The 57,671-nt window shown below is 72.3% G+C and carries 39 protein-coding genes and 1 tRNA gene (2 of these 40 running past the window's edge); 21 read left to right on the top strand and 19 right to left on the bottom strand.

Annotation, left to right across the window (positions count from 1 at the left end; all coding sequences use genetic code 11):
- Positions 1 to 74, top strand: partial view of a Fic family protein gene (locus tag OHA91_RS17640; RefSeq protein ID WP_266498948.1) — the end only. Its footprint begins 748 nt before the window's first position; 74 of the gene's 822 nt are visible here — the last part of the coding sequence; its start codon lies beyond the left edge, outside the window; its stop codon occupies positions 72 to 74.
- A gap of 383 nt (positions 75 to 457) precedes the next feature.
- Here the strand turns inward: OHA91_RS17640 and OHA91_RS17635 are convergent, their stop codons facing one another.
- Entirely contained in the window at positions 458 to 1,333 is an 876-nt protein-coding gene (locus OHA91_RS17635; RefSeq protein WP_266498946.1) for an HAD-IB family hydrolase, read from the bottom strand.
- Positions 1,334 to 1,825: 492 nt separating this feature from the next.
- On the opposite strand from OHA91_RS17635, the gene ssd reads away from it, so the two are divergent.
- From ssd to OHA91_RS17600, 7 genes are read left to right on the top strand one after another with little or no spacing between them, the layout of a single operon-like run.
- A complete protein-coding gene (ssd, locus tag OHA91_RS17630; RefSeq protein ID WP_266498945.1) occupies positions 1,826 to 3,034 on the top strand; it encodes a septum site-determining protein Ssd in 1,209 nt (402 codons plus the stop codon).
- On the top strand, positions 3,031 to 4,179 hold the full coding sequence (locus OHA91_RS17625; RefSeq protein ID WP_266498944.1) for a TadA family conjugal transfer-associated ATPase: 1,149 nt from the start codon (positions 3,031 to 3,033) through the stop codon (positions 4,177 to 4,179). The genes ssd and OHA91_RS17625 overlap by 4 nt, the downstream gene beginning before the upstream one ends.
- Positions 4,176 to 5,060, top strand: a complete 885-nt coding sequence (locus OHA91_RS17620) for a type II secretion system F family protein (RefSeq protein ID WP_245240039.1) — start codon at positions 4,176 to 4,178, stop codon at positions 5,058 to 5,060. Before OHA91_RS17625 ends, OHA91_RS17620 begins: the two co-directional genes overlap by 4 nt.
- Positions 5,060 to 5,833 carry a type II secretion system F family protein gene (locus OHA91_RS17615; RefSeq protein ID WP_328739596.1) on the top strand — a complete coding sequence of 258 codons (774 nt, stop codon included), beginning with the start codon at positions 5,060 to 5,062 and terminating at the stop codon, positions 5,831 to 5,833. Before OHA91_RS17620 ends, OHA91_RS17615 begins: the two co-directional genes overlap by 1 nt.
- 47 nt (positions 5,834 to 5,880) lie before the next feature.
- Positions 5,881 to 6,078 (top strand): DUF4244 domain-containing protein, encoded by a 198-nt coding sequence (locus tag OHA91_RS17610; protein WP_031147655.1) that lies wholly within the window; start codon positions 5,881 to 5,883, stop codon positions 6,076 to 6,078.
- 43 nt (positions 6,079 to 6,121) lie between these two features.
- On the top strand, positions 6,122 to 6,451 hold the full coding sequence (locus OHA91_RS17605) for a TadE family type IV pilus minor pilin (RefSeq protein WP_031147656.1): 330 nt from the start codon (positions 6,122 to 6,124) through the stop codon (positions 6,449 to 6,451).
- On the top strand, positions 6,448 to 6,795 hold the full coding sequence (locus OHA91_RS17600; RefSeq protein WP_328739595.1) for an Rv3654c family TadE-like protein: 348 nt from the start codon (positions 6,448 to 6,450) through the stop codon (positions 6,793 to 6,795). The genes OHA91_RS17605 and OHA91_RS17600 overlap by 4 nt, the downstream gene beginning before the upstream one ends.
- Before the next feature lie 67 nt (positions 6,796 to 6,862).
- Here the strand turns inward: OHA91_RS17600 and OHA91_RS17595 are convergent, their stop codons facing one another.
- Positions 6,863 to 9,334, bottom strand: a complete 2,472-nt coding sequence (locus OHA91_RS17595; RefSeq protein ID WP_078959141.1) for a DEAD/DEAH box helicase — start codon at positions 9,332 to 9,334, stop codon at positions 6,863 to 6,865.
- Between the two features lie 81 nt (positions 9,335 to 9,415).
- On the opposite strand from OHA91_RS17595, the gene bldG reads away from it, so the two are divergent.
- The 10 genes from bldG to OHA91_RS17545 all read left to right on the top strand — a co-directional run bounded on the left by bldG (position 9,416) and on the right by OHA91_RS17545 (position 25,513).
- The gene (gene bldG / locus OHA91_RS17590) at positions 9,416 to 9,757 is read left to right on the top strand and encodes an anti-sigma factor antagonist BldG (RefSeq protein ID WP_030028781.1); all 342 of its coding nucleotides are present in this window, start codon (positions 9,416 to 9,418) and stop codon (positions 9,755 to 9,757) included.
- A 122-nt stretch (positions 9,758 to 9,879) separates the two neighbouring features.
- Complete coding sequence (locus OHA91_RS17585) at positions 9,880 to 10,320, top strand: ATP-binding protein (protein ID WP_031147663.1); 441 nt, start codon at positions 9,880 to 9,882, stop codon at positions 10,318 to 10,320.
- 255 nt (positions 10,321 to 10,575) lie between these two features.
- A complete protein-coding gene (locus OHA91_RS17580) occupies positions 10,576 to 12,975 on the top strand; it encodes a sodium-translocating pyrophosphatase (RefSeq protein WP_031147665.1) in 2,400 nt (799 codons plus the stop codon).
- A gap of 162 nt (positions 12,976 to 13,137) precedes the next feature.
- The gene (locus tag OHA91_RS17575) at positions 13,138 to 13,704 is read left to right on the top strand and encodes a small secreted protein (protein WP_266498934.1); all 567 of its coding nucleotides are present in this window, start codon (positions 13,138 to 13,140) and stop codon (positions 13,702 to 13,704) included.
- Positions 13,705 to 13,838: 134 nt separating this feature from the next.
- Positions 13,839 to 15,353 (top strand): DUF7059 domain-containing protein, encoded by a 1,515-nt coding sequence (locus tag OHA91_RS17570; protein ID WP_031147669.1) that lies wholly within the window; start codon positions 13,839 to 13,841, stop codon positions 15,351 to 15,353.
- Positions 15,354 to 15,940: 587 nt separating this feature from the next.
- Positions 15,941 to 18,769, top strand: coding sequence for a type I DNA topoisomerase (topA, locus tag OHA91_RS17565; RefSeq protein WP_328739594.1), 2,829 nt, complete (start codon positions 15,941 to 15,943; stop codon positions 18,767 to 18,769).
- Positions 18,770 to 18,929: 160 nt separating this feature from the next.
- On the top strand, positions 18,930 to 22,184 hold the full coding sequence (gene tmk / locus OHA91_RS17560; RefSeq protein WP_328739593.1) for a dTMP kinase: 3,255 nt from the start codon (positions 18,930 to 18,932) through the stop codon (positions 22,182 to 22,184).
- A 71-nt stretch (positions 22,185 to 22,255) separates the two neighbouring features.
- On the top strand, positions 22,256 to 23,467 hold the full coding sequence (locus OHA91_RS17555; protein ID WP_031147675.1) for a DNA polymerase III subunit delta': 1,212 nt from the start codon (positions 22,256 to 22,258) through the stop codon (positions 23,465 to 23,467).
- 241 nt (positions 23,468 to 23,708) lie between these two features.
- The gene (locus OHA91_RS17550) at positions 23,709 to 25,280 is read left to right on the top strand and encodes an alpha/beta hydrolase (protein WP_031147676.1); all 1,572 of its coding nucleotides are present in this window, start codon (positions 23,709 to 23,711) and stop codon (positions 25,278 to 25,280) included.
- Between the two features lie 159 nt (positions 25,281 to 25,439).
- A tRNA-Thr gene (locus OHA91_RS17545) sits at positions 25,440 to 25,513 on the top strand.
- A gap of 390 nt (positions 25,514 to 25,903) precedes the next feature.
- Here the strand turns inward: OHA91_RS17545 and OHA91_RS17540 are convergent.
- From OHA91_RS17540 to OHA91_RS17515, 6 genes are all read right to left on the bottom strand, one after another.
- Complete coding sequence (locus tag OHA91_RS17540) at positions 25,904 to 29,995, bottom strand: non-ribosomal peptide synthetase (RefSeq protein ID WP_051892856.1); 4,092 nt, start codon at positions 29,993 to 29,995, stop codon at positions 25,904 to 25,906.
- Positions 29,996 to 30,069: 74 nt separating this feature from the next.
- Positions 30,070 to 31,371 (bottom strand): MFS transporter, encoded by a 1,302-nt coding sequence (locus OHA91_RS17535; RefSeq protein WP_031147680.1) that lies wholly within the window; start codon positions 31,369 to 31,371, stop codon positions 30,070 to 30,072.
- A 13-nt stretch (positions 31,372 to 31,384) separates the two neighbouring features.
- Positions 31,385 to 32,599 (bottom strand): aspartate kinase, encoded by a 1,215-nt coding sequence (locus OHA91_RS17530; protein WP_328739592.1) that lies wholly within the window; start codon positions 32,597 to 32,599, stop codon positions 31,385 to 31,387.
- Positions 32,600 to 32,654: 55 nt separating this feature from the next.
- Positions 32,655 to 33,473, bottom strand: coding sequence for a homoserine O-acetyltransferase/O-succinyltransferase family protein (locus tag OHA91_RS17525; RefSeq protein WP_051892861.1), 819 nt, complete (start codon positions 33,471 to 33,473; stop codon positions 32,655 to 32,657).
- Positions 33,470 to 34,849 (bottom strand): aspartate aminotransferase family protein, encoded by a 1,380-nt coding sequence (locus tag OHA91_RS17520; protein ID WP_266498924.1) that lies wholly within the window; start codon positions 34,847 to 34,849, stop codon positions 33,470 to 33,472. The genes OHA91_RS17525 and OHA91_RS17520 overlap by 4 nt, the downstream gene beginning before the upstream one ends.
- Positions 34,850 to 34,860: 11 nt before the next feature.
- Positions 34,861 to 36,198, bottom strand: a complete 1,338-nt coding sequence (locus tag OHA91_RS17515) for a lysine N(6)-hydroxylase/L-ornithine N(5)-oxygenase family protein (RefSeq protein ID WP_266498921.1) — start codon at positions 36,196 to 36,198, stop codon at positions 34,861 to 34,863.
- A gap of 436 nt (positions 36,199 to 36,634) precedes the next feature.
- Here OHA91_RS17515 and OHA91_RS17510 point away from each other — a divergent pair, with 436 nt between their 5' ends.
- The 3 genes from OHA91_RS17510 (at position 36,635) to OHA91_RS17500 (ending at position 42,503) form a co-directional block, all read left to right on the top strand.
- Positions 36,635 to 39,763 carry an AfsR/SARP family transcriptional regulator gene (locus OHA91_RS17510; RefSeq protein ID WP_328739591.1) on the top strand — a complete coding sequence of 1,043 codons (3,129 nt, stop codon included), beginning with the start codon at positions 36,635 to 36,637 and terminating at the stop codon, positions 39,761 to 39,763.
- Between the two features lie 158 nt (positions 39,764 to 39,921).
- On the top strand, positions 39,922 to 41,835 hold the full coding sequence (locus OHA91_RS17505) for a RiPP maturation radical SAM C-methyltransferase (RefSeq protein WP_078959144.1): 1,914 nt from the start codon (positions 39,922 to 39,924) through the stop codon (positions 41,833 to 41,835).
- Positions 41,832 to 42,503: a DUF5825 family protein gene (locus tag OHA91_RS17500; RefSeq protein ID WP_031147696.1), complete on the top strand. Its 672-nt coding sequence runs from the start codon at positions 41,832 to 41,834 to the stop codon at positions 42,501 to 42,503. The genes OHA91_RS17505 and OHA91_RS17500 overlap by 4 nt, the downstream gene beginning before the upstream one ends.
- Positions 42,504 to 42,530: 27 nt before the next feature.
- Here the strand turns inward: OHA91_RS17500 and OHA91_RS17495 are convergent, their stop codons facing one another.
- The 11 genes from OHA91_RS17495 to eccCa form a co-directional block, all read right to left on the bottom strand.
- Positions 42,531 to 44,627 carry a protein kinase domain-containing protein gene (locus OHA91_RS17495; RefSeq protein ID WP_328739590.1) on the bottom strand — a complete coding sequence of 699 codons (2,097 nt, stop codon included), beginning with the start codon at positions 44,625 to 44,627 and terminating at the stop codon, positions 42,531 to 42,533.
- A 23-nt stretch (positions 44,628 to 44,650) separates the two neighbouring features.
- On the bottom strand, positions 44,651 to 46,852 hold the full coding sequence (locus tag OHA91_RS17490) for a protein kinase domain-containing protein (protein WP_328739589.1): 2,202 nt from the start codon (positions 46,850 to 46,852) through the stop codon (positions 44,651 to 44,653).
- Positions 46,852 to 47,745: a protein kinase family protein gene (locus OHA91_RS17485; RefSeq protein WP_328739588.1), complete on the bottom strand. Its 894-nt coding sequence runs from the start codon at positions 47,743 to 47,745 to the stop codon at positions 46,852 to 46,854. The genes OHA91_RS17490 and OHA91_RS17485 overlap by 1 nt, the downstream gene beginning before the upstream one ends.
- Positions 47,746 to 47,820: 75 nt before the next feature.
- Positions 47,821 to 48,669 carry an immunity 49 family protein gene (locus OHA91_RS17480; protein ID WP_328739587.1) on the bottom strand — a complete coding sequence of 283 codons (849 nt, stop codon included), beginning with the start codon at positions 48,667 to 48,669 and terminating at the stop codon, positions 47,821 to 47,823.
- 213 nt (positions 48,670 to 48,882) lie between these two features.
- Positions 48,883 to 49,737, bottom strand: a complete 855-nt coding sequence (locus tag OHA91_RS17475; protein ID WP_266498909.1) for an immunity 49 family protein — start codon at positions 49,735 to 49,737, stop codon at positions 48,883 to 48,885.
- Positions 49,734 to 52,655 carry a hypothetical protein gene (locus OHA91_RS17470; RefSeq protein WP_328739586.1) on the bottom strand — a complete coding sequence of 974 codons (2,922 nt, stop codon included), beginning with the start codon at positions 52,653 to 52,655 and terminating at the stop codon, positions 49,734 to 49,736. The genes OHA91_RS17475 and OHA91_RS17470 overlap by 4 nt, the downstream gene beginning before the upstream one ends.
- Positions 52,652 to 53,080, bottom strand: coding sequence for a DUF6507 family protein (locus tag OHA91_RS17465; RefSeq protein ID WP_031147706.1), 429 nt, complete (start codon positions 53,078 to 53,080; stop codon positions 52,652 to 52,654). Before OHA91_RS17465 ends, OHA91_RS17470 begins: the two co-directional genes overlap by 4 nt.
- Positions 53,081 to 53,152: 72 nt before the next feature.
- Complete coding sequence (locus OHA91_RS17460; RefSeq protein WP_031147707.1) at positions 53,153 to 53,467, bottom strand: pore-forming ESAT-6 family protein; 315 nt, start codon at positions 53,465 to 53,467, stop codon at positions 53,153 to 53,155.
- Between the two features lie 64 nt (positions 53,468 to 53,531).
- Entirely contained in the window at positions 53,532 to 53,864 is a 333-nt protein-coding gene (locus tag OHA91_RS17455) for a hypothetical protein (RefSeq protein WP_031147709.1), read from the bottom strand.
- Positions 53,865 to 53,993: 129 nt separating this feature from the next.
- A complete protein-coding gene (locus OHA91_RS17450; RefSeq protein ID WP_031147711.1) occupies positions 53,994 to 55,412 on the bottom strand; it encodes a DUF6177 family protein in 1,419 nt (472 codons plus the stop codon).
- Positions 55,413 to 55,428: 16 nt separating this feature from the next.
- Positions 55,429 to 57,671: the 3' portion of a type VII secretion protein EccCa gene (gene eccCa, locus OHA91_RS17445; protein WP_328739585.1), read on the bottom strand. It continues 1,732 nt past the right edge of the window; the window shows 2,243 of its 3,975 coding nt (coding positions 1,733-3,975); its start codon lies off the right edge, out of view — the gene reads right to left on this strand; its stop codon occupies positions 55,429 to 55,431.

Raw genomic sequence — 57,671 nt, 5'->3', positions numbered from 1 at the left:
GCGGCCGTGCGATCGAGCTCGGGGTGCGGGAGTCGACGGCGGTCTGCGAGGCCCTGCAGCGCGGCGCGGCCTGAGTTCGGCGAGGGGGCCGGGGCTCTGACGAGGCCCGGACATGGGTTGCGGCGACACCGTACTGCTCTGGTGTCGCCGCTGGCATTCACGCCCAGGTACCAAGCGTCCTCGAAGGTTGCCCATCAGGTCGGGTACTTTGCCCGTCACCTGGTGCGGCTGGCCCGTAATCGACGGGTCGACGTCGCGTGGGTGCTCGGCGTTCATGCTTCGGTCCGTGGGCCTTACTGCGTTTTAAAGATGATCCTCTCGGATGTTCTTTGGTCTCGCGGGCCGTTGCTTTATTTGTACTCCGCTTCGCTGCTATGCGAAACCCCTAGCTCCACTTTTTACTTTCCTGGACGAGCAGGGGCGAACCGGACAGCCCGAATCGGTGCAGGTGGGGCAATCAGGCGGAGCGGGCGGCCGACAGGGCGAGGGCCCGGCGGCGGCTCGCGTACCAGACCAGCCCGGCGGTGGCGGCCGCCGCGCCCACGGCGGCCGCGGCGATCAGTGCCGGGCGTGCGGGCATCGACAGCCCGGGGAACCGCTGCTTCAGCCGCACGGGGCGGTTGAAGACCAGCACCGGCCACTCGCGGGCCGCCGCCTCCCGGCGCAGCGCGCGGTCGGGGTTGACGGCGTGCGGGTGCCCGACCGCTTCCAGCATCGGGATGTCGGTCGCCGAGTCACTGTAGGCGTAGCACCGGGCGAGGTCGTAGCCCTCCGACTCGGCGAGCTCCCGTACGGCCTCCGCCTTGGTGGGGCCATAGGCGTAGTAGTCGATCTCGCCGGTGAAGCAGCCGTCCTCGCCCACGACCATGCGCGTGGCGACCACCCGGTCCGCGCCGAGCATCTCTCCGATGGGCTCGACCACCTCCGCGCCGGAGGTCGACACGATCACCACGTCCCGGCCCGCCGTGTGGTGGGCCTCGATCAGGGAGGCGGCCTCGTCGTAGATGATCGGGTCGATGAGGTCGTGCAGGGTCTCCGCGACGATCTCCCGCACCTGCTGCACGTTCCACCCCTTGCAGAGGGCGGACAGGTACTCCCGCATCCGTTCCATCTGATCGTGGTCGGCGCCGCCGGCCAGGAAGATGAACTGGATGTAGGCGGTGCGCAACACGGCTCGCCGGTTGATCAGGCCGCCTTGGTAGAAGGACTTGCTGAACGTCAAGGTGCTCGACTTCGCAATGACCGTCTTGTCCAGGTCGAAGAAGGCTGCGGTGCGAGGAGAGGAGTGCGGCAAGGGCTGATTTTCCACGCCCCGAGCATATGCGCCCACCATTCGGCGTAAGGTGTGGCGCGTGGGTTTGCCTGAGAGGGCTCTCGGGTACACCATGGAAGTCACGGATCGTTCGCGACCGTGCTAACCCGGTCTGGCTCCTCCCCCCCCGAGTCGGACCGTGGGGACGACCCCCGCTCTCCCCCCCGGCGGGGGTCGTCGCATGTCCGGACGCGGTTCGCGTCCCCGGCTTCGGCCCCGATCGACCATCTCCTCGGCCCTTCCTCTTGTGCGGGGCCCGCCTGTCGCAGTCCCTCATCACGTCAGACTTGTGACGCTGCGTAGTTGTTCCCGTGCGCTCCGGAACTCACCTGTGAGGGTGACCGGGTTATTCACAATCGATGGGTTGTCCACAGTTATTGGGCAAGATCCACTTCTTTTTCCTGATCGCTGCACGGTGATTCCAGCCGCGAAGTCCGCGGTGCTGGGATTTGCAGTGAGAAGGGGGCGGAGATCGTGGCTCGATCGAAGTCGTGCGAAACGCCGAAGTCCGTGATGACCGGAAGGGCGGCAGGGGCGGGGGCCACCGCCGCATCGGCGTCCGCGGCCGGGGCCGCCGGAGGCCGGCCGCTGATCATCACCGAAGACCCCCTGCTGCTCGACGACTTGCTGAGGCTGTGCGCGGCGGCCGGGGCCGAGCCGCACGTGCTCCATGCGGTGCCCGGACGCAGCGGTGCGGTCGTGGAAGCGGAGGGCGGACCCGCCGGCAGCGGGGCGGATCCGACGGATTTTTCAACTGGCTTCAACCATGGGGGAGTTGGCTGGGATTCGGCCCCGCTCGTGCTGGTCGGGGACGACGCCGCGGGGCGCGTGCGGGGCGCGCCGCGCAGGACCGGGGTCTTCCTCGTCGGGCGGAACCTGGACGACCCCCTCGTGTGGCAACGGGCGCTGGAGATCGGCGCCGAGGAGGTGCTGCGCCTCCCCGATGCCGAGAGCCGGCTCGTGGACCGGATCGCCGATGTCGTCGAGGGGGCCGGACGGCCCGCCCTCGCCGTCGGGGTGATCGGGGGCAGCGGCGGCGCGGGAGCCTCCACGCTCGCCTGCGCCCTCGCCGTCCGGGCCGCCCGCGCCGGTGAGCGGACCATGCTCATCGACGGCGACCCCCTGGGCGGCGGCATGGACGTACTGCTCGGCGGCGAGGGCGCCGAAGGGCTGCGCTGGCCGGACTTCGCGGCCTCCCGGGGACGGGTGGGCGCCGGAGCGCTGGAGGAGTCCCTGCCCGAACTGCACGAACTGCGGGTGCTCAGCTGGGACCGCGGCGACCGGGTGGTCGTGCCGCCGGCCGCCGTCCGCTCGGTGGTGGCCGCTGCGCGCCGCCGGGGCGGCGTCGTCGTGGTCGACCTTCCGCGCCGGGTGGACGAGGCCGTGGCCGAGGTGCTGGCCCAGCTCGACCTGGTGCTGATGGTGGTGCCGGGCGAGCTGCGGTCGGTGGCCGCGGCGGGCCGGGTGGCCGCCGGGGTGCGGATGGTGGCCCGGGACGTCCGCGTCGTCGTACGGGGCCGCTGCCCGGGCGGACTCGATCCGGACGCCGTGGCAGGGCTGTTGGGGGCGCCGCTGGCCGGTGAGGTGCCCGTCGAGGTGGGGCTCCCGGGGCGGGTGGCGGAGGGGGAGCCGCCGGGGTCCCAGGGACGCAGCGCCCTGGCCCGCTTCTGCGACGGCTTCTGGCAGCGGGCCCTCGGCGCCGGTCAGGAGGTGCCGGCATGAGCGCGGTACTGCTGGACGCGGTGCGCCGACGGCTCGCCGAGAGCGGGGCGGAGCCGACCCCGGCGCGGGTTGCGGCGGCCCTGCGCGCCCAGGGCCGGCTGCTGGGCGACGAGGAAGTGCTCGGTGCGGCTGCCGAGTTGCGCTCCGAACTGGTCGGCGCGGGCCCTCTGGAGCCGCTCCTGGCCGACGCGGAGGTGACCGACGTGCTGGTGGCCGCCCCCGACCGGGTGTGGGTGGACCGCGGTGGCGGGCTGGAGCTGACCGGAGTGACCTTCGCCGATGCGGGGGCCGTCCGCCGGCTCGCCCAGCGGCTGGCCGCCGTGGCTGGGCGGCGTCTCGACGACGCCCGGCCCTGGGTGGACGCCCGGATGCCCGACGGCACCCGGCTGCATGCCGTGCTGCCGCCGGTCTCGGTCGGCTCGGCCTGTCTGTCGCTGCGGGTGGTGCGGCCAAGGGCGTTCACGCTGGAGGAGCTCGTCGCGGCGGGGACGCTGCCGCCGGGCGGGCAGCGGCTGCTGCGGGACATGGTCGAGGCCCGGCTGTCCTTCCTCGTCTCCGGTGGGACGGGAACCGGCAAGACCACCCTGCTCAGCGCCCTGTTGGGGCTGGTGGGCCCGGGCGAGCGGATCGTGCTGGCCGAGGATTCGGCCGAGCTGCGCCCCGACCATCCGCACGTGGTGCGGCTGGAGACCCGGCCGGCCAACCAGGAGGGGGCGGGGCTGGTCACGCTGGCGGACCTGGTGCGGCAGGCGCTGCGGATGCGGCCCGACCGGCTGGTGGTCGGCGAGGTGCGGGGAGCCGAGGTGGCGGACCTGCTCGCCGCCCTGAACACCGGCCACGAGGGGGGCTGCGGCACGGTGCACGCCAATGCCGCCGCGCACGTCCCGGCCCGGCTGGAGGCGCTGGGCTCGGCCGCAGGGCTCGACCGGGGCGCTCTGCACAGCCAGTTGGCCGCCGCGCTCACCCTGGTGCTGCACCTGGTGCGGGACAGGGAGGGGCGGCGCCGGGTGGCCGAGGTGCACGTGCTGGAGCGGGACGCCGCCGGACTGGTGGTGACCGTGCCCGCGCTGAGGTGGGCCGCCCGGGGCTTCGTGCGGGAGCAGGGCTGGGAGCGGCTGCGGCCGCTGCTGCGAGGTGCCCGGTGAGCGCCGGGGCGGGGCTGCCGCTGCCGCTGTTCGCCGGGGTGCTGTGCGCGGGCGCGGCCGCCTGGGGGATCACCGGGTGCGACCGGGCCTCCCGGCGGGCCCGGGTGGTGCTCGCCGGAGGCGGCGAGCCGCTCGGGTGCGGGCCGCCGCGCCGGGAGCTGCTGCTGGGCGCCCTGCGGGTGCGGGCCGTGCGCTGGCGGGAGTGGGCCTGCCTCGGGGCCGGGCTGGTGATCGCGGTCCTGGGAGGGTCGGTGCTCCCGCTGCTGGCCGGAGCGGCCGCGGTACCCCTGGTACGGCGGTGGCTGCGGGTGCGGGCGCGCGAGAGGGCCCGCACCGCGCGGGCCGCCGAGGTGGTGGCCCTGTGCGGGGCGGCGGTGGGTGAGCTGCGGGCGGGGGCCCAGCCCGGGCAGGCGCTGATGGCGGCGATGCGGCGGACGGCCGCGGGTCCCGGCGGGCCGGGTGCGGCGGAGGCGGGGGTGCTGGCCGCCGCGGCGTTCGGCGGGGACGTGCCCGGGGCGCTGCGCCAGGCGGCGCGGGAGCCCGGCGCGGAGGGGCTGGCCGGGATGGCCGCCTGCTGGCGGGTGTCGGTGGACGGCGGTGCGGGGCTGGCCGCCGGGCTGGACCGGCTGGAGGGTGCCCTGCGGGCCGAGCGGGACCGGCAGGAGTCCCTGCGGGCCCAGTTGGCGGGGGCGCGGTCGACGGTGCTGGTGCTCGCCCTGCTGCCCCTGGTGGGCCTGCTGATCGGCACCGGGCTGGGCGCGGATCCGCTGCGGGTCCTGCTCCACACCCCGATGGGGTGGGGCTGTCTGCTGGCGGGCGGGGTGCTGGAGGCGCTGGGGCTGCTGTGGTGCCGGCGGATCGTCCGGGCGGGGGAGCGGTGATGGCCGGCTTCTTCGTCCACAGGCTGGGGATCGTCCTGGGCGCGGCGGCCGTCCTGTGGATGGTGTCGGCGGTGGCGGCGCGGGTCAGGGCGCGCGCCGTCCGGCGCAGGGCCGCGGTGCTGCTGGGGGTGCGGCCGGGGTCGCGCGGGCCGGTGTCCGGCTCCGCGCTGCGGGGAGCGGCGGTGGCATGGGCGGCTCCGGCCGGGGCGCTGCTGGCGGGCTGGGTGCTCGTCGGCGGTGTGGCCGGTGTGGTCGTCGGCTGTCTGGCCGCGGTCGTGGTGCGGCGCCTGCGGGCCGGGCCGCGTCCGCCGGCCGGGGTGGATCCGCGGGAGGCGGAGCGCCAGTTGCCGTTCGCCGCCGATCTGCTGGCCGCGTGCCTGGCGGCCGGAGCCGGGCCGGTGGAGGCCGCGGAGGTGGTGGGGGAGTCGCTGGGCGGCCCGGTGGGCGAGCGGCTCGCGAGCGCCGGGGCGGAGCTGCGGCTCGGCGGCGAACCGGGCGACGGGTGGGGGAGGTTGGCGCAGATACCGGGTGCCCGGGCGCTCGCCGAATGCCTGGAGCGGGCCGCGCGGACCGGGGCGCCCGCGGCGGAGCCGATGTCCCGCCTCGCCTCCGGGCTCCGGGAGGACCGGGCCCGCCGCGCCGGGGCCAGGGCGCAGCGGGCGGCAGTCCTCGTCACCGCACCGGTGGGGCTGTGCTTCCTCCCCGCATTTCTTTCGATCGGGGTCGCGCCGGTGGTGATCGGTATGGCCTCGGGACTTCTCTCGAACCCCTGAAGTCGCATTGACCACACATCAACAAGGGAAATCCACAGGAGGTTGCCATGAGGATCATCTGGTTTCGTGTACGGGCGGCGCTCGTCGGCCGCGGGAGCGACGCGGGGATGTCCACTTCGGAATACGCCATGGGCACGATCGCGGCCTGCGCATTCGCGGCCGTTCTCTACAAGGTGGTGACGAGCGAAGTCGTCGCCACGGCGCTTCAGTCGACCATCGGGAAGGCGCTCGATGTGCCGTTCTGAGGAGAGGTCCGGGAGGGGCCGGGGAAAACGGGACCGGGGATATGTGACGGCGGAGGCCGCCCTGGTGATTCCGGCGCTGGTGCTCTTCGCGGCGTCGCTGGTGTGGGCCCTGATGGCGGCTGCCGGACAGATCCGGTGCGTGGACGCGGCCCGGGCCGGTGCCCGGGCGGCGTCCAGGTCGGAGCCGGCGGAGGTGGCGGTGGCGGCGGCTCGCGAGGCCGCGCCGCCGGGGGCGCGGGTGGAGCTGGAGCGGGTGGGCGACCTTTGGCGGGTCCGGGTGGCGGCGCCCGCTCCGGGGCCGGCCGGGATCCCGCTGCGGCTGGGCGCGCAGGCGGTGGCACTCGCCGAGGACAGCGTGGGGCCGCCGCCGTGAGCCGGGACCGGGACCGGGGCTCGGCCACGGTCTGGGCGGCGCTGGTGGCGACGGTGCTGGGCGCGGTGTTCGCGGGGGTGCTGCTGCTCGGCCAGGCCGTCGTGGCCCGTCACCGGGCGGCGGCGGCAGCGGACCTGGCGGCGCTCGCGGCGGCGGCCACCTGGGCGCACGGGCCGGACACCGCCTGCGCCACGGCGCTCCGGGTGGCCCGGGCGCAGGGCGCGGCGCTCGCGGGGTGCCGCCTCGGGGGCGAGGTCGCCGAGGTGGCCGCCCGGGTCGCGGCGGGCCCGTTCGAGCCCGAGATCCGGGCCCGCGCGGGTCCGCCCCGGGAGCCGCCGGGCTGAGGGCTCCGCAGGGGCCCGTACGGGCGGCGTCCGGGAGAACCCGCCCGAGGGTGCGTCCCCGGACGGGTCAGGGGGCGGGGGACGGGGTCTGCGGGGATTCGGAGAGGAGGCGGGTGAGGAGGCGGATGGCGCCGCGCTTGTGGAGGGGGTCGTTGCCGTTGCCGCACTTGGGGGACTGGATGCAGGAGGGGCAGCCGGCCTCGCACTCGCAGGCGGCGATGGCGTCGCGGGTGGCCGTCAGCCAGGCGCCGGCCGTGTGGAAGGCCCGCTCCGCGAAGCCGGCGCCGCCGGGGTGGCCGTCGTAGACGAAGACCGTGGGGAGGAGGGTGTCGGGATGCAGCGGCACGGACACGCCGCCGATGTCCCAGCGGTCGCAGGTGGCGAACAGCGGCAGCATGCCGATGGAGGCGTGTTCCGCGGCGTGCAGGGCCCCGCCGAGGATCTCCGGGTTGATCCGGGCCTCGTCGAGCTGGTCCTCGGTCACCGTCCACCAGACGGCCCTGGTGCGCAGGGTGCGGGGCGGCAGGTCCAGCTTGGCCTCGCCGAGGACCTCGCCGGTGATCAGTTTGCGGCGCAGGTAGGAGACGACCTGGTTGGTCACCTCCACGGAGCCGAAGCAGAGCCGGGCCGAGCCCCAGGGGATCTCGGTCTCGGTTTCCAGGATGGAGATGGAGGTGGTGTCACGGGCCGTGGTGGAGAAGGGCGGGTCCGCCGCCTCCACGAGGGCCGCCGAGCCCTCCAGGTCCAGGTGCCGCACCAGATACGTACGGCCCTGGTGGAGGTGGACGGCCCCCTCGTGGACGGCGGTATGAGCCGCCGACTCGTCGACCGTGCCCAGCAGCCGGCCGGTGGAGGCCTCGACGATCTGCACCGGGCGGCCGCCGCCGCCCCGGATGTCGGTCAGGTCCGAGGCCCGCTCCCGGCGGGTCCAGTGCCAGCCGGCCGCCCGGCGGCGCAGCAGCTTCGCCGCCTCGAGCTGGGGGAGGAGCTCCTCGGTGGCCGGGCCGAAGAGCTCCAGGTCCGCTTCGGTCAGCGGGAGCTCCTCCGCGGCCGCGCACAGGTGGGGTGCGAGGACGTACGGGTTGTCGGGGTCCAGGACGGTGGCTTCCACCGGTTGGCGGAACAGCGCTTCCGGATGGTGGACCAGATAGGTGTCGAGCGGATCGTCCCGGGCGATCAGCACGGCCAGGGCGCCCTGGCCCGAGCGTCCGGCCCGGCCCGCCTGCTGCCACAGGGAGGCCCGCGTGCCCGGGTATCCGGTGATCAGTACGGCGTCCAGGCCGGAGACGTCCACGCCCAGCTCCAGGGCGGTCGTGGCGGCCAGCCCCAGCAGCTCGCCGGAGTGCAGGGCCCGCTCCAGGGCCCGGCGCTCCTCGGGCAGGTAGCCGCCCCGGTAGGCCGCGACCCGCCGGGGCAGGGACCGGTCCACCTCCGCGAGGCGTTCCTGCGTGATCACGGAGATCAGCTCGGCGCCGCGCCGGGAGCGCACGAACGCGACCGTACGGACGCCTTGGACCACCAGGTCGGTCAGCAGGTCGGCGGTCTCCGCGGTGGCCGTACGGCGTACGGGAGCGCCCCTCTCGCCCCGCAGCTCGGTGAGCAGCGGCGGCTCCCACAGGGCGAAGACCACCTCGCCGCGCGGTGAGGCGTCGTCGGTGATCTCCGTCACCGGTAGCCCGGTCAGCCGGGACGCGGCGGCCGCCGGGTCGCTGGCGGTGGCGGAGGCCAGCAGGAACACCGGGTCGGAGCCGTAGCGGGCGCACAGCCGCCGCAGCCGGCGCAGGACCTGTGCCACGTGGGAGCCGAATACCCCGCGGTAGGTGTGGCACTCGTCGATCACCACGTAGCGCAGGGCGCGCAGGAAGGAGGACCAGCGCGGGTGGGCCGGGAGGATCCCGCGGTGCAGCATGTCGGGGTTGGTCAGGACGTAGTTCGCGTACTGGCGCACCCATTCGCGCTCCTCGACGGGCGTGTCCCCGTCGTAGACCGCGGGGCGGACGGCGTTGCCCAGGGGGGCGGCCAGATCCCGTACGGCCCGCCGCTGGTCGGCCGCCAGGGCCTTGGTGGGGGCCAGGTAGAGGGCGGTCGCGCCCCTGCCGTTCGGCGCCTGTGCGCCGTCCGCGAGGGCCGAGAGGACCGGCGCGAGGTAGGCCAGGGACTTGCCCGAGGCGGTGCCGGTGGCCACGACCACGGATTCGCCGTCCAAGGCGCGTTCGGCGGCCGCGGCCTGGTGTTCCCACGGATGGGCGATCCCGGCGGACTGGATCGCGGCTACTACATCCGTTCGGATGCGGTCGGGCCAGACTGCATGACGGCCCTCCCGAGGGGGCAAGTGCTCCGTATGGGTGATGCGCGCAGACCGGAAAGGCCCCCGTGACAGGCGGTCCAGGACCGTGCCGGGGGTGGGTCGGGAGTCCGCGTCTGCCGTGGGCCGTCCGGGACCGTGAGTGTTGGCCATCGGAACCGAGTGTGTCACCGGCGTGCGGGACAATGGTCGGAAGGCGTCGTGCGCGCCTGCCGGTAAGTGATTGAATGCCATTGCGGCAGCCAATCCCTCACCTACCTTCGGGTGGGGAGGCCCCTGGGGGGCGCCGCTCGATAGCAAGGTGCTGGAGGATCCGTGGACCTGTCCCTGTCGACTCGCACTGTCGGCGACCGTACGGTCGTGGAGGTCGGTGGCGAGATTGATGTGTATACCGCGCCCAAGCTGCGCGAGCAGTTGGTCGAGTTGGTGAACGACGGCAGCTACCACCTGGTCGTCGACATGGAGCGAGTGGACTTCCTCGACTCCACCGGACTTGGTGTGCTCGTGGGAGGTCTCAAGCGCGTCCGCGCGCACGAGGGTTCGCTCCGCCTGGTGTGCAACCAGGAGCGCATCCTGAAGATCTTCCGCATCACCGGTCTGACCAAGGTGTTCCCGATCCACACCACGGTGGACGACGCCGTCAACGCCACCGACTGACGGCTCCAGGCGGCCCCCGGCAGTCTCCGGGCAGCTGGGGGCCGGCAAGGAGAGCGGGGGTGCCGGGCCATGGATGGCCCGGGCCCCTGTCAAGGCACGCCCGTAGTCCGAGGGGGACGCGCATGGCCACCGTTGAACTGCGCTTCAGCGCCCAGCCCGAACACGTCCGGACGGCCCGCCTGGTCGCGGCCGCCGTGGCGCGCAGGGCCGGCGTGGAAGAAGCCGTCCTCGACGAGGTCCGCCTCGCCGTGGGCGAAGCCTGTTCGCGTGCCGTCGGACTCCACCGGAGCAACGGCCTGACCGCGCCCGTCCGGGTGGTGCTGACCGAAGAGGACAAGACGTTCTCCATCGAGGTCGGCGACGAGGTTCCCGGCCCGGCCGGGATCCCGGCCGACACCGTGTCCGGGATCGCCGCGGTCCAGGAGTCCGACGGGGACACCGAGGACGAGATGGGGCTCGCGGTGATCAGCGGGCTCGTCGACGACGTCGAGGTGACCAGTGGGGAATCGGGCGGGAGCATCCGGATGAGCTGGCCCGTCCCGGCGCCCTCCGACCTTCCTTGAGATCCACCCCGCGCATTCCCTCCTATCTTCTGATCTTTATCAAGGCCCTGCTGAGCAGGGCCTTTTTCATTTCCCTAGATCAATGAGCATCCGTCAATGCCTTTGCCCCATTACTACTTTCGAGGGTAATGGAGTGACGCGATCTATTGCTGAGGAGCAGGACCACGCCAATTGCGTTTCCTGCGCACTGTTTTGATCGGGGTGCGCTCCCTACAATCCGTCCACATCTTGAGCTCATCACGTCAAGGAGGACGAATGACGGGGCTCTTCACCCCTCTCGCGCCGGATAGCACCGCTGATCTGGCATCCGCAGTACTCACCGATGACAATCGGCTCATCGTGATGGTCATTGCGGCCGTGGCACTCGCCGCACTCGTCGTCGCGCAGATCCTGGTCCGCCAGGTCCTCGCCGCCGACGAGGGAACCGACAGCATGAAGAAGATCGCGGCCGCCGTCCAGGAAGGCGCCAACGCCTACCTCGGCCGGCAGCTGCGCACCCTCGGCATCTTCGCCGTCGTGGTCTTCTTCCTGCTCTTCCTGCTCCCCGCCGACGACTGGAACCAGCGGGCGGGACGTTCCGCCTTCTTCCTCGTCGGCGCCATCTTCTCGGCGGCCACCGGCTACATCGGCATGCGCCTCGCGGTCCGCGCCAACGTGCGCGTCGCCGCCGCCGCGCGCCGGGCCACCCCGGCCGAGGGGGAGCCCGCCAAGGACCTGACCGAGGTCTCCCACCAGGCGATGAAGATCGCCTTCCGCACGGGTGGCGTGGTCGGCATGTTCACCGTCGGCCTCGGCCTCTTCGGCGCCTCCTGCGTCGTCCTGGTCTACGCCGCGGACGCCCCCAAGGTCCTGGAGGGCTTCGGTCTCGGAGCCGCCCTGATCGCGATGTTCATGCGCGTGGGCGGCGGAATCTTCACCAAGGCCGCCGACGTCGGCGCCGACCTGGTCGGCAAGGTCGAACAGGGCATTCCGGAGGACGACCCGCGCAATGCCGCGACCATCGCCGACAACGTGGGCGACAACGTCGGAGACTGCGCCGGAATGGCGGCCGACCTCTTCGAGTCCTACGCCGTCACCCTCGTGGCCGCGCTCATCCTCGGCAAGGCGGCCTTCGGCGACCTGGGCCTGGCCTTCCCGCTGATCGTCCCCGCCATCGGCGTCATCACTGCGATGATCGGCATCTTCGCGGTCTCCCCGCGCCGAAGCGACCGCAGCGGCATGACCGCCATCAACCGCGGTTTCTTCATCTCGGCCGTGATCTCCCTGGTGCTGGTCGCGATCGCCGTCTACGCCTACCTGCCGTCCAGCTACAAGGACCTCGTCGGCGTCGAGAACGCGGCGATCACCAACCACTCCGGTGACCCGCGCGTCCTGGCCGTCGTCGCCGTCGCCATCGGCATCGTGCTGGCGGCCCTGATCCAGCAGCTGACCGGCTACTTCACCGAGACCAACCGCCGTCCCGTCCGGGACATCGGCAAGTCCTCCCTGACGGGAGCCGCCACCGTCGTCCTCGCCGGAATCTCCGTCGGCCTGGAGTCCGCCGTCTACACGGCGCTGCTGATCGGCCTCGGCGTCTACGGGGCGTTCCTGCTCGGCGGTACGTCGATCCTGCTCGCGCTCTTCGCGGTGGCCCTGGCCGGTACCGGTCTGCTCACCACCGTCGGCGTCATCGTCGCCATGGACACCTTCGGGCCCGTCTCCGACAACGCCCAGGGCATCGCCGAGATGTCCGGCGACGTCGAGGGCGCCGGCGCGCAGGTCCTGACCGACCTGGACGCCGTCGGCAACACCACCAAGGCCATCACCAAGGGCATCGCCATCGCGACGGCCGTGCTCGCCGCCGCCGCGCTCTTCGGCTCGTACAACGACGCGATCGCCGTCGCGGTCAAGGAAGTCGGCGCCAAGGCCGGGGAGCTGAACCTCAGCCTGGACATCGCCCAGCCCAACAACCTCGTCGGGCTGATCCTGGGCGCGGCCGTGGTCTTCCTGTTCTCCGGACTCGCCATCAACGCCGTCTCCCGCTCCGCGGGCGCGGTGGTCTACGAGGTGCGCCGCCAGTTCCGCGAGCACCCCGGGATCATGGACTACAGCGAGAAGCCCGAGTACGGGCGCGTCGTCGACATCTGCACCAAGGACGCGCTGCGCGAGCTCGCCACGCCCGGCCTGCTCGCCGTACTGACGCCGATCGCGGTCGGCTTCAGCCTCGGTGTGGGCGCCCTCGGGTCCTTCCTCGCCGGCGCCATCGGCACGGGCACGCTGATGGCGGTCTTCCTCGCCAACTCCGGCGGCGCGTGGGACAACGCGAAGAAGCTGGTCGAGGACGGCCACCACGGCGGCAAGGGCAGCGAGGCCCATGCGGCGGTCGTCATCGGCGACACGGTCGGCGACCCGTTCAAGGACACCGCCGGTCCCGCGATCAACCCGCTGCTCAAGGTCATGAACCTGGTGGCGCTGCTGATCGCCCCCGCCGTCGTGCAGTTCAGCTACGGCGCGGACACCAGCCCGACCGTACGGGCGATCGTCGCGGTCCTCGCGATCGGCGTCATCGTCGGCGCGGTGTACGTCTCCAAGCGCCGCGGCATCGCCGTGGGCGACGAGAACGACGGGACGGCCGAGCGGGTGGCCCAGTCGGCCGACCCGGCGACGGTCTCCTGACCGACGCCCCGGCCGAAGGACGGGCCGGGCCGGGCAGGGCCGGCCGTGCGCCCGAACGGCGGACAGGCGGCGCGGACTGACGCGCCGTCTGTCCGCCTTTGTGCGTCCTCGGATGGCAGGCGTGTATCTTCCGGGCCGAGAGCCTTCGAAGGGACCAATCCGGTGAACAAGAAGCTTGCGGCCGCGTTGTCGGGCAGTGCGGTGCTGATGCTCGTCCTGTCCGGCTGCGGCGGGGACGACGGCGACGAGAAGGCCAACGCCTGGGCCAAGAAGGTCTGCGACCAGTGGCAGCCCGAACTCAAGAAGATCGAGACCGCCAACGCCGACATCAAGCGCGTGGCCACGGAGAGCAGCAAGCCCGACGAGGTCAAGCAGACCGACGCGGCGGCCTTCGCGACCATGTCCGAGTCGTACAAGACGATGGGCAGCGCCCTGCAGCAGGCGGGCGTGCCGCCGGTCAAGAACGGCGCCACGACCCAGGAGGCGGCGGTGAAGGGCTTCGAGGCGACCTCCAAGGGGTACGCCGACCTGAAGGCCAAGATGGACGCCCTCGACCCGGCGGACCAGACGAAGTTCGCCGACGGCCTCAAGGAGGTCGCGGGCGGTCTGCAGGAGGCGACGAAGGGCGGCCAGGACGCCCTCGCCACGCTCAACGCGGGCGGCCTCGACAAGGCCATCAACAGCCAGAAGGGCTGCCAGGTCGCGGCGACCTCGGCATCGCCCAAGTAACCGGCCCGCAGGGCGCGTACCGCGCCGTACGAGGACCCGGGCGGCCGGGCTCCCGCGAGGGAGCCAGGCCGCCCTTTCGTGCATCTGGGCCCGCGGTGACCGGCGCGACGGGCCCCAGCGGACACAATGGGCGGGTGAGTACCACCAGCCTCCCCACCCCCGACCACGCCGCCGAACTCCGCAGCGCGATGCTGGCCGCCGGCTTCACCGCCGACGGGCTGCTCGACCTGCTCGGCGCACCCGCCTACGCCGCGCTGGCCCGTAGTGAGACGGTCCCCGCCCTGCGCGCCACCCGGGGCGGGGGCGACGGCCCGCTCGCGACCCTGGTCCGGCTGTTCCTGCTCCAGCAGCCCGTGCCGTACGTGCACGCCGCGGCGGCGATGCCGGTCGAGGCCGCCCTGGCCGACGGCTGGCTGCGGCGCGAGGGCGACGAGGTGCACGCCACCGTCGACGTGCGCCCGTACGGCGGCCCCGACGGCGAGGACTGGTTCATCGTCTCGGACCTCGGCTGCGCCGTCGGCGGGGCCGGCGGGATCGGCAGCCGGGAGGAGGGCGTCGTCCTCGGCGTCGGCGGAGCCTCCACCACGCTGGCCGGGATCACCGTGCGCACCCCGGTCGGCTCCGCCCTCGACGTCGGCACCGGCTCCGGCATCCAGGCGCTGCACGCCACCCGGCACGCGACGCGGGTCACCGCCACCGACGTCAACCCCAGGGCCCTCGGATTCACCCGTTTGACGCTGGCCCTCTCCGGGGCGCCGGAGGCCGAGCTGCTCACCGGCTCGCTCTTCGAGCCGGTCGGCGAGGCGACGTACGACCTGATCGTGTCGAACCCGCCGTTCGTGATCTCCCCGGGCGCCCGGCTGACGTACCGCGACGGCGGAATGGGCGGCGACGACCTGTGCCGGACCCTGGTCCAGGAGGCGGGCGCACGGCTCAACCCCGGCGGGTACGCGCAGTTCCTCGGCAACTGGCAGCACGTGGAGGGCGAGGACTGGCACGACAGGCTCCGCTCCTGGGTGCCGCGCGGCTGCGACGCCTGGATCGTCCAGCGCGACGTGCAGGACGTCACGCAGTACGCGGAGCTGTGGCTGCGCGACGCCGGCGACCACCGCGCCGACCCCGACGCGTACGCGCAGCGCTACGAGGACTGGCTGGACGAGTTCGAGGCCCGCAAGACCAGGAGCGTCGGCTTCGGGTGGATCACCTTGCGCCGGACGGACGCGGCCGAGCCCTCGATCGTGGTCGAGGAGTGGCCGCACAGCGTGGAGCAGCCGCTCGGCGAGGCCGTCCTCGCCCACTTCGCCCGTCAGGACTACCTGCGCGAGCACGACGACGCGGCCCTGCTGGAGGCCCGCTTCGTGCTGGTCGAGGAAGTGGTCCAGGAGCAGGTCGGCCCGCCCGGCGCGGAGGACCCCGAACACGTCGTGCTCCGGCAGAACCGCGGAATGCGGCGCGCCACCAAGGTCGACACGGTCGGTGCGGGCTTCGCGGGAGTGTGTGACGGCTCACTGAGCGCCGGGCGGATCCTGGACGCGATCGCGCAGCTGATGCAGGAGGACCCCGTCGTGCTGCGGGACCGGACTCCGGAGGCGATCCGGCTGCTGGTCGAGCAGGGCTTCCTGGAGCCCGTCGCGAGCCCCGGGCAGTAGCCGGCACCGTGATGTAACCCTGGGTTCGCCCGGCGTATCCCCAGGGCTGGCAGCGTGCCGTACAGCGGGGTCCGGGGGGTCCCGAGAGTGGCCCGGGGGTGAGGGGAACGGCGCGGAAAGCGGTCCGGCGATCTTCGCGGAGGCCGTGTTCCCGCTGTTCGGGGCCGCTCTGCAGGCCTGGACGGGAGCGCGCGCCGGCCGCCGTGCGCCGGTGGTCGGGAGTGCGCGCCCCGTCACGGTCGAACCACGGCTTCCGTTTTTCGGCGGGGCCTCGCCGGCCTTCGGGGGCCTGGCGCGCCGCACGGTTCCGGAGCCGCCGCGAGGGCCTCGCCGGCAGCCGCGGAACCGGCCCCGAAGCCCGGTGCGGCACGGGGTGCGAGTGCGGGGCCAGACGGCCCCGCGGCCACTCGGCCCGGTGATCGGGAAGGGTCCGGCGCGGCATCCGGGCGGCAGAAACGGCACTTGTCGGGTTACCGTTCGAGTGGCCGTTGCGGGCTTGTGCCGTTTGACACGGGGGCGGGTTGTACCGTCACACTCCGCAGCGTCGCCGTACTGCGACCGAGTGCCGACCGGAGAGAAGAGCCAAGTTGTCCCCGACTAGCGAGACCGCAAAGGGCGGCCGCCGACTCGTCATCGTCGAGTCCCCTGCCAAGGCGAAGACGATCAAGGGCTACCTCGGCCCGGGATACGTCGTCGAGGCGAGCGTCGGGCACATCCGCGACCTCCCGAACGGCGCGGCCGAGGTTCCCGACAAGTACACCGGTGAGGTCCGCCGCCTCGGCGTGGACGTCGAGCACGACTTCCAGCCGATCTACGTCGTCAACGCCGACAAGAAGGCCCAGGTCCGCAAGCTCAAGGAGCTGCTGGCCGAGTCCGACGAACTCTTCCTCGCCACCGATGAGGACCGCGAGGGCGAAGCCATCGCGTGGCACCTGCAGGAAGTCCTCAAGCCCAAGGTCCCCGTCCACCGGATGGTCTTCCACGAGATCACCAAGGACGCGATCCGCGACGCCGTCGCCAACCCGCGCGAGTTGAACCAGCGCATGGTCGACGCCCAGGAGACCCGCCGCATCCTCGACCGCCTCTACGGCTACGAGGTCTCGCCGGTCCTGTGGAAGAAGGTCATGCCGAAGCTGTCGGCGGGCCGCGTCCAGTCGGTGGCCACCCGCCTCGTCGTCGAGCGCGAACGCGAGCGCATCGCCTTCCGCTCCGCCGAGTACTGGGACCTGACCGGAACCTTCTCCACCGGCCGCGCCGGCGACGCCTCCGACCCCTCGACGCTGGTCGCCCGACTGAACACGGTCGACGGCAAGCGCATCGCGCAGGGCCGAGACTTCGGCTCGAACGGGCAGCTCAAGAGCGAGGTGCTGCACCTCGACGAGGCGAACGCGCGGGCGCTCGCCGCCGCACTGTCGGACACCTCGTTCGCCGTCCGCTCGGTCGAGTCCAAGCCGTACCGCCGCTCCCCGTACGCACCCTTCCGTACGACGACGCTCCAGCAGGAGGCCTCGCGCAAGCTGGGCTTCGGTGCGAAGGCGACGATGCAGGTGGCCCAGAAGCTGTACGAGAACGGCTTCATCACCTACATGCGTACGGACTCCACCACGCTGTCCGACACCGCGGTGTCGGCCGCCCGGGCGCAGGTCACCCAGCTCTACGGGGCCGACTACCTGCCGGAGAAGCCGCGCGTCTACGCGGGCAAGGTCAAGAACGCGCAGGAGGCGCACGAGGCGATCCGTCCTTCGGGTGATCGTTTCCGCACTCCGGCCGAGACGGGTCTGACCGGCGACCAGTTCCGCCTGTACGAGCTGATCTGGAAGCGCACCGTCGCCTCCCAGATGAAGGACGCGACCGGCAACAGCGTCACCGTGAAGATCGGCGGCCGGGCCTCGGACGGCCGCGACGCCGAGTTCAGCGCGTCCGGCAAGACGATCACCTTCCACGGCTTCATGAAGGCGTACGTCGAGGGCGCGGACGACCCGAACGCCGAGCTCGACGACCGCGAGCGGCGCCTGCCGCAGGTCGCGGAGGGCGACGCGCTGGCCGCCGAGGAGATCACGGCGGACGGCCACGCGACCAAGCCGCCGGCCCGCTACACCGAGGCCTCGCTGGTCAAGGAGCTCGAAGAGCGCGAGATCGGCCGGCCGTCGACGTACGCGTCGATCATCGGCACGATCCTCGACCGCGGCTACGTCTTCAAGAAGGGCACCGCGCTCGTCCCCTCGTTCCTCTCGTTCGCCGTGGTGAACCTGCTGGAGACGCACTTCGGGCGGCTCGTCGACTACGACTTCACCGCGAAGATGGAGGACGACCTCGACCGCATCGCGCGGGGCGAGGCCCAGTCCGTGCCGTGGCTGAAGCGGTTCTACTTCGGCTCCGAGGACGCCACCGAGGTCGTGCCGGCCGACGGCGACCACCTCGGCGGTCTGAAGGAGCTGGTCACGGACCTGGGCGCGATCGACGCCCGGGAGATCTCCTCCTTCCCGGTCGGCGAGGGCATCGTGCTGCGCGTCGGCCGCTACGGGCCGTACGTGGAGCGCGGCGAGAAGGACTCCGAGGGCCACCAGCGCGCCGACATCCCCGACGACATGGCTCCGGACGAGCTGACGGTCGCCTATGCGGAGGAGCTGTTCGCGAAGCCGAGCGGCGAGTTCCAGCTCGGCAAGGACCCGGTCAGCGGCAACGAGATCGTCGCCAAGGACGGCCGCTACGGCCCGTACGTGACGGAGATCCTGCCCGAGGGCACGCCGAAGACCGGCAAGAACGCGGTCAAGGCGCGCACGGCCTCGCTCTTCAAGACGATGAGCCTGGACACGGTCACCCTCGACGAGGCGCTGAAGCTGATGTCGCTGCCGCGCGTCGTCGGCGCGGACGCCGAGGGCGTGGAGATCACGGCCCAGAACGGCCGCTACGGCCCGTACCTGAAGAAGGGCACGGACTCGCGGTCGCTGGAGACCGAGGACCAGCTCTTCACGATCACGCTCGACGAGGCCCTGGCCATCTACGCGCAGCCCAAGCAGCGGGGCCGCGCCGCGGCCAAGCCGCCGCTGAAGGAGCTGGGCACCGACCCGGTCAGCGAGAAGCCGGTCGTGGTCAAGGACGGCCGCTTCGGTCCGTACGTGACGGACGGCGAGACGAACGCGACGCTGCGGCGGGACGACGACGTCGAGACGATCACGCCGGAGCGGGGCTACGAGCTGCTCGCGGAGAAGCGGGCGAAGGGCCCGGCCAAGAAGACGGCGAAGAAGACCGCCGCCAAGAAGGCCCCGGCGAAGAAGGCGACCGCGACGAAGACCGCGGCCGCGAAGAAGACGGCGGCCAAGAAGACGACGACCGCAAAGAAGACGGTCGCGAAGAAGACCGTCGCCAAGAAGACCGCGGCCAAGGAGACGGCCGCCGCCCCGGCGGACGAGTAGTCGCGTAGTCGCGACACGAGCCCCACGCGCAGCGTGGGGCTCGTGTGCGTCCGCCCGGCCGCATTCGGCCGGGCTGCTTCCCGGAAGGTGGGTCCGGGGTCACACCCGGCCTTGTCCACAGGCCTCCGCAGCCGCCAAGCGCAGCGGATAGGCTGGGCGGATGACGCGAGCCGAGCAGCCGGCGGTCGTGACCGCCCCGGCGAACCCCACCTACGACGAAGCCCTAGCCGCGGACTCCCGCGAGCGTGCGGTGCGCGCACTGCTGCGCACCCCCCGGCTGCGCCGCCTGTGGAGCGCCCAGTTGGTGAGCGGCATCGGTGATGCCCTCGCCCTGCTGGTGCTGGTTCTGCTGGCCCTTCAGGCGGCGGCCACCGAAGGGGCCTTCGGCGGCGGATACCGCGGTGCGGCCCTCGCCGTCGCCGCCGTCTTCGGCGTCCGGATCCTCGCCACGCTGCTCTTCGGCGCGGTCCTGCTCGGCCCGCTGGCCGGTCTCCTCGGCGCCGGCGGCAAGCTGGACCGCCGCTGGACGATGATCGGAGCCGACGGGGTCCGCCTCGGACTCTTCGTCGTCGCCCCGCTGTGGCTCGACTGGATCCCGGCCCACGCGCTCACCGCGCTGCTGGCCACCGTCTTCGTGGCAGGTGCCGCCGAACGGCTGTGGACGCTGGCCAAGGAGAGCGCGGCGCCCGCCCTGCTGCCGGAGCCGCCGCCGGAGGGGGCCACCGTACGGCCGCTCCCGGACCACATGGACGCCCTGCGGCGCCTGACCCTGCGTACGGCCTTCGCGGCGCTCCCCGTCGCGGCGGCCGCGCTGCTCGCCGCGACCCTCGTCGGCAAGGCCCTCGGCCTCGGCGTGGACTGGTTCGCCGCGAACCAGGCCGCCCTCGGCTCGTATGTGGCCGCCGGCCTCTTCGCCGCTTCCGTCTCGCTGCTGCTCCCGCTGGTGCTGCCCACCGGGGCGACCCCGAGGCCGCGTTCCCCGCTGGAGGGCCTGCGCGCCCCCAAGGCGGGAGACCGGCCGGACAAGGGCCGTACGGGCGCCGTCCCGCTGCTGGTCCTGAGCTGCGCCGCGGTCGCCGGAGCGGTGTCCTGCGCCGTCGCCGTGGCCGTCCTGCACGCCTTCGACCTGGGCGGGGGCCCGGCCGCCTTCGCGCTGTTCGTCCTCGCCCTCGTCGGCGGCACCGCCGTCGGCATCCGCGCCACCCAGGCCGGCAAGGTGCTGCCCGGCCTGTCCCGCCGCCGTCTGCTGGCCCTCGCCATAGCGGTGGCGGGCGTCGCGCTGCTGCTGAGCGGCCTCGTCCCGGACATGGCGACGGTGCTGTTCCTCTCGCTCCTCGCCGGCACCGCGGCGGGGGTCGCGGCCAACACCGGCCACACCCTGCTGGACCAGGAGACCGAGGAGTTCCGCCGGGCGCGGGTCACCGAGCACCTCCAGGCGGTCGTACGGGTGGCGGTGGCCGTCGGCGCCGTCGTCGCGCCCGTCCTGGCCGCGGTGCTCGGCCCGCACCGGCTCACCGGAGCCGAGATCGTCTTCTCGCACGGCGGGGCCGCCTTCACCCTGATGTTCGTCGGCGCGCTGCTGCTGCCCGTCGCCGTGGTCGTGCTCACCAAGGCCGACGACCGCCGCGGCGTGCCGCTGCGGCGCGACCTGCGCGACGCGCTGCGCGGCGGGGAGCCCGTACAGGCCCCGGCCGCCACCGGATTCTTCATCGCGCTGGAAGGCGGCGACGGAGCCGGGAAGTCCACCCAGGTCCAGGCACTGGCCGAGTGGATACGGGGCAAGGGGCACGAGGTCGTCGTGACCCGGGAGCCGGGCGCCACGCCCGTCGGCAAGCGGCTCCGCTCGATCCTGCTCGACGTGTCCTCGGCGGGACTGTCGAACCGCGCCGAGGCGCTGCTGTACGCGGCCGACCGCGCGGAGCACGTGGACACGGTGGTGCGCCCGGCGCTGAAGCGCGGCGCGATCGTCATCTCGGACCGCTACATCGACTCCTCGGTGGCCTACCAGGGCGCCGGCCGCGACCTCTCCCCGACGGAGATCGCCCGGATCTCGCGCTGGGCGACCGGCGGGCTCGTACCGAACCTGACCGTGCTGCTCGACGTGTCGCCGGAGGCGGCGCGGGAGCGGTTCACGGAGGCGCCGGACCGGCTGGAGTCGGAGCCGGCGGAGTTCCACCAGCGGGTGCGGTCCGGCTTCCTGACCCTCGCCGCGGCCGACCCCGGCCGCTACCTGGTGGTCGACGCCGGGCAGGACCCGGACTCGGTGACCACCGTCGTGCGGCACCGGCTGGACCGGATGCTCCCGCTGTCCGAGGCGGAGGTGGCCGCGCAGGCCGAGGCCCGGCGCCTCGCCGAGGAGGAGGCGCGGCGCAAGGCCGAGGAAGAGGCGGCGCGCAAGGCCGAGGAGGAGCGGCTGCGGGCCGAGGAGGAAGCGCGCAGGGCCCGTGAGGCCGAAGAGGCCCGGATCAGGGCCGAGGCCGAGGCCGCCCGCAAGGCGGAGGAGGAGCGGCTGCGGGCCGAGGAGGAGGCCCGGGCGCGGGCCGAGGCCGAGCGGCTGCGCGTGGAGGCCGAGGCGAAGGCGCGCGCGGCGGAGGCCGAGCGGCTGCGCAAGCAGGCCGAGGAGGAGGCCCGGCTGCGGGCCGAGGCCGAGGAGCGGCGCCTGGAGAAGCAGCGGCGGGCCGAGGAGGCCCTGCTGAAGGCCGAGGAGGCGCGCCGGCTGGTGGAGGCCTCGGCGGCCGAGGCCGCGGCGAAGGCGGCGGCTGCCGCTGCCGCCGCGGAGGCCCAGGCCGCCGCCGCGGCTGCAGCTCCGGCGGCTCCGGTTCCGGCGGCTCCGGCGTCCGGTCCCGCCGATTCGGCACCCAGGATCGACATGACGAAGGAGCCGCACCCGGACGACGCGGTGACGATCGAGACCCCGGCGGTCAAGCGGGTCGTTCGGCCCGACGACGTCACCCAGACCGTTCCGGTGCCCAAGGTCGACCCGGCGTCGGCGGCATCCGCCGTGGACGAGACCGCGGTGCTGCCGCCGGTGCGTCCGGCCGACGAGACGGCGGTGCTGCCTCCCGTACGCCCGGACGTCCCGCAGGGCTCCGGCCCGGGCAGCGGCGCCGGCAGCCGCCCGGGCACCGGCTCCGGCAGCGGCGGCCAGGCCCGGTCCGCCACGCGGCCGACGGCCCGGCGCCCCGAGGAGGACCCGGCCGACCGGGTGCCGTCGGGCATCTTCCGGGACTCCAGCAACGACCGGACGCGGGAACTGCCCGTCGTCGACGACGACGGCCGACCGAGCCGTCCCCGCCCGGACTGGGCGGAGGAGACCCCGCTCGACGACCTGCCGACGCTGGCGGACGAGCTGCTGGGCCGCCATCGCGACGACGAGGACGACGAGGGCGAAGGCCGAGCGCGCCGCCGCCGCTGACGGCGGCCGTAAGGGATTGTCGGTGGCGCCCGACACAATGGGTGCACGGAGAGTGAGAGGTGGTGGGCGGGATGCCCGTATGGGACGACCTGGTGGGCCAGGAGCGGATCCAGACGCAGCTGGCCGCCGCCGCTCGCGATGCCGATGCGCAGGTCACGGCCGCCACGGACGGGACCGCGCCGCCCGCCGCGTCGAAGATGACCCACGCCTGGCTCTTCACGGGACCGCCGGGATCCGGGCGGGTCACCGCCGCCCGGGCCTTCGCGGCGGCCCTGCAGTGCACCAGCCCGGACCGCGCGCTCGGCGGTGAGCCGGGCTGCGGGTTCTGCGACGGCTGCCACACCACGATGGTCGGCACCCACGCGGACGTCTCCAGCATCGCCGCGGTCGGCAGCCAGATCCTCGTCGACGACATGCGGGACACCGTCCGCAAGTCCTACACGTCCCCCGCGACGGGCCGCTGGCAGATCATCCTGGTCGAGGACGCCGAGCGGCTGAACGAGAAGTCCGCCAACGCGGTCCTCAAGGCCGTGGAGGAGCCCGCGCCCCGCACGGTGTGGCTGCTGTGCTCGCCCTCCCTGGAGGACGTGCTGCCCACCATCCGCTCCCGCTGCCGCCACCTCAGCCTCAGCACGCCGTCGGTCGCGGCGGTCGCCGACATGCTGGTGCGGCGGGACGGCGTCGAGCCGTCGGCGGCGCTGGCCGCCGCCAGGGCCACGCAGGGGCACGTCGGCCGCGCCCGCCGGCTGGCCACCGACGAGGCGGCCCGGGAGCGCAGGGCGACGGTCCTGAAGCTCCCGCTCCGGGTGGACGACGTCGGAGCCTGTCTCAAGGCCGCCCAGGAGCTGGTGGACGCCGCCGCCGAGGACGCCAAGCAGATGGCCGAGGAGGTCGACACCAAGGAGACCGAGGAGCTCCGCACCGCCCTGGGCGCCGCCGCCGGGACGGGCGGGCGGATGCCGCGCGGCACGGCGGGCGTCATGAAGGAGCTGGAGGACAAGCAGAAACGGCGCCGGACCAGGACCCAGCGCGACAGCCTCGACCTCGCCCTCACCGACCTGACCGGCTTCTACCGCGACGTCCTGGCCCTCCAGCTGGGCTCGGCCCTCGCCATCGCCAACGAGGACATACGGCACGACCTGGAGCGCATCGCGAAGGCATCCGGGCCGGAGCGGACCCTGCGCCGGATCGAGGCGATCATCGCCTGCCGGGACGCCCTCGACCGCAACGTCGCGCCGCTCCTCGCGGTGGAGGCGATGACGATGTCGCTGCGCGCGGGCTGATCTCCGCCTCGGCCGCCTCCGGCGTCTCCGCCGTCTGCGGCCCTGTCTCCCCCTGCCGGTGCTCCCCCCGGCTGCCCGCCGGGTCCACTCCGGGTTGACGGGCTCACCCGTAAGGGCGAACCAGCCGCCGGGCCCGGAGCGGGCCCGGTCCGGGCGTCGCCCGGCGGGCGCCATGGAAGGCCCGGGTCCGTCCGGAGCAGAGGGCCCGCCCGGGCCCGCCGGCAGGACGTAGGCTCCGGGGATGGACACCAGTCGCGCGCTGCGTACCACCGGGACCGTGATCGCAGCGGCCGGGCTGCTGCTCTCCGGGTGCACCTCGGGCGGGTCGGAGGCGCTCCGGACCGCCGCGTCCGCGAGAGGGGAGGCCGGTGGCACGGCGTCGGTGCCGCCGTCCCCCGACGCCGCCGCGATGCGCCCGTACTACGCGCAGAAGCTGACCTGGCGCGAGTGCGGTGTCCCCGGATTCCAGTGCTCCACGATGAAGGCCCCGCTGGACTACGCGAACCCCGGCGCGGGCGAGGACGTGGACATCGCGGTGGCCCGCCGGGTGGCGACCGGCCCCGGCGAGCGGCTCGGCTCTCTCGTGGTCAACCCGGGAGGCCCCGGCGGCTCCGGCATCGGCTACCTCCAGGCGTACGCGGGCATCGGCTATCCCGCCCCGGTGCGCGCCCGCTACGACATGGTCTCCTTCGATCCGCGCGGCGTGGAGCGCAGCAGTCCCGTCGAGTGCCTGACCGGCCCGGAGATGGACAAGTACACCCAGGTGGACCAGACGCCGGACGACGCGGCCGAGCGGGCCCGCCTGGTGGCCGCCTTCAAGGAGTTCGCGGCCGGCTGCGAGGCCCGCTCGAAGCGGGTCCTGCCCCACGTCTCCACCGTCGACGCCGCCCGCGACATGGACCTGCTGCGCGCCGTGCTCGGCGACAAGAAGCTGAACTACGTCGGGGCCTCCTACGGCACCCTCCTGGGGGCGACCTACGCGAACCTCTTCCCGGACCGGGTCGGCCGGCTGGTCCTGGACGGTGCGATGGACCCCACCCGCGAGGCGCTCGACCTCAACCGGGACCAGACCGAGGGCTTCGAGACGGCCTTCACCTCCTTCGCCAAGGACTGCGCGAAGCAGCCCGACTGCCCACTGGGCAACGGCAGCCCCGAGGAGGTGGCCGCCCGCCTGAAGGACTTCTTCCGCAAGCTCGACGCGCAGCCCGTGCCCAGCGGGGACGGGAAGCGCCCGCTCGGCGAGGCCCTCGCGACGACCGGGGTGATCGCGGCGCTCTACGACGAGAACGCCTGGCCCCAGCTGCGCGAGGCGCTGACCTCGGCGATGAACGGCGACGGGGCGGGCCTGCTGGGCCTGGCCGACAGCTACTACGAGCGCGGGGCGGACGGGAAGTACGCCAACCTGATGTTCGCGAACGCCGCCGTCAACTGCCTCGACCAGCCCGCGGCCTTCAGCGGCCCGGACGCGGTCGACGCGGCCCTCCCCTCCTTCCAGAAGGCATCCCCGGTCTTCGGCGCGGGCCTGGCCTGGGCCTCGTTGAACTGCGGGTACTGGCCGGTGAAGCCTACGGGCAAGGCGGGGCCGCTGACCGCGAAGGGCGCCGCTCCGATCGTGGTCGTCGGCACCATCCGCGACCCGGCGACCCCCTACAAGTGGGCACAGGCCCTGGCCGGCCAGCTGGAGTCGGGCACCCTCCTCACCTACGACGGCGACGGCCACACGGCGTACGGGCGCGGCAGCGACTGCATCGACACCGCGATCAACCGCTACCTGCTGGAGGGCAAGCCCCCGGCGGACGGCAAGAAGTGCTGACGAAGTACTGCCCCGCCGGGCACCGGCGATCCTTGCCGTATATGCGGCAAATGCCCGCCTGGATGAAACCTGGTTCGGTGCACGCCTTCGCACCCTGTAGACTTGGCGCCGCTGCTGATGAGAGCACCTCTTCGAGGGAATACTTGTCTGACCAGCGGTGCCGCCTTAGCTCAGTTGGCCAGAGCAACGCACTCGTAATGCGTAGGTCTCGGGTTCGAATCCCGAAGGCGGCTCTGTGGAAGCCCCAGGACTCACTCGCCGTGACCTGGGGCTTTTGCTATTCCCGGGCCCGGCCGGCGCGTGCGCCGGTTGGGACTCGGAAGGTCGTGCGTGAGCGGAGGGGCCGTCAGCCCTTCTTGGCGGTCCACGCGGCCTACCGTCGGGCTGGCCACGCTGGACGCGCGCGATGGACTGGTTCGACGCGCCCGCGACGCCGGGCTGAGCGAGGCCCAGATCGCCAGGGCGACAGGGCACTCGCGGACGACGGTTCGGAGCATCCTGGCCAGAACGAACTGAAAAACCCCAGGTCGGATTCTCCGGCCTGGGGCTTCTTCGTTCTGGGTTCGGGGTGGGCGTCGGTCGGTGTGCGGTGGGTGAGGGCGCCGCACACCGACCGACCCGTATCAGTGCTCGTCCGCGCCGAGGAGAGCCTTGGCGGCCTGCTGGACGCCGGGGGCGCGCAGGAAGGTGTAGTGGTCGCCGGGCACGCGGACGGTCCGGGTGCCGGATCCGAGGAGCTCGGTCCAGAGCGCCGACAGGTCCGGGGACTGCTCGGCCGAGACCACCACGACCGGGGCCGCTACGGGCTCCGGGCGGTGTCCGCCGATCAGCGTGATGTGCGCCTTGAACACCTGGAACCTGCGGTTGATGTCCTCCTGGACCTCCTCGGTGTCACCCGCTCCGCCGGTCAGCTTCTCGCCGAACCAGCGCAGCTGCTCGGCCACCGGCGTGGTCACCGGGTCGGGCAGTTCGCCCGCGTCGGGGCCGAGGGCCCGGGCGCCGTCCAGTACGAACTGGGCGGCGAAGGCCTGCTCGCTCACACCGGAGACGTCGTCCGCGGAGAAGGGCGTGTCCAGCAGGCCGACCAGGGCCACCTGCGCACCCGACGCCTCCAGGCGGCGGGCGACCTGGAGGGCGAGCAGGCCGCCCATCGACCAGCCGGCCAGGCGGTACGGGCCCGACGGCTGGGCCTCGCGGACGGCCGCGGTGTACGCGTCCGCCATCTCCTGAAGGTCCTGCCTCGGCTCGCTGCCGGCCCGCAGGCCCGCAGCCTGCACGCCGAGCACCCGGTAGCGGTCCTGGAGTTCCTGCATCAGCCCGAAGTACGGGTAGACGGTGCCGCCGACGGCGTGGATGAGGAACAGCGGGTCGCCGTCGGTCTTCTCCGACAGCGGCACGATGGTGTCCGAACCGGAGACGGCAGTGCTTCCGACCGCCGCGGTGCCCGGCTCGGCCGCGCCCTCCGCCTCGTCGAGGCCCTCCAGGTCGTCCAGCGGGGCGTCCTCGAGCCCGTGCTTGGCGACCAGGGTCGCGGCGAGCCGGGCGGGCGTGGGGGCGAGGAAGATCGCGGTCACGTCCGTGTCGACCCCGAGGTCCTTGCGCAGGCGGGTGATGACCTGCATCGCCTGCAGGGAGTTGCCGCCCATCTCGAAGAAGTTGTCCTCGATGCCCACCCGCGGCAGCTTGAGGATGTCGGAGACGATGTCGGCGAGGACCGTCTCCAGGATGGTGCGCGGGGCGACGTAGTCGCCCGCGTCCGCGGCGCCGTCCGGCTCGGGCAGGGCGGCGCGGTCGACCTTGCCGTTCGCGTTGAGCGGGAAGGTGTCGAGGATGATCAGGTGGGCGGGGACCATGAACGCGGGCAGCGCCTCGCCCAGGTGCGCGCGGAGGTCGGCGGTGGTGACGGCCGGCGCGTCGGGGTTGGCCCGCGCGTAGCCGATGAGGTTCTTCTGGCCGGCCTGGTCCTCGCCGACGATGATGATGGCCTGGGCGACGGAGGGGTGGGCGGCGAGTACGGCCTCGATCTCGCCGAGCTCCACCCGCAGGCCGCGGATCTTGACCTGGTGGTCGAGGCGGCCGAGGTACTGGAGGTTGCCGTCCGGCAGACGGCGGGCCAGGTCGCCCGTCTTGTACATGCGCGCGTCCGGGACCTCGCTGAACGGGTCCGTGACGAAGCGCTCGGCGGTCAGCTCCGGCCGGCCCAGGTAGCCGCGGGTGACGCTGGCCCCGCCGATGTGGAGTTCGCCCGCGACGCCGACCGGTACCGGGTTGAGGTGCTTGTCCAGCACGTAGGCCGTGTAGTTCGTCAGGGGCAGGCCGATCGGCGGCGGGTCGATGCCGTCGTCCTGGCACCGGGCCATGGTCGAGCCGACCGTGGTCTCGGTCGGGCCGTAGCCGTTGATGAAGCGCATGCCGGGGCGCGCCCAGTTGCGGACCAGCTCCGAGGAGAATGCCTCGCCGCCGGCGATGACCACGCGCAGGCTCGGGAACTGCTCCTCGGCCAGCAGGTTCAGCACGGCCGGGGGCAGGCACATGAAGGTGATGCCCTCACCGCGGATCAGATCGGCCAGCCGCGGCGGGGAGAGCAGGGTCTGGGTGCTGCCGAGGACCAGGGTGGAGCCGGACAGCAGCGCGCCGAAGATGTCCAGGACGGACACGTCGAAGTTGAGCGACGCGAACTGCAGGATCCGGTCGCCCGGGCCGAGCGGCCAGAACTCGATCTCGGCGTAGCAGAAGTTGACGGCGTTGCGGTGCTCGACGACCACGCCCTTGGGGCGGCCGGTGGAGCCCGAGGTGTAGATGACGTAGGCGACGTCCGACGGGCTCGCGGTGGCCTCGACGGGGCTGTCGTCCAGCGCGGTGAGTTCGTTCCAGGACCGGTCCAGGTCCAGGACCGTGACGTCCTCGGTCGGTACCGCGGAGGCGCTGGCCTCGTCCGTGAGGACGACGCTCATCTTCGCGTCCTCGACCATGAAGGCGAGGCGGTCGGCCGGGTACTCCGGGTCCAGCGGAACGTAGCCGCCGCCGGCCTTGAGGATGCCCATCAGGCCGACGATGCGGCGCACCGTGCGCTGCATGCTGACGCCGACGAGCGCCTCCGGGCCGACGCCGAGCTCGCGCAGCCGCCGGGCGACCTGGTTGGCGTGGGCGTCGAGCTGGGCGTAGGTCAGGCCCTCGCCGTCGAGTTCGACGGCCATGACGTCGGGGTGCGCCGCGACCTTGGCCTCGAAGGCCTGGTGCAGGTTCCAGTCGGGGAAGTCGGCCTTGTCGCTGTTCCAGGTGACCAGTTCCTGGTGGAGCTCCGCCTCGGTCATGATCGGGAGCTGCGAGATACGGGCGCCGGGGTCGTTGACGACGCCGTCGAGCAGCGTCTCGAAGTGGCCCAGCAGGCGCTGCGCGGTGGCCGCGTCGTACAGCGCGGTGGCGTAGCTGAGGTTCAGCCCCAGCCGGCCGCTGCTCTCGACGGCGGAGACGAGCAGGTCGAACTTGGCCGCCTCGGCCGGGAGTTCCTCGGAGGCCCAGGTCATGCCGCCCGGGCGGAGGTCGCGCTTCTGGTCGTCGGAGAGCATGAAGCCGACCTGGAAGACCGGGGAGCGCGAGGGGTCGCGGGGGGCTTTGGCGGCCTCAACGATCTTCGCGAAGGGCAGGTCCTGGTGTCCGAAGGCGCCCAGGCTGGCGGCCTTGGTGCGCTCCAGGACCTCGCGGAAGGTCGGGTCGCCGGACAGGTCGACGCGGACCGGCAGGGTGTTGATCAGGTAGCCGATCACCGGCTGCAGCTCGGGGCGGCTGCGGTTGGCGCTGACGGTGCCGACCACGATGTCGTCCTGGCCGCTGTAGCGGTGGAGCAGGACGTGGTAGGCGGCCATCAGGGTCATGAACAGGGTCGCGCCCTCGTCCCGGCCCAGGGTGGTGAGCCGGGTCAGGATCTTGTCGCCGAGGTCCCTGGACTCCGTGGTGCCCTGGTAGGTCTGGACGAGGGGGCGGGGCCGGTCGGTCGGCAGCTGGAGGACGGGCGCGCCCTGGAGGTTCTCGCTCCAGTAGTCGGTCAGCTCCTTCAGCGTCTCGCCCTGCAGCCGGTCGCGCTCCCAGACGGCGAAGTCGGCGAACTGGACGGGCAGCTCGGGCAGCTGTGCGGCCGTACCGGCGACGGCGCCGGCGTACGACTCGGACAGCTCCGCCAGCAGTACGGGGAACGAGGAGCCGTCGAAGACGGTGTGGTGGACGGTTATCAGCAGGACGTGGTCCTCGTCGGCCAGCTGCTGCAGGTGCGCGCGGAACAGGGGACCGCGCTCCAGCTCGAACGGGCGGGCCGTCTCCTCCTGGGCCGCCGCGCGCCAGTGCTGCTCGATCTCGTCGGCGGCGACGGAGCGCTGGTCCAGGAAGGCCAGCTCGACCGGGCCGGCCGGGTCGACCACCTGGACGGGCGCGCCGTCCACGGTGACCAGGCGGGTGCGCAGTGCTTCGTGGCGGGCGACGAGGGAGTCCAGGGCCGCGCCGAGGGCCGGGCGGTCGAGGGCGCCGGTCATGCGTACCGCGCCGGCGATGGTGTAGGTGGATTCCCCGGGAGCCAGCTGGTCGATGAACCAGAGCTGCTCCTGCCCGTACGAGAGCGGCAGGTCCTGCAGCGCGGGCGAGCGGCGGGGGATCGACGAGATCGGGGGGGCCGTGCGACGCAGCCTGGCGGTCAGCGCGGCCCGCTGGGAATCGGTCAACATGACTGGTTAGTCCTTCTTTCGAGCAGTGGATGAGGCAGCGTCAGATGCACGGTCACGACTTGGCCGCGCGTGACTTAGGCGACGGGTTCGGGCTGGTCCGCTTCGACGGGACCCTGTGGCATCTCGCGCAGCCGGTAGACGGGCGAGAAGACGATCCACACGGCCGGCAGTGCGATGCCCGCGACGCCGACGGCGAGGGCGGCGCGCAGCCCGAACAGGGAGGCGAGCGAGCCGGCCAGCAGTGCGCCGAGCGGGATCGTGCCGTACAGGATGAGCCGGTAGCTGGCGTTCATCCGCCCCAGCAGGCGGGCCGGCGTGACCGTCTGGCGCAGGGTCAGCGAGTTGACGTTGAAGACGGCCAGGTGGAAGCCGTGCACGGCGAGCGTCGTGCCCAGGATCGTCAGGGAGACGGGGCCCGTGTCGCCGGGCACGAGCAGCACCAGGGGCGACAGGCAGGCCAGCAGCGTGACCAGGCGCAGCGCCGGGCCGAAGCCCATGCGCTTGCTGATCCGCCCGGAGAACGTCGCGCCCAGCAGCGCGCCGACCGAGCCGGCCCCGACGACCAGGCCGAGCTGGAACGGGGTCAGTCCCAGTGTCCTGACCGCGTAGACCAGGAAGACCGTCGTCATGACGTTCTCGAACAGGTTGAACACGGCCGACTGCGTCGCCAGGTGGCGCAGGATCCGGCTGCCGACGACGGTGCGCAGGCCCTCGACGATGTCGGCACGGACCGACTTCGGCTCGGCGGGCCGCTCCGGTTCGGCCTCCGGGCGGCGGATCCACCACAGGGCCACGGCCGAGGCCAGGTAGGTGGCGGCGCCCACGGTCAGCGCGACGGGCGCGGTCAGCGCGCCGACCAGGAAGCCGGCCAGCCCGGGGCCGGCGATGCCGGCCACCGAGTAGCTGGCCGTCATCTTGCTGTTCGCGTCCGCCAGGTCGTCCTTGTCGACGAGCCCCGGGATGTAGGAGAGGATCCCCACATCGAAGAGGACCGTCGCCACGCCGGCCATGAACCCGACGACGTAGAGCCACGGGAGCGAGAGCACGCCGAGCAGGTGGGCGAGCGGCAGGGCGCCGATCAGCAGCACCCGGACCGCGTCCGCGGCGATCAGGGTCGGCTTTCTGCGCCGCCGGTCGAACCAGACTCCGGCCAGCAGGGTCACCAGTACGTACGGTGCGAACCTGGCGACGTTGAGCAGGCCGATCTGGAACGCGCTGGCGTTCAGGGTGATGACCGCCGCCAGCGGCAGCGCGATGTCGGTCACCTGCGAGCCGACGAGGGAGACCGTCTGCCCGCTCCAGAGTTTGACGAAGTCCCGGTTGGCGAGGACGCCGCGCGGTCCCGCGGTGTCCTCGCGCTCCTGCGTGGTGGTCATGCTCCCGCCCCTCTCAGTTGGCCAGTCCCGCGCCGACGGGCTGCGGGGCGGCAGCGTCGGTGTGCAGGTTGAAGGCGCGGTGCAGGACCCGGGCGGCCTCGTCGACCGCACCGGAGGCGACGTGGCAGGAGACGCGGCTGGGGGTGCTGGTGACCAGCACCGGTCTGATGCCCGTGCGCTCCAGGGACTCCAGGATCTGCAGGGTGACCTCGGACCGGTTGCCGCAGGCGTCCCCGGCCACGCTCACACTGCCGAGCTCCTCGTCGTGGACCCTGACGGTGGCGCCGATGTCGCCGAGGGCGGCGATGACCGCCTGCGGTTCGGCGCCGGGCGAGGTGAACCGGAGCTCGCCCGGGCTGCCGATGATGGATCCGACCGGCAGGCCGTGACCGGCGAGCGCCGCCGAGACCTGTGCCGGAGTCAGGCTGTCCACCTGGTAGAGCGGGTCGTGCCGACGGTGGGCGACGCCGATGATCCTGGCCGTCTCGAACATGTCGTTCTCCTCCCTGGCTTCTGTGATCCATGTGCCCGGCTCGCCGGTGAACGAGGACCGGACGTGGATGGCGACGCCGTGCGCCGCCGCGAGCTCCACCGCGCGCGGCTGCATCACCTGGGCACCCGCCTCGGCCAGTTGGAGCATGTCCTCGTGGCCGAGCCGCTCCAGGCGCCTCGCGTCGGGAACCACCCGGGGATCGGCGGTGAAGACCCCCGGGACGTCGGTCCAGATGTCGCACTCGGACAGCCCGAGGGACGCCGCCACGGCGATCGCCGAGGCGTCCGAGCCGCCGCGGCCCAGCGTCGTCACGTCACCGTCGTCGGTGACGCCCTGGTAGCCGGTGACCAGGACGATCAGTCCCTGCTCCAGGGCCGCCACGATCCGGCCCGGGTCGATCGACTGCATACGGGCGTTGCCGTGCGCGGTGTCGGTCAGCACGCCGGCCTGGCGGCCGTTGAGCGAGACGGCACGCTCGCCGAGCTCGTGCACGGCGATCGCGGCGAGCGCGCACGACATGGATTCGCCGACCGCCAGGAGCGCGTCGAGCTCCCGGGCGTCGGGCTGTGCCGTGAGGACGTTCGCCATTTCCAGCAGGTCGTCGGTGGTGTCCGACATCGCGGACAGGACCGCGACGACGTCCGCCCCCGCGCGCCTGGCCTCCACCAGCCGCTCGGCGACCCGGCGCAGCCGGTCCATGTCGCCCACCGAGGAGCCGCCGAACTTCCATACCACCGGCCGCAGTGCGCGCCCGGTCGGGTGTGTTGCGGACACAGGTCCCCCCCGCCCTCTAACGAGCGGCCGACTGGTCGCCGACCAGTCGGACCCAGCTCGCGAAGAACGCCAGGCTGTGGCTGCGCCACAGCCTCAGCGGCTGGTCGAGGTCCACGCCGACCGGTGCCCTGACCCCGGCCACCTGCTGGTCCACGTCCCTGCGGTACTCCTCCGCCAGGCGCGAGCCGTAGTACTCGGGGTGGCCGGTGTGCATGAGGACGGAGTGGTCGTAGGACTCGGCGATCACCGTGCCCGCGCCCTCGGCCCGGGCCAGCGCGCGGACCGTGGTGCTGGCGTCCAGCGCCTTGTCGTCGAAGCCGGCGAAGCGGCTGTGCGTCGACCAGAAGCGGTCGTCGAGGGACGAGGCGATGGGGCCGTCCTGCGCCAGCAGCTCGGTCTCGTACATGCCGGAGATCTTGGCGCTGTAGATGTCCTTGGGCAGCCCGTAGACCAGGTTGCCCACGCCCATCGCACCCCAGCACAGGCCCAGCAGCGGCGAGCCCTGCGCGTGGACGTCCTGGACCATGTCGTTCAGCTCGTCCATGAACCGCACCTCCTCGAAGGGAAGGTGCTCCACCGCGGCGCCGCTGACGATCAGGCCGTCCAGCGGTGCGTCCGCGGTGGCCTCCTTGTAGGTGCGGTAGGTCGCGGCGATGCGGGCCGGGTCGTCCAGGTTGTAGCGGCGGGAGGAGATCCGTATCCACTGCAGTTCGAACGGTCCCGACAGGGCCAGCTGCGGCAGCAGCCAGTTCTCGTACTGTTCCGCGTTCGGCATCAGGTTGACGATGCCGATCCGCGGCGGACGGCCGGTTCCTCCGGACACGAGGGTGCTCATCGGCCGGCCTCCGCGGCGAGTTCCGCCTCCAGCGCGGCGAGCGAGTCGCGCAGGATCGCCACGGCGTCGTCGGCGATCTCATGGGTGATGTTCAGCGCCGGCAGCAGTCGCACGACGCTGTCGCCACGGCCACCGAGCTCGACGATCAGTCCGCGGCTCAGCGCCTCCTGCTGGAACCGGGCCGCGACCTTGGTCGCGTCGACGGTCGCGGTGCCGGCCATCTCCATGCCGAGCATCAGGCCCAGGCCGCGCACGTCGGAGACGAGCGGGCTGTCGCCGAGCCGCTTCAGCTCGCCGAGCAGGTGCTCGCCGATGACGCGGACGTGCGGGAGCAGTTCCTCGCGCTCGACGACGTCCAGGAAGGCGTTGGCGCTGGCGAAGGCGAGGTTGTTGCCGCGGAAGGTGCCGATGTGGCTGCCCGGCGACCAGGTGTCCAGGTGCTTGCGGTAGAGGATGGCGGCGACCGGCAGCCCCATGCCCGACAGGCCCTTGGAGGCCACGACGACGTCCGGGGTGATGTCGTACTGCTCGAAGGCGAACCAGGTGCCGGTGCGGCCGCAGCCGGTCTGGACCTCGTCCACGATCAGCGGGATGCCCAGCTCGCGCGCGGTGTCCGCGACCCGGTGGACGAACTCGCGGCGGGCCGGGATGGCCCCGCCCTCGCCCTGGACCAGCTCCATGATGATCGCGGCCGGCAGCTGCACCCCGCCGTGGGTGTCGGTCAGCGTGTTGACCAGGACCTCGGCGCAGTTGGTGTTGCAGGTCCCCGGCGCGAGGCTGATCGGGCAGCGGTGGCAGTAGGAGTACGGAGTGAAGTGGATGCCCGGCAGCAGGTTCTGCAGGCCGGTCTTCGGCGCGTGCTCCGAGGTCAGGGACATGGCTCCCTGGGTGGAGCCGTGGTAGGCGCCCTGGAAGACGACGACCTGGCCGCGGCCGGTCGCCTTCTTGCACAGCTTGATCGCGGCCTCGACGGCGTCCGAGCCGGTGGGGCCGCAGAAGTGCATCTTGACGTCGTCGCGCATGTGCTCGGGCAGCATCGCGATCTGACGGCGCTTGAACTCGTCGCGCACCGGCGTCGGGAAGTCGAGGCCGTGCGTCAGCTTCGGCAGCTGCTCCGTCACGGCGGCGACCAGCTCGGGGTGGTTGTGGCCCAGGGCCAGGACACCGGCGCCCGACAGGAAGTCGATGTACCGGCGGCCGTCGAGGTCGGTGATGTACGAACCGGACGCCTCGGCGATCGCGACCGGGATCCGGCGCGGGTAGGTGCGGGCGTTGGACTCGGTGGCGGCCTGGCTGTCGAGGAGCACGCGCCCGTTGGGACCGGGCTGGGCGAGGTCGACCACCGGTTTCGGGGAGGTCGTATCAAGGGTCTGCATGATCGTCTCTCTCAGATCTCGGAGCCGGCCGCCTGGGCGGCGACGAGGTCGGCAGTTCCCTGCTCGGCGACCAGGCGCCGCTCAAGGCTTTCGACGATGGCCTGGGAGCGCAGCGCCAGCAGGCTGAAGGAGCCCGCGTCGCCGAGCCCGTGCGTGGACTCGCACAGCCCGTTGACGAAGATCGGCGGCACCTCGCGCTCGAAGGCCGGGTGCGGGACCACGCCGTAGTCGTAGCCGACGGACAGAGGCTGGTCGTCGGTCACGCCGAGCACGTCCGCCAGGTCCCTGAGCAGCGGCGGGAGCTGCTCGGTGCGGCCGGTTATCCCCAGGTCCAGGTAGCCGGTGGCCAGGACCACCCGGTCGGCGTGGATCCGCTCGCGCTCACCGGTGATGTGCTCGGTGACGTCCAGCGCCACGCCTTCGGCGGTGCGCTCCACGGACTCGATGCGGCGGTTGGTGGCCAGCCGGATCCGCTCGCGGCCGTCGAGCTCGTCCTCGTACATGCGCATGTAGAGGGCGCTGACCACGTCCGCGTCGGCGGCCGAGTAGTTGGTGGGCCGCAGCTGGTCGCGCAGCCGCTTCTTGCCCTCCTCCGTGGCGTGGAAGTAGTACTCGACGAACTCCGGGAAGTAGACCTCCTCGGAGAACGGGCTGGTGTCCTTGAGGCGGTAGCCGAAGCCGGTCATCACGTTGGTGATGCGGGCGGCGGGGAAGCGCGCGATCAGGTCGAGCACCACCTCGACCGCGCTCTGGCTGGCGCCGACCACGGCGAGCGTGCCGTCGAAGTCCCGCTCCAGGTCCGCGATGTTGGGCAGGAACTGGGAGGTGTGGAAGAGGTGCGGGGCCGGCACGTCGCCGAAGACGGCGGGAACGTTCGGGGTGCGGCCCGGGGCCACCACGACGGAGCGCCCGTGGTAGGTCGTGCCGTCGGCGACGGTGACCTCGACCAGGGGGCCGTCGGCGGAGCTGTCCATTTTGATGCCGGTGACCTCGCGGCCGTAGTCCACGTCGGCCTGCACGGTCTCGGCGACCCACTGGACGTAGCGCGCGTACTCCTTGCGCAGCGGATAGTGGGAGGGCAGGTTGAGGTGTTTGAAGAGACGGCCCTGCTCGTGCAGGAAGTTGGTGAAGGTGTAACGGCTGCGCGGGTTGCGCGGCGTCACCAGGTCGCGCAGCGGATTGTTCTGGATGTCCGATCCGTCCAGGAGCATGGCGCGCTGCCAGTAGGGGCCGGGCTCGCGCTCCAGGAACTTCACCCGGGCCTGCGGCCACAGCTCCTCGAACGCAACGGCGACGGCGACGTTCGCGGGTCCGTATCCCACACAGAGGACGTCATATGCATCGTGCACGCTGAATCTCCAAAGTTGAGTTGCACAGGCATGCCGACGGCATGCCGGCTGATTCACGGACGGGAGACCGCCTGCACATCCGCGCAAGCGCCGTCGGAGTACGGCCCGGCCGCATGACGGCCGGCGAAGAACGCGCCGTCGCTGAGGGTCCCCGCTGCGTGCGGGACCGCCCACTGCGCGGCGTCCGGGCCGGTGAGGTCGCTTGCCGACGCGGGGCCGGCGGTGTCCCCGGCCGGTTTTTCGGTGTCCGCATTTCTGGTCATTTGAACTGCAGCTTCCGTAGCCGTCCGAGATGTAATGAGCTTTTCACTGACCGCTACCGGTTGCCTTCCGCCAGGCTTCCGACCGTGCGGTATCGTCCAGAAGCGCAGGTCATCAGGTGGGGGTGGGAGTCCCGTGTCCGCATTGGGCGGCAGCGGGATCAGGAGGGGGCTGCGTGACATTCGAGTTCCGTGTTCTTGGGCCGATCACGGCATGGCGGGACGGACTCGCAGTCAGGCTCAACGGGCGCAAGACGAGATCGGTCCTGGCCGCGCTGCTGCTCCGCTCCGAACACGTCGTCCCGGTGGAACGACTCGTCGCGATCCTGTGGGGGGAATCGCCGCCGCCGACCGCTGTGGCCCAGATCCAGAAGTGCGTGTCCCAACTGCGCGGCGAGTTCGGGCCGGAGCTGATCATCCGGTCGGGCAACGGCTACCGCCTCCAGCTCGGTGGGCACCGGTTCGACCTGTTGACGTTCGACCAGGCCGTCGCGGACGCGAGAGCCGCGCTCGGGCAGGACCGTCAACTCGACGCGGTGGAGGCGTACTGCGCCGGCCTCGCCCAGTGGCGGGGGGAGCCACTGGCCGACGGTACGGAGGAGCTGATCCGGACCGAGTCGCCGGCGCTGGAGGAGCGCCGGATCGGCGTCGTCATGGAGCGCATCGAGGCGGAGCTAGCCCTGGGCCGCCACGGCGAACTCGTCAGCGAGCTCAAGGCGCTCGTCGGGGAGCAGCCCCTGCGGGAACGGCTGCGCGGTCAGCTGATGCTGGCCCTCTACCGCTGCGGTCGGGTGGCCGACGCACTCGCGGTCTACCAGGCCGGGCGCACCCTGATCGCCGAGGAACTCGGCCTGGAACCGGGGGGCGAGCTCCAACGGCTCCACGAGGCGATCCTGGTCGGCGGCCCCGGACTCGACCTGCCCCGCAAGGCCCCCGCCGCCGACGAGACACCCGAGCGGGTCTGGTCCCCCATCGCCCAGGTCGTACCGGCCCAGCTCCCGCCGTCGATAGCCGACTTCACCGGACGGGCCGACCAGGTCGCCCGCATCCGCGAGACGCTGACGACGGGCGACAAGGAGTCCCTGGCGCTCGTCGCCCTCTCGGGCAAGGGCGGGGTCGGCAAATCCACCCTCGCGGTGCAGGCCGCGCGCCGAGTGGCCGATCAGTTCCCCGACGGGCAGCTGTACATACGCCTGCGCACCGCCGATGCCCGGCCGCTGGACCCTCTGGTGGCGCTCAAACGCTTCCTGCGCGCTCTCGGCGTCGGGGAGGAGGGCATACCGGACGACCTGGAGGAGTGCAGCGAGCTCTTCCGCAGCCGGACCGCCTCCTCCCGCATGCTCATTCTGCTCGACGACGCCGTCAGCGAGGCGCAGGTGAGACCGCTGCTCCCCGGCTCGCCCAGCTGCGTCGTACTGATCACCAGCCGGCCCCGGCTCACCGGACTGGAATCCGCCACCCACGTCGACCTCGACGTGTTCAACGCGGAGGAGTCCGGCGCCCTGATCCAACGGATCGCGGGGAAGCACCGGCTCGTCGGGGACGAGGCCACCACGGCGGAGGTCGCCCGGCTGTGCGGCTACCTGCCCCTCGCCGTCCGCATCGCGGCCGCGCGGCTCGCCCAGCACTCCCAGGGCGGCATCACCCGGTTCGCCCGCCGCCTCGCAGACGAGCGGCGGCGACTGGACGTGCTGGTCTCCGGCGACCTGGAGGTGCGGGCCACGCTCGCGACCGGCTACCAGGAGCTGGAGCCGCTCGAGCGCGAGGCGTTCTGCCTGCTGGGGCTCATCGACACACCGGACTTCGCGTCCTGGTTACTCGCCCCGTTGCTCCGCATCACCATCGACGAGGCCGAGGACCTGATCGAGGAACTCGTCAGCACCCAGCTCCTCGACGTCGTCGGATGCGACGCCGCCGGTCAGACCCGGTACCGGTACCACAACCTGGTCCGCCTCTACGCCAAGGAGCGCGCCCAGGCCGAGTACTCGCCCGCGCAGTGCCGGGAAGCGCTCTCCAGGGTGCTGGACGGGTGGCTCACCCTCTCCACCACGGCGGCGCAGCGCATCACCGGTGCGCGGTCCATGCAGTGGCCGGCCGGGGCACGGGGCGCGACGAACCGCTACGACGGCTTCGACCGCTCCGACGTCGACTACATCGTCGAGGACCCCTACCTCTGGTTCGAGGCCGAGCGCCCGGCACTGGCGTCCGCGGTCGCGATGGCCTGCTCGAACGGATTCGGCCGGATCGCCTGGGAGCTGGCCGACAGCACGACCGACTTCCTGGAGCTGCGACACCTCTACGACGACTGGGAGGCCAGCCACCGGCTCGCCCTGGAGGCGGCCGAAGCCGACGGCGACACCGTCGGGGTCGGCGTCATGTCCCTGCGGCTGGCCAGTCTGCGGTGCATCCGCAGGGACCCCGAGGCCGGCCTGGAACTCGCCGACCGTGCGGGCGCCGTCTTCGGGGAACTGGGCCTCGGCGCCCTGGAGAGCGAGTGCCGGGTGATCCGTGCCGGGGCGCTGCGGGCGCTGGGCCGGCTGGGACCCGCCCTCACCGAGGTGATGCGGGCCGCCGAGTCCGCACTGGCCTCCTCCAGCGGGCTCGCGCAGGCGCAGGCCGCCCGCGAACTGGGCACGATCCGTTACGAGCAGAGGCGCTGGGAGCTGTCGTCGGCCGCCTTCCAGGAGGCGGTCCGGCTCAGCCGGCTGGCGGGCAACCGGCGCGAGGAAGCCCTCGCGCTGCGGCACTGGGCCGTCGTACTGCGCCACCGCGGGGAGCTGCAGGAGGCGAGGGAGAAGGCGGAGACGGCCCTCGCGGCGTTCCACGAGCTGGGGGACCGCCCGTACGAGGCGTTCAGCGGCCTCACCCTCGGCCTGAGCCTGCTGGAGCTGCGCGATCCGTCCGCCCGGCGGTTCATCGAGGAGGGGCACGCCGTCCTGCGGGACATGAACCTGGAGTTCGGCATGGGCGAGCTCTTCTACGTGCTCGCCTCCCTGGAACTCGCCGACGGCCACATCGACCGGGCCGTCGACCGGCTGGCCCAGTCCATCCGGTGGCTGGGCGCGGAGCCCGTCCACCACGTGCTGCTCTCCGCCGTCGAGCTGCTCTGCCAGGCACTGGACGCCGGGGACCCGGCGGCGGGCCGGGTCCTGCGCATGGAGCTCGCCGAACTGTCCGCCTGCGTCGGCACACCCGCACCCGCCCACCGCCTCGAGTCGATCCTCGCCCAGGTTGCACGCAGAGTGACCGGAAGGAATCCGGTAGTGACTCTGCCTAGAGTTCCGGTTCTGCAACCGCTCCACTGACCACGGAAACGGACGGCGATCCATCGTGAAGAAGACCACCATCCACGTCGACCCACGCGAGATGGCGGAGAGCAAGAGATCAGGCACGGACGTCATCGGCGTGCGCAGGACTCTTGCGGCGGAAGGACTCTGAGACAGACCGGAGGGCTGCTCGGCACATGCGTGTGACTCTGGTGAACATGCCGTGGGCTTCATTGGACACGCCGTCCCTCGCGCTGGGGATCCTGCATTCCATCGGCCGCTCCCACCGGGCGGACGTGGAGACGGTGAACGCCAACCTGGACTTCTACGACTGGGCGGCGGAAGCGATCGGACTGCGGGTCGAGGACTACGAGTTCTTCGCCAGTCACGCGTACTTCGAAGGCTACGGGGACTGGGTGTTCTCCAGCGCCCTCCACGGCGTACCGGCGTGGCGGGTCAGCGAGTTCGAGGACCAGATGGCGTCGGGCCTCGGCCCGCACCTGCGGGCCGTGTGCCTGGCCCTGCACGAGGCGTCCGCGCGGTTCGTCGAGGAACTGGCCGTGAAGATCGCCGACACCCGTCCGGACCTGGTGGGCTTCACCACCACGTTCCAGCAGAACACCGCCGCTCTGGCCACGGCCGCGGCGGTCAAAAGGCTGTCGCCGGGCACCGCCACGGTGCTCGGCGGCGCCAACTGCGACGGACCGCAGGGGGAGGCTCTGCACCGCAACTTCCCGGCCGTGGACTACGTGGTGCGCGGCGAGGCCGAGCGGGCGTTCCCCATGCTGCTCGACGCGGTCCGCGGCGAGGTGGAGCCGGCGACGATCCCGGGGCTGTGCTGGCGCGGGGACGACGGCGCGCACCGGGCGAACGCGATGTCCCGGTTCCCGCTCCCGCCGGGCGAGTTGAAGCAGCCGGACTACCGGCCCTACTTCGCCCGGGTGCAGGAGTCGGCGGCCCGTTCCAGGATCGAGCCGAAGCTGGTGCTGGAAGGCTCGCGCGGGTGTTGGTGGGGCGAGAAGCACCATTGCACGTTCTGCGGACTGAACGGATCGTCGATGGCCTTCCGCAGCAAGGCCCCCGAGACGTTCGTGAGCGAGATCGTCGAACAGGCCCGGCTGCACCAGGTGCTCGACGTCCTGGTCGTGGACAACATCCTCGACATGGGATACCTGCGGAGCGTGATGCCCGCCCTGATCGAGGCGGGCCACGACCTCCGCTTCCACTACGAGATCAAGTCCAACCTCCGCTACCGCCATCTGCAGACGCTCGCCGACGCCGGTCTCGTACAGGTGCAGCCCGGAATCGAGAGCCTCAGCAGCCGGGTCCTGCGCCTGATGGACAAGGGCGTCACCGGCTGCCAGAACGTGCGCCACCTGCGGGACGCCCAGTCCGCCGGCCTCTGGGCCACGTGGAACTACCTCTACGGCTTCCCCGGGGAGAAGGACAGCGACTACACCCGGGTGATCCGGCAGTTCCCCGCCCTCACCCACCTCACCCCGCCGGACGGCGTCACCCGCATCGAGATCGAGCGGTTCAGCCCCTACTTCGACCGGCCCGAACTGGGCTTCTCCCCGCTGCGACCGGCTTCCCACTACGCCGTCGTGTACGACCTGCCGGAGGAGGAGCTGTACGACCTGGCCTACCTCTTCGACGCCCCGCACGCCGGCATCGACGAAACCGCCGCGAAGCAGCTCGCCGCCGCCGTCGAGCGGTGGCGCGACCAGCACCTGCACAGCAGCCTCACCCGCTACGACATCGGATCGAGAATCGTGCTGACGAACCGGCGGGAAGACTTCGACTGGACCACGAGGAGCATCACCGACCCGGTCGAGGTGGCAGCGTTCCGGCTCCTGGAGGACCCGCGGAGCGTCCAGTCGCTTACCCACCGGCTCAGCGCCAGGTTCACCGCCAGCGTCTCCCCGGCCCGCGTCGCCGAACTGCTCGCCGAGTGGGGCGAGGCCGGGCTCCTCTACGAGGACGCCGACCGGTACGTCCACGTCGTGCCGCTGGGCACCAACGCGGAGCTGACCCGCCTCGGCGGCTGCGCCCCGGACCTGACCCGGGACTTCGCACGGGCCGCCGGCCCCGGCCCCGAGGACGTCCTGTGATCACTGCCCGCAAGCCGGTGATCGACCTCTGGCGGGACTACCGCGAGCACGCGCGGACGCTTCCGGGAATGCACCTCGGCAGCGTCGCCGTCTCCGACGCCTCCCTGGACGCGGCGCACACCGCCCGTGAGCTGTACCGCACGGGCGTGCGCAGGGCCGAGTTCAGCACCCTCGTGGACCTGTCTCCCGCAGCCGAGCCGGTCTGCGCCGTACGGGTCCTGGACCTGGTCCGGGAGCTGACCGCCTGGGGCGTCGTCGTCGACTGGCGCGTGCGGCTGCCCGAGGCGGGGGCGTGCCCGGCCGGGCCGTCGGCGTTCACGCTCAGCCACCTCTACCCGCCGTCCCGGATCGAGGGACCGGCCGGCGCGGCGGAACTGCGGTCGACCTGGGCGGAGGGTTTCTTCCTGGGCAAGTGCGTCGTCCGCAACGGCCCCGGCTTCCTGGAGATCCGCGACCACCGGCCCGGTGTGCTCAACCGGATCGTGATCGACGACCCCGTGTACCTCGCCGCGGTGGAGGCGGTCCGGGCGGACCCGTCGGCCGACGGCGTCGACCCCGCCGTGCGGGGCGACCTCGTGGCGGAGTCCCTCCTGGTCGCCGTCGGCGACCTGTGGTGGTGGGCCCCCCACCGCCCCCACCGCTGGCCGCAGCCGCCCTTCCGGGTCTGACGGCGGTACACCGGCCCGGGTAACGGCTCAGAACACGGGCAGGGCGGCCAGCGTCGTGCCGTCCATGAGGAACACGCGGTTCGCGTCGCCCGTGATCCAGTAGCGGATGGGGTTCTTGATGACGCGGAAGACCCACGGCGGCCGGTTCTCGGACGAGAGGTCGACGACGTTGATGCCTCCCTCCGTCTTGTTGACGGTGACCGACCACATGCCGTTGCCCTGCACGACCAGCGGGCTGGGCGGGTCGCATTCGAGGAGGCCCCCGAAGTTCCAGTCCGTTCCCCGGCCGGTCCGGAGGTCCAGGCGGACGGGGAGCGTCACAACCGTCGCGTACAGGTGGTCGCCGTGGATGGTCGGAGGGCCCCAGAAGACGGGGGTGCCGTTCGACGGCTTGGGGTTCTCGGCCTTCCAGAGCTCCTTGCCGTCGACGACGTCGACGACGGAGAGGTTCTTGCCGGTCACGCACAGGGTGCGGCCCGACACGGCGACCGCGGCCCGGCCGTCGTCGGACTGCTCCCGGCGTTCCCACGCCTTGCGCCCGTCGGCCGTGTCGAGGGCGAGGACGGTCCCGTCCGTCGCCGTGACGACGAGCCGCCCCTGGGCCGCCAGGCCGCGGGAGGCGGCATCCTTGCCGAGGTCCGCGTCGACGGAGACGGTCCAGCGGATCCTGCCCTCGGACCGGCCGATGCTGCGCACGCGCCGGTCCTTGGTGACCACGTAGACGGCCTCGTCGTCCGCGGCGAGGAGCCATGCGGCATCGGCGGGAGACGTCCACTTGGGCCTGCCGGTCGAGGCGACGAAGGTCACCAGGGTGCCCTCGGCGTCGGCGGCCGCCACCAGCCGGTCGGAGAGGGACAGGTAGCGGTTGGTGGCCACCGCCTCCGCCGCCGTCCACCGGACCGTGCCGTCGACGACGCTGCGCGCGGCGATGCCGCCCTTCGGCGCTCCGACGATGACGACGTCCCGTACGGGGAGGGGCGCGGGCGCGTCGGCCGCCACGGCCGAGGAGATGCTCCAGAGCGGCTCGGGAGTCTCGCCGAGGACGTAGTCGCCCTTCTTCGCGTCCAGGACCGCGGCCGCCGGGACCGGCACGGCGGGGGGAACGTCGAAGGGGCCGGCACGGTTCGCCACGCTCCACCACGCCGCGCTACCGCCGCCGACCGCAAGCACGGATCCGCCGACCGCAAGGCCCGTCAGCAGGCGGCGACGCGAAACGGAGCGCGGTGCGACCCCACCCGGCACGGTGGTCAGCCGGTGGAGGCTGTGCTCCCGGGTCGTGATGTCCTGCGCGATCGCTCCCCGCCGCCAGGCGCGTTCGGCGCCCCGGGGCGGGGCGAACGAGTGGGCGATCACGTCGGGCAGGGGCCGCGCCGCCGGGTCCCTGGCCAGGAGCGGGCCGATCAAGGGGCGGAGTGCGGGCGGTACGCGGTCCAGGCGCGGCTCACCGTGGACGACCTCGTACTGCACGGCCGCGACGTGCGAACCCTCGTACGCGTGCTGCCCGGTCGCCGCGTACACCAGGACGGCGCCCAGGGAGAAGACGTCGGCCGACGGACCGACGCGCTGCCCGAGGACCTGCTCGGGCGCCCCGTACCCCGGGGTGACCGGGACCTGGCCCGTGGCGGTGAGGGTGAGGCCGTGTTCGGGTCGGGCGATGCCGAAGTCGATGACGCGGGGGCCCGTCGCGGTGAGCACGATGTTGGCGGGTTTCAGGTCCCGGTGGACGAGGCCGGCGGCGTGGATGTCGCGCAGCGCCCCGGCCAGCGAAGCCGCCAGGGCCCGTACGGTCGGTTCGTCGAGCGGGCCGTGCGAGCGCACCGCGTCGGAGAGGGTGGGCCCGGTCAGGAACTCGGCGGCGATCCAGGGGCGTCCGCCCTCCGTCTGCGCGTCCAGGACGCGCGCCACGGCCCCGCCGCCGACCGCCCGGGCCATCTGGGCCTCGCGGACGAAGCGCTGGGAGAGGTTCGGGTCGTGCGCCAGGTGGGGGTGCAGCACCTTCACTGCGGCGGCGTGCCCCTCGCCGTCCTGGCCGACGTAGACCTTGCCCATGCCGCCTTCGCCGAGCACGGCGAGGATGCGGTACGGGCCCAGGCGGATCGGGTCGCCGGATTCCAGGGGCTTCATGGGGTGCGAGGCTTTCTGTGAGCTCAGGAGAGGGGGTACGCGGCGGTGTACTCGTCGCCGAGGGCGATGAGCCGGCCGGCGGACGGGTGGGCGAAGTACCGGGCCTTGGCGGCTTTGAAGGGGCGGGTGACGGCGCCGGTCCGGATGTCCGCGGCCATCAGGCCGGACGCGGCCGTGCTGTACGCGTACACGTGCCCCACCCCGACCGCCGGCGGGGTGTCGAGGTCCTCGAACGGGACCGCCCGGCTCTTCTCCGCCCACCGCAGGGTGCCGTTCGAGGCGTCGAGCGCCACCATGCCGCGGTTCTCCTCGACCGCGTACACCACACCGTCCTTGACGGCCGGTGGGCCGAACCGTGCTGTCGGCGCCTGGCCCTGGAAGCGCCAGGCCGGCTTGCCGTCGGCGAGGCCGAGCGCGGTGAGTTCACCGGCCGCCGGGTACACGTGCCGGTCGTCCACGGCCACGCGGGCCCGGCTGAGCGCCGACTGCTTTCCGTCGAGCGGCTTGTTCCACAGCGCCCTGCCCGTCAGCGCGTCGTGCACGACGAGGCGCGGTTCCCCCTCCGCGGACTGCTGGACGAGGACCAGGTGCTTGCCCACCGCGCGGGCGGACAGGAAGTGCAGGCGCTCGGACTTGTCCGGCCGGGCGGGCAGCGGCACCTCCCAGAGCTTGTTGCCCGAGCGGACGTCGATGCCGAGCAGGAACCACGTCTGGTCCTTGCCGAAGCTGGTGCCCGTGTGGGTGCCCCGGCCTCCCACCAGGTAGACGGCGTCAGCCGTCGCGCAGAGCAGTTGGGTTCCGAAGAGGATCGCCCTCAGGTCCTTGAGTTCGCTGAACGGCTCCCGGAGCCTTCCGGTGGCCGGATCGATCACGGAGACGCGCAGCGGATCGCTCTCCACGGTGGTGTAGTCGGCGGCGTAGAGCTGCTTGCCGTCCGAGGCGGCGCGGCGCATGAACCAGACTTCGGGATCCGGCCACTTCACCGCTCCCGTCGCCGGATCCAGACCCTGCATGCCGTTCTCGCCCACGAGGAGCAGTCCGTCCAGGACGAGCGGTGCGGGGGGAATCAGCGGATCGCTGATGCTGTTCTCCTGCACCTGCCAGAGCAGGTCCCACGCGGGTCCCTTGGACGTGGTCGCGTGCGGCTTCGGGTCGTCGGTGTCCTTATGGCCCAGCCATGCCCAGGTGCCGGCTCCGACCGCGGCCGCGCCGAGCACGGAACCCCCGCCGAGGGCGAGGAGCCGGCGGCGCGACAGGACGGACGGGGACGGTGACGGCGGCTGCGAGCCGCTCGGGAGGGTCGCGGCGAGGCCGTGTCCCGGTGGGGCCGGCAGGCGGTGGGGCGCGTCGCTCCAGACGCCGCCGACGCGGCGGGCGATCTCCATGAGCAGCGCTTCGGGGAGGCGGTCGGCGAATCCTCCCTCTCCGGTACGCAGCCGGGCGGCGAGCGCGTCGGTGGTGGGCCGGTCGGCGGGATCCTTGGCGAGGCAGTGCGCCAGGACCGGGAGCAGGGCCGGCGGAACTCCGGTGAGGTCGGGGTCGGCGTAGCGGACGCGGTACATGAGGTCGGCGTGGCTGCCGCTGCCGAAGGGGCCGTGGCCGGTGGCGGCGTAGGTGAGGACGCCGGCGAGGGCGAAGACGTCGCCCGCGGGTGTGTGTTCGAGGCCGGTGGCCTGCTCGGGGGACATGAAGGCGGGCGTGCCGGCGGCGGTGCCGGTGCGGGTGAGGCGGTCGTCGCCGAGGGCGCGGGCGATCCCGAAGTCGATGATCTTGGGGCCCTCGGCGGTGATCATGATGTTGGAGGGCTTCAGGTCGCGGTGGACGACGTCCGAGGCGTGGAGCTGCGCCAGAGCCGCGCAGAGCGCGGTTCCCAGGGCGCGCACCGCAGGCTCGGGGAGGGGGCCCGCCACGGAGACGGCCTCGTCGAGGGACGGGCCGAGGACGTACTCGGTGGCCAGCCAGGGGGTCTCGGCGAGCGGGTCGGCGTCGAAGACCCGGGCGCCGTGGACGGGACCCATGACGCGCGCCGCGTCCACCTCCAGGCGGAAGCGGGTGCGGACGGCGGGATCGGTGGCGATGTGGGCGTGCATCGTCTTCAGCGCCACCGTCCGGCCGGCGGCCGAGCGGGCGAGGTAGACCGTGCCCATGCCGCCGCTGCCCAGACGGGCGACGAGGCGGTGGCCGCCGAGTGCGTGCGGGTCGTCGTGCACGAGGGGGAAGAGCATCAGCGGTCTATCCGGTGAGCAGGAACGGGGAGTTCGGCCGCGAGGACCTGTGCCGACTGGTGCGCGAGGGCGACGACGACGGACGCCGGGAGGGGGATCGGGCTCGGGGTGGCCGTGTCCAGGACGGTGGCCGCATGCGCCGCCGGCTCCGGGTGGGGGAAGAGCTGCTGCGCCTGCGGCCGCCGCGCGGGGTCGCGGGAGAGGCAGGCCGTGACCGGCTCGCGCAGGAAGCCGGGCAGCTCGTCGCGTTCGGGGACGGTGTGCCCGGTCGCGGCGTAGGCGAGCACCGCCCCCAGCGCGTACACGTCGCCCGGCGGGCGGGGCCGGCCGCCGGCCGCCTGCTCCGGGGCGAGGCTGCCGGAGTCGAGCCCCGGCAGGCCGCTGCGGTGCTCGCCGTCGGGCGCCGCGGCCCGTACCGCGCCGAAGCAGCTCAGGCGGGGGCCGTCGGCGGTGAGCAGCACGGCGGCGGGGGACAGGCCCGCGTGCGTGACGCCCTGCGCGTGGGCGGTGGCCAGCGTGCGGGCGAGGGCCGCGCCCAGAGCCTGTACGACCGGGCCGGGCAGCGGCCCGCCGTGGGCCCGCAGGGCGGCGGGCAGCGGGAGGGCGGGGACGTACGGCGCCGTGCACCAGGGGAGTTCGGCCGGGCCGCCGCCGACCTCCTCGACCGGCAGGAGCCCGGGTATGGAGAGCCGGCGCGCCCCCTCGGCCTCGATCGCCCAGCGGGTCGGGTCGGTGCCGTGCCGGGGGATCCGGAGGAGGAAGGTGCGCTCGCCGTCGGCACCTCGGACGATGAAGCGTCTTTCGGCGGCGGTGTGTTCGGGCTCGTCGTCGAGCCGGCCCAGGGTGACGTGGGGCCCGATCCGCGGAGGATCGTCGTGGTGCAGTGCTTGCATCGGCGATCTCCCCCCTGGTCCGCGTTGATCCACGGCCACCCTACTCAAGCTCCCGGCCCCGCCTACGCGTCGGACTCACCGCCAGGCGAAGTCGAGGAGGGCGAGGGGCAGGTAGTCGGACTCGACCTCGACCGGGAGTCCGTTGGCCTTGGCCAGGCAGGCGATCGCCAGCGGTCCAATGGCGACGACGCCGTGGATGATCACCTTCCGGTCCTCGTCGGCGGTCCAGTACTCCTTGTGCTGCCGCAGGGCGTCGGCCAGGGACTCGTTGAAGCCGCTGACGTCACCGCGCAGGTAGCGGTAGAGCATCATGATCGGCGGGCGGCGGAGCTGTGCGATCTCGTCCCGGTCGAGGGTCCGGGCCTGCTCGGGAACGCACAGGTTCACGGCCCGCCCCAGGTGTGCGCCCAGGTCGTCACGGCGGAGCCAGAAGCTCTGGAGGGTCTCCACCCAGGCGTACGCGTACTCGTCCAGCCGACCGCCGAAGGCGCGCAGCAGGGACACCGGGATCCGCGCCAGCATTTCGAGGCGGGCTGCGTCACGGCAGATGATCGCGAGGTAGAAGGCGTCGATCCAGGTGTGGGCGCTGAGGTAGGTCTGCTGCCCGGTGGTGTCCAGGTGGCGCTCTTCGTGGCGGATCCTGCAGGTGACCGTCTCCCGGTCGGGAGCGGTGGTGGCGGCGAAGACGGCCGAGTGCACCTGCATGGCTAGCCGCCAGGACTCCCAGGTCTCCCGCATGGCGGCGCGGGGGTCAGCGGCAGAGCGGACGAGGGCGACGTTCAGCGCAGTCATGACCGCGCCCGACCTGGAGTTGTGCGAGGTCTCGAACTTCTCCAGCGAGCAGGACAGCGACCCTTCCATGACGGGCACCACCGCCGCCATGTCGTCCTTCGGATAGTCCTGCCGGGGGACGATCACGGTCATGTGTGCCTTCGTGGGTAACAGGTCTCCGACTTCGCTGCCCGTGGATCGACCGTGCAGCGGGCCTCGAGATGCAGGAGCGCCTTGCCGAAGTTCCGGCCGAGTGAGTGCGGGTACTGCTCCAGCCTGTCGATGGACTGCGTCAGGTTCTCGCCGGGAGATTCAGCCCACTTCTCTTCCGTGTCCCCCGGTGAACATTCCGACTGACGATGACGGTCACGTGTCGAACTCGCCCAGCCAGGAACGGTCGAGGAGGCGGAGCGGAAGGTAGTCGGACTCGACCTCGATCTCAAGGCCCGCGTCGTACGCGAGACAGGCGATGGCCAACGGGGCGAGGGCGAGGAACCCTGCGATGTCCCCTGCCCGCTCGGGGGTGTTCCAGTAGGACTTGTGGAGTTCCAGGGCTTCCGCCAGCGCCCGGTTGAACCCTTCTTCGTCCTTGCGCAGGAACTGGTAGAAGAGGTTGATCGGAGGGTAGAGGACGCACTGGAGCAGGTCACTGGGCACGCTCGTCGCGATGTCCGGGTGGGACTGCTCAATGGCTGCCGTCAGCTTCTCCAGCAGGCCGGGCTGCTCGTGCCAGTACGTCTGGAGGGCGTCGACCCAGTGGTAGACGTACTCGTCGCCCTCGGCTCCGGATGCCCTCAGCAGATCGAGCGGGACCCGGCACATCTCGTTCATGCGGGGCTGGTCGCGACAGATGATCACGAACCACAGGGTCGTCAGCCAGTTGCCCGCGTTCGCATAGAACTGCGGTCCGGTGGCTGAGATCGTCCGCATTTCGTGCGAGATGCGAGCCTCCATCGATCCCTCGGTGACGGAGGCGGCGGCAAAGGCCGCCGAGCCCACCTGCATGGCAGAGACCGTGGCGTCCCATGTGCCGAACCGGTTGCCGGTCGGGTTCAGGGCCTGGTGGACCTGCACCTGGAGGAGCGCCTCGTTCAGGGCCATGCCGACGATCGCGGGCGAGGCGTCCAGGTTCTTGATGCTCGTCTCGAACTCCTGGGCCAGGCGGGCTGTGACCTGCTCGTCCACCGTAGGAATGGGGTGCCGCTCCACAATCACCGTCACGGATCGCTCCTGTTAGTGGCCTCGAAGGTGAAATCTTCGTCCTTGAACGTGCCGATGTTGAATCGACGACTCTTGAAGCCCCCGTGAGTCGGCCCGTGGGAATCGCCCTTGACGAGGATGTATTCAACCTTGTCCGCTATCAGGGCCTTCTTGAGGTCAGTGTACAACTGGAGCTCGGCGGCATCGCCGGCCTGCGCCCTCTTCCACATCTCGTTCATGATGTCGAGGAAGTATTCACGCGATCCCTGCCTGGCCTTGTAGCCGGTCGGAAGCGTGCGCTCGTTGATGGCCGTCTTGATGTCGCTCTTCGCTTCGATGACGACGAATCCTTCGGATTCCTTACGCCGCCAAACCTGGTCGAATTGGTCATTTCCGTTCTTCGGGCCGGCGGTCGGCTCCCACTTCGCGCCGTCGTAGAACTTCGGGATGACATGGTTGCGGGCCACGGCCTCGCCGTATGCCTCCGTGGCCTTCGACATCGCGTCGTGGTAAGGGGCGTGCTGCGCCTTGAGGGCGTCATATGCCGCTTTGTTCTGCGCTGTTGGGCTGGCTTCCCAGGCCTTCTTGGCGGCCGCGAGCGGATCGTGCAGCTTGTTGTCCGCCGTGACCGCCTCGTGACGCTTACGGGCCGCTTCGTCCAGCAGGTTCTGCACTTGCGGGTTGTTGAGCTGCCCCGCGGTCCCCCGGCGATCCCAGGACGCGTCATAGTACTTCGCCGGAAAGGCCGGCGGCGCATTGTCCTTGGTTATCCAGACGTCGGGGTTCGCCGGGTCCTTGATCAGCTGCTTCGGCGGGAATCCGCTCTCGTCCGCGACATCGACGAGGTGTCGGTAGCCGCGCTCCTCGTAATACTGCTTGAAATAGCCGGGCTCGTAATTGGCGCGGTAGACCTGGATTTCCACGATCTGTTCGGCCGTGAGCGATCCCCGAGGTCCGTAGGGGTTGTCTCCCTCGCGCATGAAGCTCGGAGGGTCGGGGATCACCCGGCTCGGGCTGGGCGAACCGGCCCCCGGCGTGGTCGTGTTCGCCGGTGGGGTCGCGTCGTCGCCCGCGCGCGCTGCGTCGTCGACGCCGCCCGTGCCCGGCGCGTCCGGGAGGGTGTTGCCCGTGCCCGGGGTGTCCGGGCGGGTGCCGCCCGAGCCGGGGCCGTCGCCGTGGTTGCCCGTGCCACCCGGGCCGTCCGCGTGGGTGCCGGCCGTGGACGGGGTGTCCGGGTGGGTGGCGCCCGTCGGGGACGGGGAGTCCGGGCGGGAGCCGCCGGGGTTGTTGAGGTCGTTGCGCGGCATGTTGTCCGGGGCGTGGCCGCCCGGGGTGTGGTCGGCGCCGCGGGGGCCGTTGTCCAAGGAGTGGACCGGGTCGGAGATGTTGCTGCTCAGGTTGATGCCGTTGTCGCCGCCGCGGGCGCCGACGCCGACCAGTTCGCGCTCCGGGACCCTGGCGGTGGACGGGGTGTCCGTCTTGGGGGCCTCGGTGCGCGGTACGCCCGAGTCCGCGTCCGGCTTGCCCGTCGGGGCGTCCTTGACGGACTGGTCGAGGGAGCCGTCTGCCTTGAAGATGTTGCCGTCGGGGTCCATGAACTTCGGCGGGCCGTCCACCGGGAGCTTGACCGTGCCCGGGGGGAACGTGGTGGTGCCCTCGGGCAGTTTGATGTTGCCGTCGGGGAGTTTCGTCGCGCCGTCCGGGACGGCCGAGCCCGACGGGAGGTGGATCGCGCCGTCGGGGAGGTGGATGGCTCCCTCGGGGAGGGCGATCGCGCCGTCGAGGTTGATGTTCGGGACCTGGACCTGGCCCATGCCCTTCAGGCCGGCCATCACGTCGCCGATCTTCGAGAAGCCCGCGCCCGCGCCCTTGAAGATGTACGTCATCGGGTCGATCGCGTGGCCCGCCTTGCCCGCGAAGGACAGGGTCTTGGCGACCGCGCCGGCCTTGCCCGCGCCGGAGACGGCGCCGCCCGCGCCGCCGGTGAAGATCGTGGTCACGACGTTGAAGGTGACCGCACCTGCCGCGCGGCCGGGGTTGGAGCCCCACTGGTCCCAGGCCAGGAGCGCCTTGCCCGTCTCCTTCATCGCGGTACGGGAGTCACGCAGCCACGAGGGCAGCTTGTCGTCCGGCGCGGCCAGGAAGAGGGGGCCGACGCCCGGGATCGTGGAGATCGCCAGGCCGGTGCCCAGCTTGGCCAGGCCCGTCCAGGACTGCTTGAACACGTCCCAGCCCTGAAGGCCGACCAGCCCGCCGAGGCCCTTGAGGGTTCCCCAGATGCCGTCGACCACGACGCCCTTGCCGAACTCCCAGGCGTGCTCCCAGATCTGCCACGCGGGGATGGACTCCTCCACCGCGTCGCCCCAGGGCAGGGACTTGGACTGCTTCATCGCCTCGGCGTCGTAGCCGTACATGTCCTTGGCGTTGGAGCCGTCGTTCACCCGGAGCGGCTTGCCGCCCACGAGTGCGACGATCTTGGCGTAGGCCGCCCGCTCCACTTCCTGGAACTGGGCCCACACCTCGGCGATCTCGTTGCGGCGGTCGAGGTTCTCGTCGATCAGGTCGCCGTCTTCACGCCACTTGTCCTCCTTGGAGACCTTCGTGCGGAACGCTTCCGCCTCCGCCTTCAGGCTCTCCAGCTTCTTGACGATGGGCGCGGCGTCGCGGGAGTAGGTGCCGAGTGCGCCGGCGATGGTGCACATGTCGGAGCTGAGCTTCAGGCCCAGGTCCGAGACGGGCTTCGTCGTCGCGAAGAGCTGGTCCGCCTCCGGTGCCTGGTAGAAGGCCTGCAGGCCGCCGAAGCTCGTGTGGACGTCCGAGGCCTTCGTCGAGACCGTGGCCCCGCCCGACGAGATCAGCTTGACCTTCTCGTCCAGCGTCGCCAGATTCCCCGTGAAGACCGGCACCTCGGCCGGGTCGACCGGCGCGTTCCCGCTCACTTCTTGGTCCCCGTCTTCTCACGCAGGATGTCGAGGTTCACGGCCCGGGCGGCGTCCTGGGCGGCCTTGGCCTGCTCCAGATCGCCCTCCAGGTACTCGTTCGTCGCCGACACCGCGCCGAGGATGCACGCCTCGATCCGCTCGGCCATCGACTTGAACTCCGGCTTGCGGGCCGTCAGGTACTCGCCCAGCGCGGCCGCGACCGGCCCCATCGCCTTCTGGCTCAGGGGCGGCGCGCCGACGGGCACCGGGCCCTGCAGTTTCGTTTCCGCCTGCGAGCCGGGGACGGCCGTCCCCGCGGCCTGAGCCGCCTCAGACATGGCTGTGAGCAGCGCGTTCAACGCCTTCTCCAGCTCGCCCGCGTTCCCGCCGACGGTCTTCAAGTGGCCCTGCACGCCCTGCGGCTTTATGTCCCACGACGTCATCGACGACCCACCCCCGTGAACCCGACTTCCCTACTGACCCGCTGCTCCAGCGATCTGCTGAATCGATCCTGCTCAGCCGATGTTGTCGACCGCGGCCTTCGCGCGCTGGAGCGTCTGGCGCGCCGTCGCGTCGTTCTTCTCCAGCGTCGTGTTCAGCAGCTGGATGATGTTCTTGACCTCCTGGGAGGCGTTCTTCCAGCGCAGTTCCTTGGCGTGGTAGTCGTCCGCCACACCGTCCGCCGCGAAGTCCGACATCGCCGCCGCCACCTGGGCCTCACGCGCCGCGATCACCTGCTCCAACTGGCCGATCACGGCCTTGATGCCGCCCTGCGCCTCCGTCGAGGCGCCCACGTCGTACGCACGACGGTCCGTCCCACCTGCACCCATGCCAACCACACTCCCCGTGAAGAAGAAGACCCGAAAAGAAGACCCGGAACCCGGCCCGGCCGGCCTAGCGGCCGCGGAAGCGGGCGGCGTCGAAGTTCGCCGAGCCCTGCGTCTGCCGCGCGTTCTCGCCCTGCTCCTGGTCGCCGGACCCGAACGCCTGCTCCATGCCCGACTGGCCGCCCAGGATCGCCGCCAGCGAGGCGTTCAGCTCCTTCGCGATCCCGTCCGCACGCAGCTTGAACGAGTCGAACGCGACCTTGCCCTGACCCTGGAACTTGCCCTCCAGCGGCTGCGCCGCGACCACCAGCTGCTTGACCAGCGATCCCAGGTCGGTGTTCGAGTTACGCGACCCCGACATCAGGTTCGTCAGAACCTGAGTCCCCATGTCGAACTTCATCCCGGACTCCCCCGCACTCTCGAAAGAACATCAACCGATCTCAGTATGACCAGTTCTATCAACATACATCGCACCTGCAACGAGCAACGAGCTAGTTGTGACTCATCCATGACAAACCACCAGGCATCTTCACGATCCCTTCAGATGCCGTGTCAGCCGCTCGAAGTCCGCCCACCCCGCCAGGTCCGACGGATCGCCCGGCAGCGGGTAGTAGTAGCCCGGGCGGGACTTGGGCCCCAGCCGCACCGGCGCCTCGGCCAGCGGGGTGTGCCGGGCCCGGTCGTCCGGCATGCCGCGGACCTCCTCCGATCCCAGTACGAAGGCCAGCGGCACCCCCGGCCCCTCGAAGCGCGGCGGCACCAGCAGGTCGCGACGGGCTTTGCGGAGCTGTACGAGCATCGACTGGAGGCGGTGGCGGGTCACCAGGGCTTCCGCGACCCGGGGCAGGGCGTCCAGGGGCGGCTGCTCGCCGTCGCCGTAGCCGAGCGCCATCGTCACGGTCTCCTCGACACCCGCCTTCGTACGGCTGATCCGCACCGTGGCGAGACCGGGCCGTTCCGGGCTGCCCACCACCACGAACCAGGTCGGCTCGGGGGCCCGGGCGAACGCGACGTCGGTCAGCCGGCCCGGCGACCAGGGCAGGTTGGCGGGCTCGGCCGTGCCCCAGCCCGCCGGCGGGGCGCCCGTCAGCTCGCGCCACACCGTCTCCAGGGCCCCGCCGAGGACCAGCCGGTCGTCCGCGGGGTGGATGGTGCGGAAGGTGAGGGCCAGCTGCCGCTGCGCCGTCTCCTCGACCTCCTGGTACGAGGCGGCCACCGCGGTCCGCGGGTCGTCCTCGGTGGCGTCCGGCGCGACGACCGTGGCGAACATCCCCTCCTGCCAGCGCAGCACCGCGCCCGAGAGGCCGTCGTAGTAGCCCTCCCGCTGGTCCTGCACGACCCACCGCGAGGGCCACTCCGGCATGTTCGCCAGCACCGCCGGGGACAGCACCGTCCCGGGCGGGGTGACAATCTGCAGGCCGCGCTCGGCCGCGGCGGCGGCCCGGAAGGCGTCGGAGAGCCAGGCCGTCATCGCGACGACCGGGCGGTCCATGATGACCACGGCGACGTTCTTGGTCAGCACGTCCACGGCGGGCTGCGCCGCGGCCGGCGTCGGCGCCACGCTGATCCCGTCGCTCTCCACCACCGCCACCGACCGTGCGGCCTCCGGCGGCCAGGCGCTGCCCGAGGCCAGCGAGGCCAGCCGGGCCGCGAAGGTGCCCGCGAGGCGCTCGGCCTCGGGCACGCCGGTGGTGGCGCGGGCCTCGGTCCACCAGTAGGGGACCCGCGGCGGGGTGGCGCCGAGCAGCCGCTCCGCCTCCCCCTCGACCTGTACGAGCAGCGGAGCCTCGACCGAGACGAGCGGCCGCCCCTGCTCGTCGCACAGCTGGATGACCGCCCCCTCGCCGACCGTGTCCACCAGCTTGTCGGGGCCCCCGGAGAGGAGGCCCGCGAGCACCGCCCAGGGGGCGGGCATCTGCTGGGTCAGGGCGATGACGTCCTTGGTCATGTGGTCCTGCGGCCCTTCACTCGGCGGTGTACACGGTCTGGATCAGGCGGTTGGACTGGCCCCTGCGGACGAGGACGCCGCGCCCGGCCGGGTGCTGGGCGGCGTACACCCCCGGGAACAGCTGTCCCTCGCTGCGGTCGCCGGCCATGACGACCGCCGAGGCCCCCGATTCGCGCAGGCCCTGCACCAGCGGCTCGTACATGCCGCGCGAGGCGCCCGCGACGCGGCGGGTCAGCACGAAGTGCAGGCCGATGTCCGCCGCCGACGGGATGTACGGGACGAACGGGGCCAGCGGCGACTGTCCCGCGGTGGTCAGCACGTCGTAGTCGTCGACGAGGACCACGATCCGCGGGCCGCCGCCCCAGCTGCCCGGCTCCAGGTCCTCCAGCGGGGCGCTGTCGTCGGGCATCCGCCGTTCCAGCTCGGAGGCGATGCCCGCGGCCAGCCCGGCGCACATCTTGGCGTTGTAGGCGTAGCCGCCGTTGAACTCCTCGGGGACCACACCGCGCAGGCTGCGCCGCGGGTCCATGATCGCGAAGACCAGCTCGTCCTCGCCGTAGCGCTCGATGAGGCCGCCGGCGATGGTCTTGAGCAGGTTCGTCTTGCCGCATTCGCTGTCGCCCATGACCAACAGGTGCTGGTCGTGGTGGAACAGGTCGAGGAGTACGGGCGCCAGCGCGGTCTGGTCGAGGCCGATCGGCACCCGCTTCGGCTCGGCGACCGGGCCCGGCAGCAGGTGCGGCTCCAGCAGGTGCGGGAGCACCCGCACCGGCTGGGCGGCGTCGCCGCTCCAGGTGGCGCGGATCGTGCGGGCCGTGCGCTCCAGGACGGCGCCCAGCTCCGAGGTGTCGGAGAGCCCGTCCGTGCGGGGCAGCGCCACCTGCGCGAAGAGCTTGCCGTCGGTGAGGACGCGGCCCGGCTCGTCCGGCGAGAGGGTCTCGGCGAGCTTGCGCTCGATGCTGGACTCGCTGGGGTCGTTGAGGCGCAGCTCGACGCGGGTGCCGAAGTTCGACTGGGTGGCGATGCGGACGTCGTTCCAGCGGAGCATGCCCGCGACGACGTGGATGCCGTAGCCGCCGCCGCGCTTGAGGATGTCGACGACGGCGTCGTCGAGCTCCTCGAAGTCGTCGCGCAGCGCGCCGAACCCGTCGATGACCAGGACGATCTCGGCGGAGGCCAGCTGCGGCAGCCGGCCGGCCGCGTGCAGGGTGCGCAGCTGCTCGACGGAGTCGATGCCGTGCTCGCGGAAGAGGTCCTCGCGCAGGGCGAGCATGGTGCGCACCTCTTCGACGGTACGGGCCGCGCGCTCGCGGTCGGCGCGTCCCGCGATCCCGCCCACGTGCGGCAGCCCCGACAGGGCCTGGAGGCCGCCGCCGACCAGGTCGAGGCCGTAGACGCCGACCTCCTGCGGGGTGTGGGTCAGGGCGAGCGAGAGGACCAGGGTCCGCAGCAGGGTGGTCTTGCCGGACTGCGGGCCACCGATGACGGCGGCGTGGCCGCCCGCGACGGTGAGGTCGAGGTACCACCGGCCCTGCCACTGCTTCGTCGGGTCGTCGAGCAGGCCGAGCGGCACCACGAGCCGGTCGCGGCGCTTGGAGAGCTGCATTCCGCGCACGCCCACGTCGAGGGGGCCGGCGACGGAGTCCAGGGAGATCGCGTCGGGCAGCGGGGGCAGCCAGATGCGGCGCACCGGACCGGCGGCGTGCTGCAGCTGGTCGACGATGACGCCCATCTCGGTGGGGCCGGTCTCGCGGCGGCGCGCCGAGGGCTCCTGGCCGCCCGTGCCCTCCGGCTCGGACAGGGAGTTGAAGGCCCCGTACTCCAGGGCGAGCGGGCCGCTGTCCGCGTCCTCGGCGCGCTGCACGGGACCCCGGTAGGCGCCGGAGACGTAGCTCGCCTTGAACCGTTCGTAGTGGCTGGTGTCGACCTTGAGGTAGCCGAAGCCGGGCAGCGGCGGGAGGTGGAAGGCGTCGGTGGTGTCCAGGACGGTGCGGGACTCGTCGGCGGAGAAGGTTCGCAGGCCCAGCCGGTAGGAGAGGTAGGTGTCCAGGCCCTTGAGCTTGCCGCCCTCGATGCGCTGGCTGGAGAGCAGCAGGTGGACGCCGATGGACCGGCCGATGCGGCCGATGGACAGGAACAGGTCGATGAAGTCGGGCTTCGCGGTGAGCAGTTCGCCGAACTCGTCGATGACGACGAACAGGTGCGGGAGCGGGTCCAGGTCGGGCCGGCGGTCGGCGCGCAGCGCGGCGTAGTCGCCGA

The organism is Streptomyces erythrochromogenes, from assembly GCF_036170895.1.
Classification (GTDB): Bacteria; Actinomycetota; Actinomycetes; order Streptomycetales; family Streptomycetaceae; genus Streptomyces; species Streptomyces erythrochromogenes.
This window is presented reverse-complemented; position numbering and strand designations above follow the sequence as displayed.

What these genes read in the sequence shown, in the direction of transcription:
- OHA91_RS17635 (WP_266498946.1), bottom strand. Translation starts at nt 1,333, where the DNA reads ATGGTGGGCGCATATGCTCGGGGCGTGGAAAATCAGCCCTTGCCGCAC.
- ssd (WP_266498945.1), top strand. Translation starts at nt 1,826, where the DNA reads ATGACCGGAAGGGCGGCAGGGGCGGGGGCCACCGCCGCATCGGCGTCC.
- OHA91_RS17625 (WP_266498944.1), top strand. Translation starts at nt 3,031, where the DNA reads ATGAGCGCGGTACTGCTGGACGCGGTGCGCCGACGGCTCGCCGAGAGC.
- OHA91_RS17615 (WP_328739596.1), top strand. Translation starts at nt 5,060, where the DNA reads ATGGCCGGCTTCTTCGTCCACAGGCTGGGGATCGTCCTGGGCGCGGCG.
- OHA91_RS17610 (WP_031147655.1), top strand. Translation starts at nt 5,881, where the DNA reads ATGAGGATCATCTGGTTTCGTGTACGGGCGGCGCTCGTCGGCCGCGGG.
- OHA91_RS17595 (WP_078959141.1), bottom strand. Translation starts at nt 9,334, where the DNA reads ATGGCATTCAATCACTTACCGGCAGGCGCGCACGACGCCTTCCGACCA.
- OHA91_RS17585 (WP_031147663.1), top strand. Translation starts at nt 9,880, where the DNA reads ATGGCCACCGTTGAACTGCGCTTCAGCGCCCAGCCCGAACACGTCCGG.
- OHA91_RS17580 (WP_031147665.1), top strand. Translation starts at nt 10,576, where the DNA reads ATGACGGGGCTCTTCACCCCTCTCGCGCCGGATAGCACCGCTGATCTG.
- tmk (WP_328739593.1), top strand. Translation starts at nt 18,930, where the DNA reads ATGACGCGAGCCGAGCAGCCGGCGGTCGTGACCGCCCCGGCGAACCCC.
- OHA91_RS17555 (WP_031147675.1), top strand. Translation starts at nt 22,256, where the DNA reads ATGCCCGTATGGGACGACCTGGTGGGCCAGGAGCGGATCCAGACGCAG.
- OHA91_RS17550 (WP_031147676.1), top strand. Translation starts at nt 23,709, where the DNA reads ATGGACACCAGTCGCGCGCTGCGTACCACCGGGACCGTGATCGCAGCG.
- OHA91_RS17540 (WP_051892856.1), bottom strand. Translation starts at nt 29,995, where the DNA reads ATGTTGACCGATTCCCAGCGGGCCGCGCTGACCGCCAGGCTGCGTCGC.
- OHA91_RS17535 (WP_031147680.1), bottom strand. Translation starts at nt 31,371, where the DNA reads ATGACCACCACGCAGGAGCGCGAGGACACCGCGGGACCGCGCGGCGTC.
- OHA91_RS17525 (WP_051892861.1), bottom strand. Translation starts at nt 33,473, where the DNA reads ATGAGCACCCTCGTGTCCGGAGGAACCGGCCGTCCGCCGCGGATCGGC.
- OHA91_RS17520 (WP_266498924.1), bottom strand. Translation starts at nt 34,849, where the DNA reads ATGCAGACCCTTGATACGACCTCCCCGAAACCGGTGGTCGACCTCGCC.
- OHA91_RS17505 (WP_078959144.1), top strand. Translation starts at nt 39,922, where the DNA reads ATGCGTGTGACTCTGGTGAACATGCCGTGGGCTTCATTGGACACGCCG.
- OHA91_RS17495 (WP_328739590.1), bottom strand. Translation starts at nt 44,627, where the DNA reads ATGAAGCCCCTGGAATCCGGCGACCCGATCCGCCTGGGCCCGTACCGC.
- OHA91_RS17490 (WP_328739589.1), bottom strand. Translation starts at nt 46,852, where the DNA reads ATGCTCTTCCCCCTCGTGCACGACGACCCGCACGCACTCGGCGGCCAC.
- OHA91_RS17485 (WP_328739588.1), bottom strand. Translation starts at nt 47,745, where the DNA reads ATGCAAGCACTGCACCACGACGATCCTCCGCGGATCGGGCCCCACGTC.
- OHA91_RS17480 (WP_328739587.1), bottom strand. Translation starts at nt 48,669, where the DNA reads ATGACCGTGATCGTCCCCCGGCAGGACTATCCGAAGGACGACATGGCG.
- OHA91_RS17465 (WP_031147706.1), bottom strand. Translation starts at nt 53,080, where the DNA reads ATGACGTCGTGGGACATAAAGCCGCAGGGCGTGCAGGGCCACTTGAAG.
- OHA91_RS17460 (WP_031147707.1), bottom strand. Translation starts at nt 53,467, where the DNA reads ATGGGTGCAGGTGGGACGGACCGTCGTGCGTACGACGTGGGCGCCTCG.
- OHA91_RS17455 (WP_031147709.1), bottom strand. Translation starts at nt 53,864, where the DNA reads ATGAAGTTCGACATGGGGACTCAGGTTCTGACGAACCTGATGTCGGGG.
- OHA91_RS17450 (WP_031147711.1), bottom strand. Translation starts at nt 55,412, where the DNA reads ATGACCAAGGACGTCATCGCCCTGACCCAGCAGATGCCCGCCCCCTGG.